Source organism: Rhizobium sp. RHZ02 (genome assembly GCF_014851575.1).
GTDB lineage: Bacteria > Pseudomonadota > Alphaproteobacteria > Rhizobiales > Rhizobiaceae > Rhizobium > Rhizobium altiplani.
The window spans coordinates 1-41,781 of the sequence record NZ_JACUZX010000037.1 but is presented as its reverse complement, the minus strand read 5'-3'; the positions used below and the strand labels follow the sequence as shown (position 1 = coordinate 41,781).

The window sequence follows — 41,781 nt, the reverse complement described above, 5'->3', positions numbered from 1 at the left end:
TCCTTCGGCACCAGACTGTCGAGCGTCACCATCTCAAGAGCCGTCTGGGTGGGGGCAGGTTTCTTCAACATGTCCCAATGAATCACAAACCCCCAGACGGTGCCAGGGGTTTGTCAGCAATCTGAGGGCGGTCCGAAGACCGCCCTTCCTATTCCGGGAAAACCAGGAGATAGATCGGTGAAGCTTTATGGACGCTTCAGCGATAGGCTTTCGCCTATCACATCATGTCCATGCCGCCCATGCCGCCCATGCCGCCCGGCATGCCAGCCGGAGCGTCCTTCTTCGGCAGCTCGGCGATCATGGCTTCGGTGGTGATCAGCAGCGAAGCAACCGAAGCTGCGTCTTGCAGAGCCGTGCGAACAACCTTGACCGGGTCGACGATACCCATGGCGATCATGTCGCCGTATTCGCCGGTCTGGGCGTTGTAACCGAAGTTGTCCTGACCCTTCTCGAGGATCTTGCCAACAACGATCGATGCTTCGTCACCAGCGTTCTCGGCGATCTGACGGGCCGGAGCCTGCAGAGCGCGGCGAACGATGTTGATGCCAGCTTCCTGGTCGTCGTTCTCGCCCTTGACGGAGATCTTGGCGGAGGAACGCAGCAGGGCAACGCCGCCGCCCGGTACGATACCTTCCTGAACAGCAGCGCGCGTCGCGTTGAGCGCGTCGTCGATGCGGTCCTTCTTTTCCTTCACTTCGACTTCCGTCGAACCGCCGACGCGGATGACTGCAACGCCACCAGCGAGCTTAGCAAGACGCTCCTGCAGCTTTTCGCGGTCGTAGTCGGAGGTGGTTTCTTCGATCTGGGCCTTGATCTGGGCAACGCGGCCTTCGATGTCGGACTTGGCGCCCGAACCGTCGACGATCGTCGTGTTTTCCTTGGAGATCGAAACCTTCTTGGCGCGGCCGAGCATGTCGAGGGTAACCGACTCGAGCTTGATGCCGAGGTCTTCGGAGATGACAGTGCCGCCCGTGAGGATCGCGATGTCTTCGAGCATGGCCTTGCGGCGATCGCCGAAGCCAGGAGCCTTGACAGCAGCAATCTTCAGGCCGCCACGCAGCTTGTTGACGACGAGCGTAGCAAGAGCTTCGCCTTCGACGTCTTCAGCGATGATGAGGAGCGGCTTGCCGGTCTGAACGACAGCTTCGAGAACCGGGAGCATGGCCTGGAGGTTCGAGAGCTTCTTCTCGTGCAGGAGGATGAAGGCGTCTTCGAGATCAGCGATCATCTTTTCCGGGTTGGTGACGAAGTACGGGCTGAGGTAGCCGCGGTCGAACTGCATGCCTTCGACGACTTCGAGTTCGGTTTCAGCGGTCTTGGCTTCTTCGACGGTGATAACGCCTTCGTTGCCGACCTTCTGCATTGCTTCAGCAATGTCGAGACCGATCTGCTTTTCGCCGTTTGCGGAGATCGTGCCGACCTGGGCAACTTCTTCCGAGGTGTTGATCTTCTTGGCCTTGGCCTGGAGATCCTTCACGACTTCAGCAACAGCGAGGTCAATGCCGCGCTTCAGGTCCATCGGGTTCATGCCGGCTGCAACAGCCTTGGCGCCTTCGCGAACGATCGCCTGAGCGAGAACCGTTGCGGTCGTCGTGCCGTCGCCGGCGATGTCGTTGGTCTTCGAAGCAACTTCGCGGACCATCTGGGCGCCCATGTTTTCGAACTTGTCTTCCAGTTCGATTTCCTTGGCGACCGAAACGCCGTCCTTGGTGATGCGCGGAGCGCCGAAGGACTTGTCGATGATGACGTTACGACCCTTCGGGCCGAGCGTTACTTTCACTGCGTCAGCGAGAATGTCGACGCCACGCAGCATCTTTTCGCGCGCGGTGCGGCCGAATTTGATTTCTTTAGCTGCCATGATTGAAACTCCTGAATTCGAGTTGTCCGGGCTATGGGCCCGTAGCTAAAATCGGAAAGGGGAAAAACGGCTGATTAGCCGATGATGCCCATGATGTCGGCTTCCTTCATGATCAGAAGGTCTTCGCCGTTGATCTTGACTTCAGTGCCGGACCACTTGCCGAACAGAACGCGATCGCCAGCCTTGACGTCGAGAGCGACGACCTTGCCGGACTCGTCACGAGCGCCGGAACCGACGGCGACGATTTCGCCTTCCTGCGGCTTTTCCTTGGCGGTGTCGGGAATGATGATGCCGCCCTTGGTCTTTTCTTCGGACTCAACGCGACGGACAACGACGCGATCGTGAAGGGGGCGGAAATTGGTGCTTGCCATTGTCTAATCCCTCGATCAAATGACACTCGCAGGCCGAGAGCGGCCCGCACGGATGGGTGTTAGCACTCGTGCTTGGTGAGTGCTAGCGAGGCAGCATTTAGGAGTGGCCCAACGGGGAGTCAAGAACGGCCGCAATTTTTCTTCGCCGTCCTCACAAACAGCCTTAACAGCAAATCCTTGTCGGAAGTGCGACAGGCTGCGTTCTCTCCGAGATTTCCGAACGTCCTGAAGCTGGAGAGCTTTTGTATCCCCGGAACGTTTGCGGCACCCGCGGGGCGAGTGGCGTCAGGATTGCCGCGCATACACGCCGATGGTATCGAGCAGCTTGGGGCAGGGGGCGGCAACCGTGAACAAAACGATCCCGGCGGACGAAATCATAGCGGTACCGACACTTGGGGAGGCGGCGCGTGTATGGGCGCGCATCGGCTGCTTGGGCTTCGGCGGGCCGGCCGGTCAGATCGCCCTGATGCACACGACGATTGTCGATGAGAAGCGCTGGATTTCCGAGGAGCGCTTCCTGCACGGATTGAATTTCTGCATGCTGCTGCCTGGCCCGGAGGCTCAGCAACTGGCCACCTATATCGGCTGGCTGATGCACGGCGTGCGCGGCGGCCTCATTGCCGGCTTGTTGTTTGTATTGCCGGGCTTCCTTGTCATCCTGATGCTGTCGAGCCTCTACGCCGTCTTTCAGGAGGCCGCGTGGCTTCCCGCGCTTTTCTTCGGAGCAAAGGCTGCCGTTTTGGCAATCGTCATCGAGGCCTTGCTCCGGGTGCGGCGCCGAGCGCTGAGGGAGCGCTTTCATTATTATGTGGCCGGAGCGTCGTTCCTGGCTCTCTTCTTCCTGAACTTGCCGTTTCCTCTGGTTATCATCCTGGCCGCAGCAGCAGGCTTGTTATGGATGAAGTATTCCAAGCGTCGATTGGCAGCGCCGGTCTTGCCGCAAGCCTCTTCGCGCACGCATTTTCCCGCGGTTACGACGCATGTGATCGCAAGGCCTCTTGTGGTGCTCGTGTTCTGGATCCTTGTCTGGCAGTCGCCACTCTTTTTCATTCGCGGCCTCGATGTACCGACGGACCTGATCGCCGAAACCCTGAGCGGCGAAACCAATGTTTTCGGCGCGGTCTTCATCTTCTTCTCCAAGATGGCCGTCATCACCTTCGGAGGCGCGTACGCCGTCCTCTCCTATGTCGGCCAGGTCGCCGTCGGCCATTACGCCTGGCTTCAGCCGGCCGAGATACTCGATGGACTGGCACTTGCCGAGACGACGCCCGGGCCACTTGTTCTTGTTCTCTGTTTTGTCGGATTTCTCGCCGGCTATCGCAACCCGCTCGCCATGGCGCCGCTTGCCGGGGGCTTCCTTGGTGCCTTCCTCGCCGGCTGGGCGACCTTCGTGCCGAGCTTCATCTGGATCTTCGCCGGGGCTCCCTACATCGAGAAGCTGCGCAGCAACGAAAACCTCTCGTCGGCCCTTTCGGCGATCACCGCGGCGGTAGTCGGCGTCATCCTCAACCTTGCCCTTTGGTTCGGTCTGCACGTGCTCTTCGCCGAAGTTGGCCGTGCCGCACTCCTGTCCGGGAAAACCGGTCTGCCAATCGTCAGCGTCGCATGGCCGGAGTGGCGGACCCTCGATATCGCGGCGCTTGGGATCTTTGTAATGGCGTGCGTGATGCTCTTCCGATTCGAGAAGGGCCTCCTGACGATACTTGCTGTGTCGACTGCCGCAGGCCTGCTAATCAAAACGGGCGAGGCCCTTCTCTAATCGACGAGCACAGTTTTTTGCCGTTGCTCACTGCAAAATGCCTTGCCATCCCGGCATGCCTTTGCGATGTCACCTTGACTTAACGACAGCGGGAAATCGGAATGGCCAAGCGGATCGAGAACTTTGCAGAAATCACCAGCCACTACGACGCGGTGTTCTGCGATGTCTGGGGCGTCTTGCACAATGGAGTCGATCCCTTTCCCAAGGCGGCTGCGGCGCTGGAAGCAGCGCGCGGCGAGGGGCTAACCGTCGTTCTCATCACCAATTCGCCGCGCATCGCTCCGCAAGTCGTGACGCAGCTTCGCCAGATCGGCATCCAGGATGGCGCCTATGACCGCATCGTCACATCGGGCGACGTCACGCGGGGCCTGATCGCCGAGGGTCCGAAGAAGGTATTTCTGCTTGGACCGGATCGCGACGAGGCGATCATCGAGGGCCTTGGTGTCGAGCGCGTCGAGGCCAAGGATGCGGACTCGGTCGTCTGCACGGGCTTCTTCGACGACGAAACCGAGACCCCGGAAGACTACACCAAGATGCTGAAGGCATTTCAGGCGCGTGGCGTGCCGATGATCTGTGCCAATCCCGATCTGGTTGTCGAGCGCGGCCACAAGATCATCCCCTGCGCCGGCGCGATGGCGGCGTATTACAATCAGCTCGGTGGCCAAACGCGCATTGCCGGCAAGCCGCACAAGCCGATCTACGAGGCCGTGCTATCTGCCGCCCGCGAAGCCCACGGGGACTTTCCGCTGAACCGTGTGCTTGCGATCGGAGACGGTATGCCGACCGATGTTCGCGGCGCTCTCGATTACGGGCTTGATCTCCTCTATATCAGCGGCGGCATCCACGCGACGGAATATACGCTGAATGGAGTGACCGACGAGGCGATCCTCACCGCCTATCTGGAGCGCGAAAGAGCGACGCCGAAGTGGTGGATGCCCCGCCTCGCATAACGAGCCTCGCAAGAGAAAAGCCAGCCGATGACCGTTTTTCACCGCAACGAAACCCGCGAACCCCTGCCGGCCCATCTGCATGGCGGCGTGATTGCCATCGGCAACTTCGACGGTGTGCATCGGGGCCATCAGTCCGTGCTCAACCGGGCCTTGGAGATATCGAGGCAGCGGGGCATTCCGGCACTGGTCCTGACGTTTGAGCCACATCCCCGCACTGTCTTCCGCCCGGAGCAGCCGGTCTTTCGCTTGACGCCGGCGCCGCTCAAGGCGCGCATCCTCGAAGCGATCGGCTTCAATGCCGTCATCGAATATCCCTTCGACCGGGAGTTCTCACAGCGCTCGGCGGACGATTTCATCCATTCGATCCTCAAGGATTGGCTCAGCGCATCCGAGGTCGTGACCGGCTTCAACTTTCATTTCGGCCGCGGCCGGGAAGGCGGCCCGGCCTTCCTGATGGATGCCGGCCAGAAATACGGCTTTGGCGTGACGCTGATCGACGCGTTTCGTGACGAGAATACCGACGTCGTCTCCTCGAGCCACGTTCGCGAATTGTTGAGGGATGGCAATGTCAGCGAGGCGGCGGCGATGCTCGGCTATCACTATACGGTGGAAGCGGAAGTCATCGGCGGCGAGAAGCTTGGCCGTCAGCTCGGCTTTCCGACCGCGAATATGCGGTTGCCCGCCGAAGCAGACATTCAGGCGGGCATCTATGCCGTGCGCTTCCGCCTTGCCGATGGCACGCTCTATGATGGTGTCGCCAGCTACGGTCGCCGACCGACGGTCACCGACAATGGCGCGCCACTGCTCGAGACGTATCTCTTCGATTTCAGCGGCGACCTCTACGGGCAGCTCTGCTCCGTGTCCTTCCTCGGCTATCTGCGCCCGGAACTGAAGTTCGATGGCCTCGACCCCCTCGTGGAGCAGATGAACCGCGACAAGGAGGAGGCGAGTGCGCTGCTGACAGGCGTACAGCCGCTCGGCGAGCTCGACCGCAAGATCTGCTTCGCCTGAAGGTTCAGACGCTTTCGAAAATTGCGGCCCTTTCGGGACGACGGCCGTTGCCGTGTGGGGGCAGGGGTCTATGTCATCTGTTTGATTAGACGCGGATTCGCTGCGCCCCCAAGCACCGAAAGGCAATCATCAAATGGATAAAAGGTTTGGAACAGCAGCCTGCTGGCTGCTCATCATTCCCTATATCGGGCTCCTTTGGGTTCCCTTCTACAACTTTCACGACCCGGTTCTCTTCGGTTTCCCATTCTTCTACTGGTATCAGCTCGCCTGGGTGCCGGTTACCGCTTTCCTGACCTGGATCGCCTACCGGAGCATGCGCAATGACGACTGAACTCAACACCACCGCGCTTGCCGTCTTCGTTTTCTTCTTCGTGCTCGTCACGGTGATGGGGTTTGTCGCCACCCACTGGCGAAGGCCGAAGACGCTTGCCCATATCGACGAGTGGGGCCTTGGTGGCCGCAGCTTCGGCATCTGGATCACCTGGTTTCTGGTCGGCGGCGACTTCTACACCGCCTACACGGTCATCGCTGTTCCGGCGCTGGTCTATACGGTTGGCGCCTACGGTTTCTTCGCGCTGCCCTACACCATTATTGTCTATCCCTTCGTCTTCATGGTCATGCCGCTCCTTTGGCAGCGGGCGAAAGACTTCGGCTACGTGACCGCCGGTGACGTGGTTCACGGCCAATTTGGTTCGCGCGGGCTGGAGCTTGCCGTCGCTGTAACCGGTGTCATCGCCACGATGCCATACATCGCGCTGCAGCTCGTCGGCATGACCGCCGCGCTGAAGGCGCTGGGGCTGCATGGCGAGGTACCGCTGGCGATCGCCTTCATTGTGCTGGCGCTCTACACCTATTCGGCTGGCCTGCGGGCGCCGGCACTGATCGCCTTCGTCAAGGACATCATGATCTACATCGTGGTGATCGCCGCCGTGGCGCTCATTCCCTCGAAGCTTGGCGGCTATGCCAATGTCTTTGCTGCCGCTGATGCCGCGTTCCAGGCAAAGGGCTCCGGCAGCCTGCTTCTTCAGCCCAACCAGTATGTCGCCTACGCGACGCTGGCCCTCGGCTCGGCGCTTGCGGCCTTCATGTATCCGCATACGCTGACTGGCATCTTCGCCTCCAACAGCGGCAACACCATCCGCAAGAATGCTGCGTTGCTGCCGGCCTATACACTGCTGCTCGGCCTTCTGGCACTGCTCGGCTACATGGGACATGCCGCAGGCTTGAAGCTGGACAACGCCAACGATGTCGTGCCGGCGCTCTTCCAGACGCTGTTCCCGAGTTGGTTCGCGGGCTTCGCCTTCGCGGCGATTGCGATCGGCGCGCTGGTACCGGCGGCGGTGATGAGCATCGGCGCGTCCAACCTCTTCACCCGCAATTTCTGGAAGGCCTATGTCAATCCTCAGGTGACGGATGCCGGCGAGGCAAAGGTCGCGAAGGTGACGTCGCTCGTCGTCAAGGTCGGCGCGCTTCTTGTCATCCTTTTCCTGCCGACCCAATTCGCGCTCGACCTTCAGCTTCTCGGCGGCGTCTGGATCCTCCAGACGTTTCCAGCGCTGGTCTTCGGCCTCTACACCAATTGGTTCCGCGCGCCCGGTCTGATCGCAGGCTGGTTCGTCGGCTTCTTCGGTGGCACGCTCTTCGTCTGGATCAACGGCCTGAAACCGCTGCAGCCTGTCACCATCGGAGAGACCTCGTTCACCGTCTATATCGGCCTGCTGGCATTGGCGTTGAACGTCATCGTCGCCGTCATCGTCAATGTGCTGATCCCGGCAAAAGTGACGGCGCGCGCCTGATCGTCCCCCGAAAACAGAAGCCGCGGGCGGGCAAGTTCGCGGCTTTTCCATGCGATGACCTCATGGAATCCCTCTTCCTTTTCCCTGCAAAAGCGCCTATGAACCGGCGCGATGAACAAGTTCCGGCTGGCGATCACGATACGAATTATCGGCCCGGCCTTCCGCGCGCGCTAAGCGGCCGGAAGGTCCGGGTTTTCGGCGCTTGGACGACGAGCGCCTCCGTCACCAATTTTCAAGCCCGTTGCGCCCGCTCCCGTGGCGCCTAGAGACGATTGCTAGACATGACCGATGCAGCCGAAAAAGTTGACTATTCGAAGACCCTCTATCTGCCGGAAACAGACTTCCCGATGCGCGCCGGTCTGCCGCAGAAGGAGCCGGAAACTGTTGCCCGCTGGCAGCAGATGGGCCTCTACAAGAAGTTGCGCGCTTCCGCCGCCGGCCGCGAAAAGTTCGTGCTCCACGATGGCCCTCCCTATGCCAACGGCAACATCCACATCGGCCACGCGCTGAACAAGATCCTCAAGGACGTCATCAACCGCTCGTTCCAGATGCGCGGTTTCGACGCCAACTACGTTCCCGGCTGGGACTGCCATGGCCTCCCGATCGAATGGAAGATCGAGGAAAAGTACCGCGAGAAGGGCAAGAACAAGGACGAGGTTCCGGTCAACGAATTCCGCCAGGAATGCCGTGACTTTGCCGCCAGTTGGATCAAGGTGCAGTCGGAGGAATTCAAGCGCCTCGGCATCGAGGGAGACTTCGACAACCCCTACACCACGATGAACTTCCACGCTGAATCGCGCATCGCCGGCGAACTCCTGAAGATCGCGAAGTCCGGCCAGCTCTATCGCGGCTCCAAGCCGATCATGTGGTCGGTCGTCGAGCGCACGGCGCTCGCGGAAGCCGAAGTCGAATACGCCGATGTCGAAAGCGACATGATCTGGGTGAAGTTCCCGGTGGCTGACGGCCCCAACGAACTCAAGGACGCCTTCGTGGTGATCTGGACGACGACGCCGTGGACGATCCCGGGCAACCGCGCGATCGCCTATTCCTCGCGGTATAGCTACGGCCTCTACGAGGTCGAAACGGCCGAGAACGACTTCGGACCGCAGCCCGGTGAACGGCTGATCTTCGCCAAGCGTCTCGCAGAAGAGTCGGCCGCGAAGGCGAAGGTGACCCTCAAGTTCGTCCGCGATGTCGCGGCGGCGGAATTTGCCGCGATCACCTGCGCACACCCTCTGCATGGCCTTGGCGGTGGCTATCACTTTGAAGTGCCGCTCCTCGACGGCGACCATGTCACCGACGAGACGGGCACCGGCTTCGTCCACACCGCGCCGAGCCATGGTCGCGAAGACTTTGACGCCTGGATGGACAACGCCCGGGCACTCGAAGCGCGCGGCATTTCGTCCGCGATCCCGTTCCCGGTCGACGATGCCGGCTTCTTCACGGCCGACGCGCCCGGCTTCGGTCCGGACGCCGAGGGCGGTGCTGCTCGCGTCATCGACGACAAGGGCAAGAAGGGCGATGCCAACGAGCGTGTCATCAAGGGGCTGATCGGTCGCCATGCGCTGTTTGCGCGCGGCCGCCTCAAGCACTCCTATCCGCATTCCTGGCGTTCGAAGAAGCCGGTCATCTTCCGCAACACGCCGCAGTGGTTTGTCTACATGGACAAGGAACTCGGCGACGGCTCGACGCTGCGTTCGCGCGCATTGAACGCGATCGACGCAACCCGCTTTGTGCCGGGAGCCGGCCAGAACCGCCTGCGCGCCATGATCGAACAGCGCCCCGATTGGGTCCTGTCGCGTCAGCGCGCCTGGGGCGTGCCGATCTGCCTGTTCGTCGATGATGACGGCGGCATCCTGCAGGATGATGCCGTCAACGCCCGCATCCTGAAAGCCTTCGAGAACGAGGGCGCCGATGCCTGGTTCGCCAATGGTGCTCGCGAGCGCTTCCTGGGCGAGAAGGCGAATCAGCCCTGGACGCAGGTGATGGACATCCTCGACGTCTGGTTTGACTCGGGCTCGACCCACACCTTCACGCTGGAAGATCGTCCCGACCTGAAATGGCCGGCCGATGTCTATCTCGAGGGATCGGACCAGCACCGTGGCTGGTTCCACTCGTCACTGCTGGAAAGCTGCGCGACGCGCGGCCGTGCGCCTTACAATGCCGTCGTCACCCATGGCTTCACCATGGATGAGAAGGGCGAAAAGATGTCGAAGTCCAAGGGCAACACCGTCACCCCGCAGGAGGTGATGAAGGATGCCGGCGCAGACATCCTCCGTCTTTGGGTCATGACGACGGACTATTGGGAAGACCAGCGCCTCGGCAAGGCGATCATTCAGACGAATATCGACGCCTATCGCAAGCTGCGCAACACGATCCGCTGGATGCTCGGCACGCTGGCACACGACAAGGGCGAGGTTATTGCGCTTGCCGATCTGCCGGAACTCGAGCAGCTGATGCTGCATCGTCTGGCGGAACTCGATCAGCTCGTCCGCGAAAGCTACGACGCCTTCGAGTTCAAGAAGATTGCCCGCGCGCTCATCGACTTCGCCAACGTCGAGCTGTCGGCCTTCTACTTCGACGTCCGCAAGGATGCGCTCTACTGTGATGCGCCGTCGAGCCTGCGCCGTCGTTCGGCCCTGCATGTCATTCGCACCATCTTCGAATGCATGGTGACCTGGCTGGCGCCGATGCTGCCGTTTACGACGGAAGAGGCCTGGCTGTCGCGCAATTCTTCGGCTGTATCGGTTCACCTCGAGCTGTTCCCGACCATTCCGGCCGAATGGAAGAACGAGGCACTCGCCGAGAAGTGGAAGAAGATCCGCGCCGTTCGTACGGTCGTTACCGGCGCGTTGGAAATCGAGCGCAAGGACAAGCGCATCGGCTCTTCGCTGGAGGCTGCCCCGGTTGTCCACGTCGCCGATGCGGAGCTCCTGAAGGCACTTGAGGGTCAGGACTTCGAGGAAATCTGCATCACTTCGGGCATCGTCGTAGACAGCGCCGAAGGACCGGCAGATGCCTTCCGTCTACTCGAGGTTTCAGGTGTCAGCGTCGAGCCGAAACTGGCCGAAGGCACCAAGTGCGCTCGCTCCTGGCGGATCACCACGGATGTCGGCTCCGATCCCGCCTATCCGGACGTCTCGGCCCGTGATGCGGCTGCATTGCGCGAACTATCGGTGCAAAACTGAAGAATATTGCCGGGTGAATTGCCTAACGGTGGTTCATCCGGTAAAAGCTGCCTGAAAATGGCCGGATTTTTGCGTCAGGGGGACGATTGTCCGGTAGGGCGAAGATTGCACCGGCATGGCTGGAAGGGTTTTCATGTTATCAACGCGTTGGTTCCGTTTGGGCGTCTGCCTGACCGTCGCCGTGGCAGGCGGCTCGCTGATTTCCGGCTGCGTGGGGAGCCCGCGCTACGGAACAGACAAGACCGCCATGGAACAGCTGACCGACGACATTGGTCAGTCCGTTTCTCTCACCGGCGACGGTCCGAAGAACAAGGGCGTCAAGTACAGCGCTCGTCCGGGCCTCGTTCTGCCGTCCGCAGCAGCCAAGCAAACCCTCGCCGAGCCGCAGCAGACCATCGCCAGCAAGGATAATCCGCAGTGGATCGAATCCCCGGAAGAAACGCGCGCCCGTCTGGTCAAGGAAGCTGACGAAAACAGCGACAACCCGAACTATCGCTCGCCGCTCGCAAGCGACAAGGTTGAAGGTGGTCGGCAAACGACTGAGGCCCAGACCAAGGCTTATCGCGAGGCTCGCGCCGCCCAGAAGGGTACCTATACAGATCGCCGCTACATCTCGGATCCGCCAACCGAATATCGCGCGGTCGACGATCCGGCAAAGCTGGACGATCTCGGCGAACCGGAGCTGAAGAAGGCGAAGAAGAAGAAAAAGGAAGCTGCGATCGCCGGTACCGGCAAGCAGTGGTGGAATTTCCTCCAGTAAGGTTTCAAGCGGGGCAGTCAGCCCCGCTTTGCTTTTGCCCACCTGTCAATCAGCAAGGCGTCCAGAAACTGGCAGGCTAGGAAGATCCTGCGGGCGGCCCGATCTTCGTGCTCCTGTTACGGCATATCCCGCTTCTGCGCGAAGAATGTCCGAAGGATTTCGGCGGATGTCGTTTCCTGCAAGCCGGAATACACGTCCGGGGCGTGATGGCAGGTAGGTTGCTGGTAGAAGCGCACGCCGTTGTCGACGGCGCCACCCTTAGGGTCTTCCGCGCCATAATAGAGCCTGCGAATACGCGCGAAGGATATGGCCGCCGCGCACATCGTACAGGGTTCCAGCGTGACGTAGAGGTCGGCGCCGGTCAGCCGTTCCTGACCAAGCTCTTCGCAAGCCATTCGAATGACGGCGACTTCGGCATGGGCGGTCACGTCGTTAAGCTCGCGCGTACGGTTGCCTGACGCGGCGACCACGGCCCCGTCAATCACCAGAACCGCTCCGATCGGCACCTCGCCACGCTCTCGGGCGGCGCGGGCCTGGTCCAGCGCCAGCTCCATAAATTGATTTGTCTTCACGATCCGACAATTTCCACTTAACCGCAGGGGCGCGACCTGATAGGAAGGCCCGAAAAGGCAGGCAAACAACAAATGACATTCAAAGACAAGCCAAAACGGCCAGGCGGCAAGCCATCCCCGCGCAATGCCGGCCCAAAATCCGGTGCCAAGCCGGCAAAGGCGCTCGTCGAGACCGAGGCGGACGACGTCGCCGAGGGCGATGCCAAGGCCGAGCGCATCTCGAAAGTGATGGCGCGCGCCGGCGTCGCATCGCGCCGCGATATCGAGCGCATGATCATGGACGGCCGCGTCAAGCTGAACGGCAAGCTCCTCGACACGCCCGTCGTCAACGTCACCTTGGCCGACAAGATCGAGGTGGACGGCGTTCCGATCCGCGGGATCGAGCGCACACGACTCTGGCTTTATCACAAGCCCGCTGGCCTCGTGACCACCAACATGGACCCGGAGGGACGGCCGACGGTTTTCGATAACCTGCCGGAAGACCTGCCGCGCGTCATGTCGATTGGCCGCCTCGACATCAACACCGAGGGTCTGCTGCTTCTGACCAACGATGGTGGCCTCGCCCGCGCGCTGGAACTGCCGACGACGGGCTGGCTACGCCGCTACCGCGTGCGCGCCCACGGCGAGATCGACCAGGACGCGCTGGACAAGCTCAAGGACGGCATTGCCGTCGATGGTGTCCTCTACGGCGCAATCGAAGCGACCCTCGATCGCACGCAGGGCTCGAACGTCTGGCTCACCATGGGCCTGCGCGAAGGCAAAAACCGCGAAATCAAGAACGTGCTCGGCGCGCTCGGTCTCGACGTCAACCGTCTGATCCGCATTTCTTACGGCCCCTTCCAGCTCGGTGACCTGCCGGAGCGCGACGTCGTCGAAGTGCGTGGCCGCACCTTGCGCGACCAGCTCGGCCCGCGCCTGATCGAGGACGCGAAGGCCAATTTCGACGCGCCGATCTACAACACGCCTGCTGTTGTTGCCGAGGAAGAGCCGGAAGCGAAGCCGGAGCGCCGCGAACGCCCCCGCAAGCCTGAGGACAAGCGCGAGCGTGCGCTGAGCCGCCTCGACACCAAGCGGGACGACCGCCGTGATGACCGTCGCGATGGTGGCCGCATGGACGATGATCGCCCGAAGCGCCCCGCGCTCGGCAGCCGCCGCAACGCCAATGTCTGGATGGCGCCGGGCGCCCGACCGCTCGGCGAAAAGGCGGCCGCTAAGGCCGAGAAGAATGCGAAGACCGCCCGCAAACGCGGCGAGGCTCCGGGTTCCGCAAAGCCCGAGCGCTCGAGCCACGGCGACGACCGGCCGCGCGTTCAGATCAACCGCGCCCGCGATGACGAGGGCGAGTGGATCCGTTCCAGCGAGATCGTTCGCAAGCCGAAGGATGAAGGCGACGAGGGCTTCGGCCGGAAGCGCTTTTTCGGGGATCGTCCGGCTCGCGGTGAGCGGTCCTTTGGTGACCGCCCGGCGCGCGGCGAACGTTCGTTTGGCGACCGTCCCGCCCGCAGCGACAGACCGCATGGCGATCGCCCTTCGCGTGGCGACCGTCCCTTCGGTGACCGCCCTCGCGGGGATCGCAAGCCGCGCGAAGAGGGTGACGAGCGTCCGCGTTCATTTGGGGATCGTCCGCGTGGCGACCGCCCGTTTGGCGACAAGCCACGCGGCGATCGGCGCCCCCGCGCCGAGGGCGACGAGCGTCCTCGCGCCAAGAGCTTCTCGGGCGAGGCCCGTTCGGAGCGTCCGGCCGGCAAGTCCTTTGGTGACAAGCCGCGCGGCAAGAGCTTCGGCGGCAAACCCGGCGGCGGCAAGAATTTCTCCGGCAAGCCGAAGGGCGACAGGCCGGGCGGCGGTGGCAAGCCTTCGGGCGGGCCGTCGCGGGGTGGACCGAAAGGAAAGGGAATGACGCGCGGTGCGGATCGTCGGCGGTGAATTTCGCGGACGGCCGCTTGCCGTACCGAAGTCAAACGACATCCGGCCGACAGCCGACCGGACGCGTGAGAGCCTGTTCAATATTCTGAGCCATGCCTATCCGGAATGCGTCGACGGCACCCGGATACTGGATCTCTTTGCCGGCACCGGCGCCGTCGGCCTCGAAGCCGTCTCCCGCGGCTGCCGCCATGCGCTATTCGTCGAAAACAGTGTCGAGGGCAGGGGCCTGCTTTGGGAAAACATCGATGCGCTCGGCCTGCATGGCAGGACGCGCATCCTGAGGCGCGACGCGACCGATCTCGGCAGCGTCGGCAATCTCGAGCCGTTCCAGATGCTTTTTGCCGACCCGCCCTATGGCAAGGGTCTCGGCGAAAAGGCGATGGCCGCCGCCGCCAAGGGCGGTTGGCTGCAACCGGGCGCGATTGCGGTTCTTGAGGAACGCGCAGACGTTGCCGTTTCGGTCGATCCTTCCTATCTGTTTTTGGAAAACCGAACGTTCGGCGATACCAAGGTTCATTTCTTCCGCTATCAGCCCGAATAAGGGCTGAGGAAATCGGGGGCAGCGGTGCAGCAGGCAGGGACGATGGAAACCGAGTTGCCTGCCCCACGCGGCACATCACGAGCTATGCCCACTGTTGCTGTTGCCTTCGGCGGAGGCGGCGCGCGCGGCCTCTCCCACATCCACATCATCGAAACGCTGGATGAGCTCGGCATTCGCCCCGTGGCGATTGCCGGATCCTCGATCGGCTCGATCATGGGCGCGGGGATGGCGGCCGGAATGACCGGCGAAGCCATCCGCGAACATGTGATGATGACGGTCGGCAACAAGGCTGCCGTTGTCAGCCGCCTGTGGGGCCTGCGACCGCAGACGGTGCGCGATGCCGTTGCCAACGGCGTGCGCATCGGCCAGTTCAATCTCGAGCGTATCCTGAAAGCCTTCCTGCCCGCCGATCTGCCGGATCGCTTCGAGGACCTCTCAATCCCGATGACAGTGACGGCGACCGATTACTACGGCCAGTGCGAGGTGCTGACGAGCGGGGGAGCGCTGCTCCCGGCGCTGGCGGCTTCCTCCGCGATCCCCGCCGTCTTCATGCCGGTGCGGCTGCACGGTCGGGTGATGATCGATGGCGGCATCAGCAATCCCGTGCCTTACGAATGCCTGATGGATCGCGCCGACATCGTCATCGGCATCGACGTCGTAGGCGCGCCGGAAGGAGATGGCGCCCACATTCCAAACCGGATGGAAAGTATCTTCGGCTCCGGCCAGCTGATGATGCAGACCGCGATTTCCCTGAAGCTGCGGCTGCAGGCGCCGCACATCTTCCTTCGCCCCGCAGTCGGGCGCATCGGCGTGATGGATTTCCTCAAGGCGCGCCAAGTCCTGTCCATGTCGGTCGGCGTCAAGGACAAACTGAAATACGCACTCGATCGGGAGATCGAGGCGCGGATCGCCTCCTAGAAGCTTCGCCCAGGCTTAGTAGCCGTTAATGCCGGCCCCACGAACCGGGCCAATCCCCGCGGGAGTTGCGTAGGTGGTATTCCCTGCGCCCGAGCCGGTGGTTGCACACCCGGAAAGGGCAAGGATCGCGATGGCCGCGACGGCCAGAAGACAGCGTAGAGGCATGGCATTGTCCTATCATCGAAGACTGCGCGGGCCTCAGGGGCCGGAGCGGATACTCCCGCAAATCAATGGCGATGGCAACGGGTAGCTAAGAGCGTAGGTTCGATGCGCTGCCCGGATTGATCTCCGGATGCATCCTCACTCGTCCGGGCTATGGCTCGGACATCAACACAGCCCGCCCGGTTCGCCGTGGCGCGCTTTGTCGTAGCCGGCATTCGTGGGTGCCCGGCAGGAAAAGGTTACCACCGTCGGCTAGTGCGGCGCACGTCGACGATGCGCCCATCCCTTTGACGGACCCCTATCTCGTAGCGGTTCCCATTGCGGATTGCGCGATAGGTAAAGTACCTCCCGCGGCAATTATCCCGAATGACGTCGCGAAATCCCCGGGTACGAAGCAGCCTCGCACCCTGAGGGCAGGTTATCGGTCGCCCGTGGTTCAGGCTGCTGCCGGAGCCGATGATGATCTGAGCGCTCGCTTCCTGGGGAAGCGCGACCGGTGAGACGAATACGACCAGAGCAAGTGCACATGAGAGAAGCGAAGATCCGAGTATAGCCTTGAGACTCATAACATCCTCCGGGTTAGCCCGCATGAGAAAGGCAGGGCATGAGAAAATCGCCTAAGTTGTGGCTCAATACAAGTGATGACTCGACGACCCAGCCGGGGGAGTACGCTCATCAAACTCTAACGAACCTGCCACGCCTCTCAACGCGCTTTACAAGGTGGCAAAACGCCCCCGCGATATCTAACTAGAACGGATAACTTAACACGGCCCGATTGCAAGAGCATGCTTGCTTCGATGGTGAACGGGACAAACACCGGTAGTTTCTGGCAGGGGGGCGTCTGCGGCGCCGCCGGCAGCCTGTTGTTCAATGCCTGGATCGTGCCGTTCCTCACACGAGCCTTCGACAAAGTCGGTGCCGGGCCCGAAGAGGTGGCTGATGCCGTTTTCCGATGGATCGAGCAATACATAGACCTCGGTATCTCGAGTGGGGGCAACTTGTGGAGTGCTCCCGACCCGGATTTCCTTCGACTTGTCTACTACGCGTTGCAGGTTGCGTTCCCGGCTACAGCAATCCTCATCGGTCTGCAGATAAGGCGTCTAGTTGTACGCTTCTGGCCCCAAGGGCCATAAATATGATCGCGCCAGAGAGCCCGTCGCCTGTCCTCTTTCCAACGGGCGAGTACAGGTTCATCATGCCATGGGATGCTTGCCGCCGCTTAGCTGTTGCAGTAGACCCCCGAGCCCGGAACTTGGCATTGGAAAACTTTGGCGGTCAGGCTTTGTAGGATGCTCAATTGGAGAGTTCCATGACCCGCTTGCACAAGCCAATCGCAGCACTCGCTTTTCTCTTGCTCGCTGCAATCAGTTCGTCATGTACCACCGGTGGGCCGGGAGCCCGCTCGCTAAATGAACCCGCGAACCCCGCCTGCGCAGATGGCTTCACGCCCAAAGGCGGCGGTTCATGTGACTTTTGAGATCTGGGAAAGATGGAGATTGCCCACTACCGGGCGAGTTCCTATCAGACGCGAAGGCCAAGGGATCGATGAGGGTGTATCACATCGTCGCTCACGCGGGCATCCTTTGAGCGAGCAGAACGTTTCAATCTAACGTGAAAGGGTTCTAAGCGTCGGCCGTCACCTCTGCCGTGCCCGCCAGCGGGTCCTCGTCGAAGCTAGCGGCGCGCTTTGGCTTCATGAGCGGCTCCGGTTTGACCGGCTGCGAGAAAAGCATGTCGCGGCCGGCCTGCAGTCCTTCGGTGACCTGGAGCACGAGGCGCGCCTCGTCGCGCTTGCGGATATCCTCGCCGATTTCATAGGCCTCCGCTTCGCCGACGCCCAAGGCCTCGAGCGTTCGCCGGCCGAAGAGCAGGCCTGACTCCAGCGTTTCGCGCAGTTCGTAGTCGACGTTGAGGTTGCGCAGCGCTATCGAGTGGATGCGGTCGTAGGAGCGCACGAAGAGCTTTGCGTGTGGATAATCCGCCTGCACCAGTTCGACGATCTTGTCGGTGATCTCGCGCTTCTGCGTGCAAACAACAACGATCTTCGCCCGGTCGATGCCGGCGGCCCTGAGCACGTCCTTTCGGGTGCCGTCGCCGAAGTAAATCCGGAAACCGAAAGAGGAAGCCTGCCGGATGCGATCGGCTGAAAAGTCGATGACGGTCACGGCGCGCCCGCCGGCGAGCAGAATCTGGGCGGCGATCTGTCCGAAACGCGAAAAGCCGACCATCAGCACATCCGCGCCGGCACCTTCGAAATCCTCGTCCAGTTGTTCTTCCTGATTGCCCGACAGCAGCCGCTTGGCGAGCATCGTTCCGATCGGCGTGAGGGCCATCGACAGGGTGACGATCGCAATCAGCAGCGAGGCGGTACTCGTCGGCATCAGGCCGGAAACGGCAGCGGCCGAAAACAGGACAAAGCCGAATTCGCCGCCCTGCGGCAGCAGAAAAGCGATCCTGATAGCGTCGTCATGCGGCGAGCCGGTTGCGCGGCAGAGAACGTAGATCACCAAGGCCTTCGCTGCTATGACAACAGGCACGGCGACGATGATGAAGAGTGCGTTGTCTCTGAGTACCTCGAGCTGGATCGAAAGCCCGACGGCGATGAAGAAGATAGCGAGCAACACGCCGCGGAAGGGCTCGATGTCCGCTTCCAGCTCGTGGCGATAGGAGGATTCGGCCAGCATCACGCCAGAAAGGAAGGCGCCCATGGCCATCGACAGTCCGGCAAGCTGCATCAGGCTCGCCGATCCCATCACCACGAAGAGGGCGGCGGCGATCATCGTCTCGCGGGCCCCGGTGCGGGCGATGATCTGAAAGAGCGGTGTCAGCAAGTAGCGTCCCATGACGATCATCGCGCCGACAGCACCAATGGCGATCGCGAAGTCCAGCAGGGGCGTTCCGCTGCCCTTGCCGCCGTTGAGAATACTGATCAGGGCCAACAGCGGCACGATCGCAAGGTCCTGAAACAGCAGCATCGAGAACGAGCGCTGCCCGTAGCGCGTATTCACGTCGCCTTCATCCTCGAGGATCTGCATCGCGAAGGCGGTGGAGGAGAGAGCAAGCCCGAAACCCGCAACGATGCTGCCACGCCAGTCGAGAACGCCGGAAAGGCCGCTCAACAGCGTCAGCAGTAGACCGGTCGCCACCACCTGCGCGGTTCCGAGCCCGAAGATGTCACGCCGCATTTGCCAGAGGCGCGAAGGCTTCAGCTCAAGCCCGATGATGAACAGGAGGAAGACGACGCCGAGTTCGGCAACATCCAGGATCTTTTCGCCATCCGTCAATCCATGGAAGATCGGGCCGATGACGACGCCGGCAGCCAGGTAACCGAGCACCGTTCCGAGACCAAGGCGCTTGAAGATGGGCGCCGAAACCACGGCGCCGCCGAGGAGCAGGATCGTCTCGGCGAAGAGAGTGTTGGGCTCTGACATCAGGCGAGTTTCTTTCAATGCGGGGAGGCATACAAGCGGCGGGCAAAAGAATCGGCTCACGCGACCTTGATGCTTTTCGTAGTGCACAATAAATGGAACGCGAAGGAAAGGCCAAATCATGTCTTCAGAAATCGACTCCTCGACGCTTCTTTCCCGCGCAAGCCAATTGATCGACCTGGCAAAGAAGGCTGGCGCCGATGCCGCGGATGCGGTGGTCGTGCGCTCGCGATCGCAATCGGTCAGCGTGCGCCTCGGCAAGGTCGAGAGCACGGAATCGTCAGAAAGCGATGATTTCTCGCTGCGCGTCTTCATCGGTAAGCGCGTTGCCAGTGTCTCGGCAAATCCGGGCTTCGATCTTTCTGCTTTGGCCGAGCGGGCCGTGGCGATGGCCAAGGTGTCGCCGGAAGACCCGTTCGCCTGCCTGGCAGACGAGGACAGGCTTGCGAATTCCTATCCGGATCTCGAGCTCCTCGATACGACCGAGGTGTCGTCCGACCAACTCCGCGAAGCCGCCCTCGAGGCGGAAGCCGCGGCCCTTGCCGTCAATGGCGTGACCAATTCGTCCGGCGCCGGAGCCTCGGCCGGCATGGGTGGCCTTGTCCTTGTCACCTCCCACGGTTTCCAGGGCAGCTACATGGCCTCGCGTTTCGGCCGATCCGTCAGCGTCATCGCCGGCGAAGGCACGGCGATGGAACGCGACTATGATTTCGACAGCCGCATCTATTTCGGCGAGCTGGATAATGCCGCCGAGATCGGCCGCCGGGCCGGCGAGCGCACGGTCAAGCGCATCAACCCGCGCCAGGTGGATACTGGCAAGAATATCACCGTCGTTTTTGATCCCCGTGTTGCTCGTGGCTTCGTCGGACATATTGCCGGGGCCATCAATGGCGCCTCCGTTGCACGCAAGACCAGTTTCCTGCGCGACAAGATGGGGCAACAGGTCTTGAAGGCGGGGCTCTCGATCTCCGACGATCCGCTGATCGTACGTGGCCCGTCGTCGCGCCCCTTCGATGGCGAGGGCGTATCCGGCGAACGACTTCTGATGATCGAGGACGGTGTTCTCAAGCACTGGTTCCTCTCCACCTCGACGGCCCGCGAGATCGGAATGGAAACCAACGGCCGCGGGGTGCGCGGCGGCAATTCGGTGACGCCATCCGCGACGAACCTCGCTCTCGAGCCGGGCGACATTTCACCCGAGGACCTGATCCGCGGTGTCGGTAACGGCTTCTATGTGACCGAGCTGATCGGCCATGGCGTCAACATGATCACCGGCGAATACAGCCGCGGCGCGACCGGCTTTTGGATCGAGAATGGCGAACTGACCTTTGCCGTGTCTGAAGTGACGATCGCTTCGAACCTCAAGGACATGTTCATGCGGGTTACGCCGGCAAACGACATCGACCGCAAGTTTGGTGTCGCCGCTCCGACGCTTGCGATCGAGGGAATGACGCTCGCCGGGCGCTGATGGATTGGATTGCCGAAATGACTGACGTGGACACAGCCCTCTGGCGGAGCGATCTGGAATTGATCGCAGATGCTGCCAGGCAGGCCGGCAAAGTCGCACTCGGCTATTTCAATCAAGCGCCTGAGGTCTGGTGGAAGAACGAGGGGCGATCGCCCGTCAGCGCCGCCGATTTCGCGGCCAACCGGACGCTTGAATCCATTCTCCGCGCAGCCCGGCCGGATTATGGCTGGCTTTCGGAAGAAACTGAAGACAGCGGCGATCGGCTCTCACGGGACACGCTGTTCATCATCGACCCGATCGACGGCACGCGGGCATTCCTGGCGGGAATGGATCTGTGGTGCGTGAGCGTCGCGGTCGTGCGCCACGGGCGACCTGTCGCCGGCGTTCTCTACGCTCCTGCTCTGGAAGAACTCTTCGAGGCGGTCGAAGGTGGCGTGGCCCTGAAGAACGGGCGGCCGATTACTGTATCGACAAAACCGCTCGATGCACCAGGGCGCTTTGCCATCGCGGAGGATGTGCTCAAGGCATTCCCGGAACCGTTCAAGCATCGCATCGAGCGCGTGAAGCACGTGCCGTCCCTTGCCTATCGCATTGCCATGGTTGCCGACGGTCAAATTGACGGCACTTTCATCAAGCACAATTCACATGATTGGGATCTCGCGGCCGCGGATCTCATACTCGAGCGCGCCGGAGGCCGGCTGGTTGATCTCCGCGGTGACGTGCCGCTCTATAACCGCATGCAGGTCAGCCATGGCGAACTCTGCGCCGCCGCTGGGCCGCGACTCGCCGATCTTATAACCGGGATCGGTGAACGACGAGGCAGTTGACGTTTCCGTCAAAATCCCTCAGATGAAGCGGCGGAGGAGAATAGAGCAGAAAGAGAAGAAAATGACGGAATCCGGCGGCAAAAAGCAGCTCTTGCATCTCGTATTCGGCGGCGAACTGGAAAGCTTGGACGATGTTCAGTTCAGGGACCTCAAGGATCTCGATATCGTCGGCATTTATCCGGACTATGCCACGGCATTGACGGCCTGGAAGTCAAAGGCGCAATCGACTGTGGATAATGCGCATATGCGCTACTTCATCGTCCACATGCACCGTTTGCTGGACCCGGAAAGCAAGTCTGCGCAGTAACCCTCCCCCGGGCGCGGCTCGCTAACAGCCGTGAGCCGACTGACTGCCTGACGCATTCTGAACAAACTGATCGGCCATTGCGGCCGCAACAATAATTGGGAATGGGTTGATGTCGATCATTTGTGATCGGAGATTTGGCAGATGAGCGGTCGCATGGCGCGGTTTGCGCTGGGCGCCTATCAGGCAACGGGAACGTTGCTGACGCCGTTCGTCGGAGGGTACCTCGCCTATCGGGCCGCGAAGGGCAAGGAAGACCGTGCGCGCCGTTTGGAGCGCTCGGGCTATGCCAGCGCCGACCGTCCGGCCGGACCGCTGGTCTGGTTCCATGCCGCAAGCGTCGGTGAAACCAACGCCGTCATTCCGCTGATCCGCGAAATTCGCCGCCGCGACATCCACGTCATTCTGACCACCGGAACCATCACGTCCGCCAAGCTGGCCGCTGAGCGCATCGGCAACGAAGCGATCCATCAGTACGTGCCGCTCGACCTCAAGCCCGCCGTCAGCCGTTTCCTTGAATATTGGCAGCCGGACTGCGTACTGATCGCTGAGTCCGAAATCTGGCCGGCGACCCTGATGGAACTTGGCCGCCGCCGCATCCCGCAGATCCTCGTCAACGCGCGCATGTCGGACCGCTCCTTCGCGCGATGGAGTCGGCGTCCGGCACTTGCGGAAGCCCTGTTCGAGAACCTGGCGCTTGTTATTGCGCAATCGGATGTCGATGCCGAGCGCTTCCGCGATCTCGGCGCGCGCCACGTCATGATGTCGGGCAATCTCAAGGTCGATACCGACGCCCCGCCTTACGATGCTGCGGTATTCGCCGACTACAAGAAGCAGCTCGGCGGCCGCAAGACCTGGGCAGCGATCTCCACCTTCGACGGTGAGGAAAAGGCCGCAGGCATCGTCCATCGGGCGCTGAAGGAGCGGGACGAGCAGTTGACGATCATCGTGCCGCGGCATCCGGAACGCGCCGACGACATCGAAGCCGAGCTCGTCAAGCTGGGTCTCAAGGTCGCCCGCCGCACGCGCGGTGATGCGTTGGCCCCTGATGTCGATATCTTCCTAGGCGATACGATCGGCGAAATGGGCCTCTACCTGCGCCTGACGGAGGTTGCTTTTGTCGGGCGCTCGCTGTTTGCCGAAGGTGGGCAAAATCCGCTGGAGCCGGCGATGCTCGGTTGCGCGGTGCTGTCGGGCAGCAACGTGCAGAACTTCCGCGAAGCCTATCAGAAGCTGGCGCGGCGCGGCAGCGCGCGCATGGTCCGCGATACGGAGATGCTTGCCAAGGGCGTCCACTATTTGCTCACCAACGACGGAGCGCGTCGCACCATGATCGAAGCCGGGATCGGCGCCGTGCAAGAAATGCGGGGCGCGTTGACGGCGACAGTGAAGGGCTTGGAGCCCTATATCAATCCGCTCACCGTGAAGGCGAGGCTGCTGCCGAAGGCGGCTTTGCAGCGCTGAGGGCAGGGCGGCTATGAAGGCAATCAAGGGAATACTTTTCGACAAGGACGGCACGCTTCTCGACTACGACGAGAGCTGGCTGCCGGTGAACCGCGAGCTAGCGCGCATCGCTTCGGAAGGCGATCCCGAACTCGCGGACCGGCTGCTTCTGGCTTGCGGCATGGATCCCGTCAGCGGCCACATCGTTCCCGACAGTCTGCTGGCGGCCGGCAACACGCGCCAGATTTCGGAGGGGCTCGTCGCGGCCGGCTCGATGCTCGACGTGATCGAGCTGACGATCAAGCTGGACGAGCTCTTTTCTCATGCCGCCGAGTTTTCCGTAGCAGTCACTGATCTGGCCGCCTTTTTCGGTCGGCTGCATGCACGCGGCTTTCGCCTCGGTGTCGCCTCGAGCGACAACGAGCGCTCGATCAGGCAAACCGCCCAGCGCTTTGGCTTTGCGCCCTTCATCGACTATGTGGCCGGATACGATAGTGGCTTCGGCACCAAGCCGGAACCGGGCATGGTGCTTGGTTTCTGCACGGCGACGGGCCTTGATCCCTCCGAGGTCGCCGTTGTCGGCGATAACAACCACGATCTGCACATGGGCCGCAACGCCAAGGTCGGCGTGACCGTGGCCGTACTGACTGGCACCGGATCGCGTGAAACGCTCGCTGCCGCATCCGATTACTGCCTGAACGACATCACCGAGCTTGAAGGCCTGCTGCCCGACCGTCAGCTTGCTTGATTGACCAAGGGCTTGCTTTTTCTTGAAATTTACCTTCTCTTTCCGCCCGGTCGAGGACACAGCCCGTCAGCATGACGCTCGGGGTCCGAAAGGCAGGGCGGGGAAAATGGTATCCGAAGCGCCACCCTTCTGGTGGTCGAAAGCCGATTGGCGTGCCTGGGCGCTCTATCCGATTTCCTTCCTGTATGGGCGTGCGGCCGGCTATCGGATGGCCAACGCCAAGCGTGCCTCGGTTCCCGTGCCCGTTATCTGCGTCGGCAATTTCACCGTCGGCGGCGCCGGCAAGACGCCGACGGCGCTGACGATCGCCCGCGCGGCAAAGGCAAAGGGGCTGAAGCCTGGTTTTCTGAGCCGTGGCTATGGCGGTTCCCTCGATGTCACGACTGTTGTCGATCCGGTTCATCACCGCGCCCTGGCTGTCGGGGACGAACCTCTGCTTCTCGCTCGAGAGGCGCTCACCGTGATTTCCCGCCGCCGTGTCGAAGGGGCCCAGCGCCTCGTCAAGGAAGGCGTGGACCTGATCATCATGGATGACGGTTTTCAGAGCTCTCGCCTGGCGATCGACTATGCGTTGCTCGTCATCGACGCCACGCGTGGCCTCGGCAATGGCCACATCGTTCCCGGTGGTCCTGTACGCGCGCCCATCCGTCAGCAGTTGCGCTACGCGACAGCCCTTTTGAAGGTTGGCGGGGGCGAAGCGGCCGACAATATCGTTCGGATCGCGGCGCGCGCCGCCAAACCCTATTTCACGGCTTCCCTGAAGGTGTGCGACAGCGCCGATCTTTCCGGCCGCAACGTGCTGGCCTTTGCCGGTATTGCCGATCCGTCGAAATTCTTCCGCACCGTCGAATCCGTCGGCGGGCATATCGCCGCTCGCCGCTCGTTCGGTGATCACGAGCATCTGACCGATGACGAGATCGACGACATTCTGACAACGGCAGAGAGCGACGGCCTTCAGATTGTCACGACGTCGAAGGATTTCGTCCGGCTCGCCGGCCATCATGGCAAAGCCGAGGAACTCGCGGCGAAATGCCGGGTGATTGAGGTGGAGATGGCCTTCGAGGATGCTCTGGCGCCAAGTCTCATCATCGATCGGGCCATCAATGCCTGCCGCGACCGGCGCTTGAAGGAAGGGCGGAAGGCCTAATCGGAAAATCTCGGGGTGCCGGTGTTCAGCGTCAGCGCTTCTGGTTCGGCAAAACGCCAGCGCGCTTGTCAGCCTCCAGCGAGGCTACGGCATCGGCGTAGGGCTCCTGGCGCGCGACGCTCCAATAGCGCAGCTCGTCGAGCGGGATCTGCTTGCCGGTAATTGCACATACGACGTAGGAGCCCGGCGACAGGATCTGAAAATCCGCATCGAGATAGCGTATCTGCGCTTCGCGGTTTCCATTTCCTTCGAACAAGTTCATGCGCTCCATTCCTTGCAGGCTGTCATACCCCTGCCATAACGCGCCGCAGCGGCCTTTTCCAGCTTTTTCAGCTACGGCCGAACAACCGTTCAATATCCGAGAGCTTGAGCTCGATATAGGTCGGTCGTCCGTGGTTGCACTGCCCTGAGCCGGGAGTAACTTCCATTTGACGGAGAAGGGCGTTCATTTCTTCGGGTCGCAGCCGTCGGCCCGAACGCACGGATCCGTGGCAGGCCATGGTCGCTGCAACATATTCCAGCTTGGCCGACAGGCCGGAGGCGGTATCCCATTCGGCGATCTCGTCCGCCAGCTGACGGATAAGTCCCGTGGCGTCCACCTCTCCCAGCATGGCAGGTGTCTCACGCACGGCGATCGCGCCGGAGCCGAAGCGCTCGATGGCCAGCCCCAGCTCGCCAAGCTCGGTGGCAAACTGCATAAGCCGATCGCAATCCTCTTCCGGCAGATCGACGATTTCGGGGATGAGGAGCACCTGCGAGGCGAGCCGTTTCGAATGCAGCGCCTTGCGCATCGCCTCGAATACTAGGCGCTCATGCGCGGCGTGCTGATCGACGATTACGAGGCCATCATCCGTCTGCGCCACGATATAATTTTCGTGAATCTGCGCCCGGGCGGCACCCAGCGGATAGCGCTGTGGCGGCTCTTCCGGCGCAACCGGCATTCTTGGGGTAGGGGCGATGTCGCTGCGGGCCGTCGGCGTCGCAAGGCCGTCGAAGGAGGCCTGCGGCCGTTCGCCGAAGCTGCCGTTTGCAGCCTGGTGGAATGGACGCGATGGCGAGGTCGCCGCCGACCAAGGCTGTTGGGGCCGTTGGGCGCCAGGCTGGAAACCGGGCCGGAAGGAGCGCAGCATGCCGTCTGCACCCGTTGTGGCTGCCCGGCTGCCGTCACGCGCCAGCGCCTCGCGCACGGCGCCGACGATCAGGCCGCGCACCAGTTGCGGGTCGCGAAAGCGCACATCCGATTTGGCCGGGTGCACGTTGACGTCGACAAGGGCCGGATCGAGCCTGATCGACAGTACTGCGACCGGATAACGCCCGGCTGGGATGGTCTCGGCATAGGCGCCGCGGATCGCCGACAGGATCAGCTTGTCCTGCACCGGGCGTCCGTTGACGAAGGCATATTGGTGGGCCGAGTTTCCGCGATTGAAGGTCGGCACGCCGGTAAAGCCTGTCAGAGATATGCCCTCCCGCTCCGCATCGATCTCGATCGCATTGTCGCGAAAATCCTTGCCAAGGATCTGCGCCATCCGCGCCAGATGATCGTCACCCGTCGCCGGCAACTCCAGCGTCGTTCGATCAGTCCCCGAGAGCACGAAGCGCACCCCGGGGAAGGCAATCGCCATGCGCTTGACGACCTCGGTGATCGCCGCAGCCTCGGCCTTTTCCGTCTTGAGGAATTTCAGGCGGGCCGGCGTCGCGAAGAAGAGATCGCGAACTTCGACGATCGTGCCCGGATTGCCGGGTGAGGGGCGAAGATGTGTAATTCTCCCGCCCTCGACGGCGATTTCGTTGCCGCCCGCGCTGTCCCGGCGGCGGCTCGAAATGCTGAGCCTGGCTACCGAGCCAATCGATGGCAGCGCTTCGCCGCGAAAACCCAGCGTGCGGATATCGTCCAGCGTATGTGAGATCTTCGAGGTGCAGTGGCGTCGTACGGCAAGCTCCAGATCCGCAACATCCATGCCAGACCCGTTGTCCGAAACCCGCAGCAGGCTCTTGCCGCCGCCCGACGTCGCAACCTCAATGCGCGTCGCGCCTGCGTCGAGGGCGTTTTCGATCAACTCCTTAGCGGCGCTCGCGGGCCGCTCGATGACTTCACCGGCGGCGATTTGATTGATGAGGGTCTCTGAAAGCTGTCTGATGGCCATGCGCCTATTCTCTTGGATTCGCGGGTCCGAGGGAAGGGCGAAAGCGCCACCGCCTTTCCGTTCTGCACGCCCTAATTCCGGCTGCTTAATATTAAGCGCGCCTTAAGACAAAGGTGCCATTTTGCAACTTATTCCGAGGACTGGGTTTAAATCGGACAGATGTGGGACGCGTAGGAATGAGTGCCGGCTTCGAACAAGCGGACACATCATCTGTAAGCAGCGAAATGCCGGCTGAATCAAGCCTGCAGACGGTGCTGTTTGACGCGGTATGCGAGAGCTTGGGCGCCGCATTCATCGTCTATGACAAGACCGACCACATGGTCTTTGCGAGCCGCCAGGTTCTCGATTTCTTTCCGATATCGGCGGCGATGCTGAAGCCGGGGAGGCGGTTGCGGGACTTCCTGGGCGCCATCTACGACACCGGCATCCGCACGCAGTCGGCCAGAAACCAAGGTGCGATGAGCCGTGAGGATTGGCTGTCCCAGAAGATCGCCTCGCACTGGCGCGAGCGCTTCGAGGCCGTCGAGCGGCATGGTGCGGATCGGTGGATCAGGTTTGGCAAGCGGCGCCTTGCGAGCGGCTACGGCGTCTGCGTCATCCAGGACATTTCCGAGAACAAGAAGCGCGAGGAACAGTGGCGCTCCGATCTCGAGCGTGTGCAGCTCACGGAGGATATCCTCGACAACCTGCCGTTCCCGCTCTTCGTCAAGGACCGCAATCTGAATTACGTCGCCGTCAACATCGCCTTCTGCGACAAGTATCAGACGACGGTCGATGAAGTGCTTGGCCGCAAGAGCAGCGACCTGTTCTCCGCGGATGTCGCCCAGCGTTTCGAGGAAAGCGACCGTCATGTTCTGGAGACGGGCGAAATGTCGATTTCCCGTCAGCGGCAGGTCTCCCGCGACGGCGTCGAACGCGACATCGTCACGCGCAAGCACCGGATCGGCAAGCCGGGGCGCTATTTTCTTGTCTCGACCATGCAGGATCTGCCGCGCGACGGCGACGATCTAGAAGAGTTCCGGTTCGCATCGACGGTCACGACGTCAAGCAAGAATTCCTATCGGCGCGCCTATGTTCCGATGAGCGGAAACGGCGAACGGCGCGAGCCGGCGGCAATGGAGGCGATCGTCCCGGAGAACTTCTCCGGTCGCAAGATCCTCGTCGTGACATCGGATGTCGTGGCAGAAGGCGCGGCCCTGCGGACCCTCGCCAAATACGGTTTCGAGGCCTGCTCGGTTCGCGGCGAGGACGAGGAGGAACAGTTCCTGGAAATCGCGAGCTCGTCCGGCATCGTGCTCGACCTGCTCGTGATCGACAACCAGCTCGGCATGCGCTGCCTCGAGCTCGCCGAGCAATACGGCATCCCGGCACTGGCGATGGACGGCTTCCAGCTCGCCAATGAGCTCACCTTCCAGATCGCCCGTCATTTCAACCGCAGCAACCGCGGCCAGATGGCCGAAGGCATTGACACCGACTGGGAAATCACTGCCGTGGAGGAGGCGAACACGCTCGACGTGCTCGTTGCCGAAGATAACGACATCAACCAGATCGTTTTCTCGCAGATTCTCGAAGGCCTCGGCTACCGTTACATGATCGCCCCAAGCGGCGACGAAGCCGTTCGCCTCTGGACAGAGCACCAGCCGAAAATCATCCTGATGGATATCTCTCTGCCGGGCTTCAACGGTTTCGAAGCGGCGCGGCTGATCCGCCAGACAGAGGAAGGCGGCAGTGCAAGAACGCCGATCATCGGTGTTCTGACGCAAGCCTTCGAGCGCGATCGAGCTGAGTGCGCAAAGGCTGGAATGGACGACGTAATTGTGAAGCCGGTAAGCCCAGATATTCTTCAAGGGATCTTTCAACAGTACCTTGCCCAGGACATCAGACAGGCCAGCATGTGACGAACAAAGCTCGTCAACTCCCTAAATCTTGGGACAAAACACGGTTCCAACGTGACCGATCCACTATCGAATTCTTAAGACTTGCCCGCCATCCTTCCTGCCGTTGGTGCAGTCTGGGTCTGAATGATGATGTCGGCTGAAATGCCTCTGGTGCCCGTAAGTCAGAATGAACTTCAGACAATGGCCTATACCGACCCACTGACCGGGCTCGGCAACCGCTACCGCATGCGCGACCGGATTGCCCAGATCTCAGCCGAACGCGCGAGCGATCCAGCACCATTTACGATCGGCATCGCCAATCTCGATTCCTTCAAGCCGATCAACGATCTTTTTGGCTCATCGGCGGGAGACGAAATTCTCTGCCAGGTCGCCCATCGATTGAAGGCCTGCATTCCCGACGGTGCCCTCGTGACGCGTCATGACGGCGATGAATTTGCCTTTGTCCTGCCGCTGGTGTTCGAGCGGGCCAGCGCCGAGAAGTTCGGCCAGATGATACGCGAAGTCCTGTCGGCGCCGTACGATCTCGGCGACCGCAATGTGCGGCTGTCGGCATCCTTCGGCTTTTCGATCTATCCCTTCGCGGGCGAGGAATTCGACGAACTGCTGAAAAGCGCCGAAACCGCGCTCTACCGTTCAAAACGCCGCGGCCGTGGCCAGATCACCGTCTATTCCCGCGAGATCGCCCAGGAAATGAAGCGCGCGACGCAATTGGAACAGGCGCTGCGCAATGCCATCATCTCCGATGTGATCGACGTGCATTTCCAGCCGATCGTCGCACTTTCCAATAACCAGGTCGTGGGCTTTGAAGCTCTGGCGCGATGGAACGATCCTGATCTTGGCTTTGTATCACCGGGCGTTTTCGTCCCGCTGGCGGAGGAGCGCGGCTTCATTGATGCGCTGTCCGAGGCGCTCCTGCGCAAGGCGGCCGAGGCTGCCCTTTCCTGGCCGCGCGAACTTTTCCTCTCCTTCAATCTCTCCTCGGCGCAGTTGATGGATCCGGGGACGAGCAGCAGCATCCTGTCGATCCTCGGTCGTGTCGGCTTCGATCCGCACCGGCTCGAACTCGAAATCACCGAGACTGCGGTGATGGGCTCGGCCGACACGGCAAACCGGATCATTGCGGATCTCCGTCAGGCCGGCGTGCGCATTTCGCTGGATGACTTCGGGACGGGTCAATCGAGCCTCGGCCGCCTCCGCGACTTTATGTTCGACAAGATCAAGATCGATCGCGCCTTCGTGTCGCGCATCAATTCCGATCGCGCCTCGGAGCACATCATCAAGGCGATCCTAACCATGTGCGAGGGGCTCGACCTGGAAGTGGTCGCCGAAGGGATCGAGGACTATCTGGAAGCCGTCAAGCTGCGTTCGCTCGGCTGCGGTATGGGGCAGGGCTACCATTTCGGCAAGCCCGCTGACAGCATTGCCACGCTCCGGTTCTTGCACGAGAACTACTACGACACGTCTGATCGCGTCAGCGCCTGAAACTCCGATGGCGCCCTTTCGGACGCCACCGGTTACGCGGTACTCACTGCGCAGCATCTTACTTGTTCGTCGTTGAACCCGTGGCCGTGGTATCCGTTGTACCGCCAGGCGCAGGGGCCTTCTCGGCTGCAATCATCTGAAGCGTCTTGAACTGCGGAGCCGCCTTCAGCGTTTCTGCGGTCTCGGACGTGGTCAGCTTCACTGTGCCGTCCTGCGTGTTCTGAGCGACGGTGATCTTATCCATCGGAACGGCAACATCCTTTTCGCCGATTCCAAGGAAGCCGCCGACGCCGATGATCGCTGCGACCAGGCCGCCGTCCTCCTTCATGATCAGGTCGTTGACCTCACCGATGCTCTCGTTCTGGCCGGTGTAGACCGACTGGCCAATATAGGTGTTGGCACTGATCTGATCGGCGGCCTGCTCCGTTAGATATCCACCACTCGCCTGCGCGGTGTCAGCCGTTGCGGCCGGCGCCGGAGCCTGAGCGGCGTTGTCCATCGGTGCTGTGGCGTCCGGGACCTTCGGCGGAGCTGCCGGGTCGGCCGGTGCGGCCCGTGTTGCCGGAGCGCCTGGTGTTGCCGGCTGAGTCTGTGAGAATGCCGCCGGTGCAAAAGCCGTGGCAAACAGCGCGCTAGCGGCAACGGTCTTCAGGAGTTTGCTTGTCATTTTGAACCTACCTTTGCGTTCCTGAGGGATCTTTAGCCCGCTCCCGCCATGCTCGGCGTTTGCGGCCGGTTCCCTATTGAAATGAACGGGATTTCAATTGGTTCCCGAAAAAAATCGCGCAAAAATTGCTAATTCCACGGAACTTTTAGCTCATACGATGTATGGCCACGCGGGGTTCGGTCGACAAAAAAGGGCGCCAAATGGCGCCCCGTGAAGCCTGATTATGGTTCTTCACATCACGTAAACCGGGTCGAAAACGCCCTTCACCGTAACATCCAGTTCGAGCAGGGAACCCGCCTGCGGTTGCATCGAGCGGGCATGCTCATCGAGCCCCTCCCACGCCGTGGTGACGGCAAGGCGGTCACCGTTTGTCCCGATGAAGGCAGGGCATGACGGCTGTGCCGCCGGCACCTTGTAGCGTGCAATGCGCAGTCCATCAGGGCTGTAGCGATCGACGGTACCGGCACCCCAACGGGCATTCCAGATGTATCCGTCGGCATCCACCACCGAGCCGTCGATGCCACCCGGCTCATCCATCGTGTCCACAAGCACGATCGGCTCGCCTGTCGGGAGACCGGTCTGCGGATCGACCATCACACGCATCAGCCGGCTGATGCGTGTATCGGTGAAGTAGCCCATCGTTCCATCCGGCGAGAAGCAGATCGAATTCGGGATGCTGATGCCATCGAATATCTTGGTTACGCGACCGCCGGCGACGTGGTAGATGGCGCCTGCGCGGCTTTCCGCCCGCTTGCTCATCGTGCCGATCCAGAGCGAGCCGGAGGGGTGGGTGCGGCCGTCGTTCGAGCGGTTTTCCGGTTTGTCGCTTTCAAGAGCTGCATAGAAGGTCAGATTGCCGCTCTTGATATCGCGAATGAAAAGGCCTCGTTCGGTCGCAAGCAGCTGCCGCTCAGGATCGACCCGGGCGAGCACGCTCGCCATCATCGGCAGCGCATGCACCTTCTTCTCTTCCGTCGAAAGGTTCAGCTCGTGCAACTCCTTGCCGAGAATATTGAACCACCAGACCGTGTTGGTGTCCGGATCGTAGGTCGGCCCCTCACCAAGCACAGAGTTGGTGCTGCAGAGTGTCCTGCCCGCGAACTCATGAATTTCCGTCATATGCCTTAAGCTCCTACGGCTGCGTCATAGGCGTAAATGGTCGCCTTGGCACGCTCGGCAACCTCTGCGGCGGTCATTCCCGGCTTGTAGAGGCTGGTGCCGAGGCCGAAGGCATTTATGCCAGCCTTGGTGTAATCGGAGAAATTCTTGTCCGAAACACCACCAACGGCCGCAATCACGAGCTCCGGCGGCAGAATTGCGCGGATAGCGGTGATGCCCGACGGTCCGAGAACGCTGGCGGGGAAAAACTTCAACCCCGTTGCGCCGGCGCGGGCAGCCGCCAATGCCTCCGTCGGCGTGAAGACGCCCGGCATCGTCACCATACCGTAGTTGCGGGCGAGAATAATGACCTCGGGCTCGACGTTCGGCGTGACCAGCAGTTTGCCGCCTGCCGAATGGAGGCTGTCGACGGCCTCGGTCGTCAGCACGGTCCCGGCCCCGATGAGGCAATCGGCCGGCGCCATCTTTGCGGCAATCTCGATCGACTTGAACGGCTCGGGCGAGTTCAGCGGGATTTCGATGGCGGTCAGACCGTTTTCGATCAGTGCGCCGACCACGCCTTCGGTTTCTTCAGGCTTGATGCCACGTAGAATGGCAATCAGTGGACGCTTCATCGTAGGAAAGGGGATGCGGTTCATCGCTTTGGTACTTTCTCAGTTCGGCCAAATAGTTTTGGCGGCGGCAGCAAGGCCGCCACGGACGGCCGTGTCAGCATCAATGGTGTTGTAGGATAAAGATAATGCCTTGAAGGCCGCTTCATAAAGGCCCTGCAGCCGGCCGGCGGCGACGAGAGTGACGTCGACGCCCGTCCCCGCATCTGACATCGCGCCCGCGATTTCCAGTGCGATCAGGGTCCCGGATATCTTCGCCTGCGCGGCCGCAGCGGTCAGACCATGCAGCAACTGGCCCGAGCGCGCGGTAAAGAAGAGGTTGGTCGCCATCGCGGGTCGGTCATAGGCCGTTTTTACGGCGCTCCCGAAGGCTGCCTCGTCCGCCGGGCTCTGATCGGCACCGGCGATTGCATGCGACAGGATCGTGTGCTTGGAGATCGCGTCGAAAAGTTCGCCGGTCATGAAGCTGGAGAAACCGGAGACACGACCATTCTTGACATGCACCCATTTCGAATGCGTTCCGGGCATGCAGACCGCCTGCGACCCAGTGCTTTGCGGGCCAAGCGCACCGAGGAGCTGTGTTTCCTCGCCGCGCATGACATCTGGCCGCGCCGGATCCCTCTGTGCAAGTCCGGGCAGGATGCGGACGTCCCGGCTCTGGTCGGGGACGGATACGGCGCCGGTCAGGATCGAGGATAGCGATGCCGGGACATCGACATAGCCCGCTTCGACCCATCCCTGTTTCGCACCTGCCATGCCGCAGATGATGACCGGAAGATTTTCCGGCGCATTTACCTTGCCCAAGTGCGAGGCGAGAACCTCGGCAAATCCGGTCTTCGCTGCCGTCGTCATACCTTCATTGCCACGGCTTTCGGCCAGGACGCTGTCATCCTTGCCGATCAGCCAGAGCCGAAAACTGCTCGTTCCCCAATCCACCGCGACATAAGCGGGATCCGCCATCAGAAAATGCCTCCATCGACAATAAGAGATTGTGCGCTCATCGCTGCCGCGCAGCTAGACGCCAGAAACAGGCACGGACCGACGATCGCATCGGCGTGCAGAACCTTCTTGATGCATTGGCGCTGCACCGTTTGCGCAATGCCGTCCTCGGTCAGCCAAAGCTTCATCTGGCGATCCGTGACGATCATGCCGGGCAGAATGCAATTGACGCGGATGTTATCCGGTCCGAGCTTGCCGGCCAGGCTTTTCGTCAGCCCGATCACGCCGGCCTTCGCGGTCGTGTAGGCCGGGAATTCGGGCATGTTGAGGAGAAAGGCGATCGACGACATGTTGATCACCGCGCCGCCGCCAGCGGCACGCATCGAGGGCGCGACGGCTTGCGTGGTGAAGAAGACGTGCCGCAGGTTGGTCGCCTGGTTGTTGTCCCAATATTCCTCGGTCACCGTTTCGAAATCGTGCCGGTCGTCGCGGGCGGCATTGTTGACGAGCACGCTGATCGGACCGGAGTGAGCGACAACCTCGTCGACTGTTCTGCGGATGGCGGCGACATCGCGAAGGTCGGCCTTATGAAAGCGAACGGGATGCAAGGTGTCGCGCGACAGCCTCGCGACGAGGTCATGGCTTTCCGTTTCCGCGATGTCGATGAAGGAAACCTTGGCGCCTTGTCGGGCGAAGCCTTCGACAATCGCTGCCCCGATGCCTGATCCGCCTCCCGTGATCAGGACCGTGCGGTCCCTGAATTCCGGAAACTGCGCAACAATACCCGTCACTATTTCCTCCCGGCTTTCGGTTGTTCTATTATTTGGAACCTAATTTGACTATGTGGAATTATCCGACTACCCTGGCATTTCTGTCAAGGCGTTTGAGGCAACAATGAGTGCGGCAAAAGGGAGTGCGCCCGAGAGGCGCGACACGGGCACCCTCGGCAAGCTGATGGTCCTTCTCGACCTGGTGACCCACGCCGACGGTCCCATGCGCTTCACGGATATACTGGCAGTTGCCGATCAGCCGCGTGGTACGGTCCACCGCCAACTCAGCCATCTCGTGGAGGAGGGCCTGCTCGAGATCGATGCGGAGGGCAGATACTCGCCGGGCTTACGGCTTTTGGACTTCGCGTCTCGCAGTTGGGCGCGCAACGAGTTTCGTCTGGTTGCGGAGCCACATCTTAAGGCTCTCCAGAATTTGACTGGTGAAACGGTCCATCTCGGCGTGCTGCGCGGCACCTCGATCATCTACCTCGACAAGTTCGAAGGGCAGCAGCCCGTCAGAATGTATTCGCAGATTGGTAACGCCTCACCGGTCTATTGCACCGGCGTCGGCAAGGCGGCCCTTTCCATCCTGCCCAGAGAGCGGGTCAGGGCCTTGGTGGCGGACCTCTCCTTCCATCGGTTCACGGCAAACACCCATACGGCCGAGTCGCTTCTTGCTGAGATCGAGCAGATACGGGAGCAGGGCCATGCCTTCGACCGTGAGGAGCACGAGGTCGGGATTCGCTGTATTGCTGCGCCGATCTGGTCAGAAACTCAGTCGCTTGTTGGCGGCGTTTCCGTGACTGGTCCGGCTTACAGGCTCACTATGGAAAGGCTTTCGGAATGGGCGGCTCCGATCCAGCAGTCGGCTGAACGGATCATGGAGGCGATGCGCATCGGGCTTGGTCCGCGTCGCTGAACTGCTGACGGCCGGCTTGGCCTAAAGCACAATATTGAGATTTTCTGACGAATCGTCACAATTGATGCTCGTCAATCCCCCGCCTTGGGGTGTATGTGCTGGTAGATCGTCACCGGCGATACAAACTAGGGACGGCGCGGAGGCGTCGCCGCCCATCAGGCTTCCATCTTTTTTTGAGTTGAACAAGTAAATGACTTCATCGCAGCCAGGATCTTCCGTGGACGTACACGTTAGCGAGATCGCCGGACTGAAAACGCAGTTCGATATTTTCCGCTTCATGAAGAAGGTAACGGAAGCCTATCGGGCGCGGGCCTTTATGGTTTTCAATCTTCCTTCCGTGACAGCACGGGACCTGCAGAGCAGCACGGTCATCTCGAGCTGGCCGGTGGAACTTCTGGCTGCCTACGACCACGAGGGGCTTGTGGCCAATAGCCCGGTCATGAAGAGGCTTCGGACTTCGACAACGCCCTTCTTCAATGACGTGTCGCAAGCGAAACTGGATCGCCCCGACGGGAAGGCGGGCATCGTCAAGGCACTTTTCGAACGCTTTCGCATGATGCGTTGCGCCTATTTTCCAACCCACGAGCCCTCAGGCGGTCGTGGCGCCATTTCATTCTCAGGCGATCGCGAGGCATTCACCGCAGAAGAAATGCGCGAACTCCACTATATCTCCATCCACGTCTTCGACCGGTTGGCGGAGATCCGCAACCATGACAACTGCGTCACCGATACCTTGACCGATCGGGAGATCGATTGTCTGAACTGGACCGCGGCTGGCAAGACCAGTGTGGAGATTGCCGAAATCCTCACCCTGTCCGAGCATACGGTGAACCACTACCTGAACCGCGCGACAAAAAAGCTGGATACGGCAAACCGGACGCAGGCAGTCGCCAAGGCGCTGCGGATCGGTCTCATAAAGTAAGCGTTGCGCAAATTGTGGGCTTGCCAATCATTCGCGCCCAATTTCTCGCCAATTCCGACGACCCCGGCGCCATGCCGCGCCGGCATTGCTGGCGGTTTGCCAATTGGCATGTTTTCTGCTTGCTTACATTCAGCGGTCCAGAGGGGACCTGGCACGACGCCGGATAAACGGCGCGGCCTGCATACCGCCAGCCGATGCCACAGGCCCGACCTCGGGCGTAGGGCGTCGGCGGCGGTTGTTGCCTTTAGAACACGCCGCCGACGGCATCCCTCACGCTTGCTCTTCCCATGGGCATTTTGCGCTGGCCTTTTGTGACGCTTGCTCTAGTTCGCAAGGCTTAGCTCGCTATCCTGGAAGGCTGTTGTGACCATCAGGGCGAAAGCCCGGCGGACTTGGTGGACATAGTGGCCTTCCGGCGAGCCTCGTCTCCTCAAATGCGGTCCCGATCGCCGATTTTGTTTGGCGAAGAGGCGGCGCTCCTCTATCTAGAATGCCAAACACAGGCAGTGAGGATGGAATGACGGGCGTCACCAAGGAACAGGTTCTCGAAACGCTGAAGACCGTACGCGGCCCCGATCTCGAGCATGATATCGTCGAGCTCGGTATGGTGTCTGATGTCTTCATTTCCGACGGCAAAGTCTATTTTTCCATCACCGTTCCGGCCGATCAGGCTAAGGAGCTCGAGCCGCTTCGTCTGGCTGCCGAACGGGTCATCAAGGAAATGCCGGGCGTCAAGGGAGCGCTGGTTGCGCTGACGGCAGACAAGAAGGCCGGTTCCGGCTCGGCGCCGGTCTCGCGCCCGCAGCCGCAGGCCGGGCATGACCATCATGGCCCTGCGCACGCCCCGCAACAGCAGCCGCGCGCCGGCAAGCTCGGCGTTCCCGGTATCGGCGCGATCATCGCCGTCGCCTCCGGCAAGGGGGGCGTTGGAAAGTCCACGACGGCCGTCAATCTTGCGCTCGGCCTCCAGGCAAATGGCTTGCGTGTCGGCATTCTCGACGCCGATATCTACGGCCCCTCGATGCCCCGGCTGCTGAAGATTTCCGGCCGCCCCACCCAAATCGATGGGCGCATCATCAACCCGATGGAGAATTACGGGCTCAAGGTCATGTCGATGGGCTTCCTCGTCGATGAGGAGACCGCCATGATCTGGCGTGGCCCCATGGTGCAATCGGCATTGATGCAAATGCTGCGTGAGGTGGCCTGGGGCGAACTGGACGTGCTTGTCGTTGATATGCCGCCCGGCACCGGCGATGCGCAGTTGACGATGGCGCAGCAGGTGCCGCTGGCGGGCGCCGTCATCGTTTCGACGCCGCAGGATCTCGCCCTCGTCGATGCCCGCAAGGGCTTGAACATGTTCAAGAAGGTCGAGGTCCCCGTGCTCGGCATCGTCGAGAACATGAGCTATTTCATCGCGCCCGATACCGGTACCCGCTACGATATCTTTGGTCATGGCGGGGCTCGCAAGGAAGCCGAGCGCATCGGCGTTCCGTTCCTCGGTGAAGTACCGCTGACGATGAACATTCGTGAGACGTCCGACGCCGGCACGCCGCTTGTCGCGACGGAGCCGAACGGCATTGTTGCCGGCATCTATCGCGACATCGCGACCAAGGTCTGGCAGCAGCTCGGCGGGCAGCCGCAGCGGGCCGCACCGGAGATTGTTTTCGAGTGAAATGCTTCGCTGCCGCTAGACTCCCAATTGCGGAGGAAATGTGGTGAAACGGCGCAGTAAGCGTAAGATGTCTTGATTCTTTCGCAGCTTTCCGTCATATGGCGCGCCGTCGCCATGAGGCGGTGTTTTGCGAATGCTCGATGATGGCCACCCCGCCGGGGCGGTCAGCTGCATGGTCGGAGTTATCTTGGTCGAAGGATTGGTGACTGCGATGCGGTTGAGCACGTTGCATATCCTGGCGGTTGCCGGATGTGCCAGGAGTCGTATGAACTTTCTTCAATCGCTTTCATTAAGATCGGGAACTTGCACCCCGCGCGCTCTCGCAGGCGGCGCGCCGCGGAAGGGCTTTCGATGAAAACAGCGATGCGCGCAACAAGCCCGGATTGCCGGAGGCCCAACCGGTGATCACGGCCTACTGTTCCAATTGCAAGTCGGTTGACGTTGGCGACCTGTCGCGGGGTACGTTACGCGACGATGTGATGTGGATCGACCTGATCGAGCCTTCGCGCGAAGAGGAGCTTTTCGTTGAGAAAGCTCTCGGCATCGAGGTTCCGACGCGAGACGATCTCAAGGACATCGAGCCGTCAGCCCGTCTCTACGTCGAAAACGATGCCGTCTTCATGACCGCTTCCCTCGTCTGGAAAGCCGAGACAGATGCACCGACGCTGACCGACGTGGCATTCATCCTCGCCGGCAAGCGGTTGGTCACGATCCGCTACGCGCAGCCCAAATCCTTTGCGCTCTTCATTGCCGCGCTCCACCGCGTGCCGCAGCAATGGCGCAGCGGTGCCGCATTGCTGGCAAAGCTTTTCGAAACGATCATCGATCGCACTGCCGAGATACTGGAGCAGTCCGTTGCCCGCATCGACATCCTGTCGACGCATGTCTTCGGCGATCGCGCCAGGAAGGTGCGCAAGCCGTCGAACTATCTGGAAGAGAAGCTCCGGGACATTGCGGGCCATCATCGCATTGTGAGCAAGGTCAGGGACAGCCTCGCCTCGTTGTCCCGCCTCATGACCTTTTTCTTCACCATCCCGGCCGTTCAGCAGGATCGCGACACCAAGGAATTGTGCAAAACGGTCTCGCGCGACATCCAGTCGCTCAACGAGCATGCCTCCTTCATCGCCGGCAACATCACGTTCCTGCTCGACGCCTCGCTCGGCCTGATCAACATCGAGCAGAACTCGATCATCAAGATATTTTCGATCGCGTCCGTGGTGTTCTTGCCGCCGACGCTGGTCGCCTCCATCTACGGTATGAATTTCGAGTTTATGCCGGAACTGCACTATGCCCACGGATATCCGTTTTCGATTGGGCTAATGGTGCTGTCCGCCGTCATTCCCTTCTTCTTTTTCCGATGGAAAGGCTGGCTCTGAAGAGCCTGTTTTCATTTCATGCACGAAGGTAGCCATACACACGAACGACACATGAAGCCGCGCAAGCTGGCCTACCTTGCGCTCGGCTCCATCGGCGTCGTCTACGGCGATATCGGTACCAGCCCGCTGTACGCGTTCCGCGAAGCCCTGAAGCCCGTCATGGTCGACGGCCTCACCCGCTTCGAGGTGATCAGCCTCATCTCGCTGATGATCTGGACCCTGACCATTATCGTCACCATCAAGTACGTGCTCTTCCTGCTGCGTGCGGACAACGAAGGCGAAGGCGGCACGCTTTCCCTGCTGGCGTTGCTGATGAAGACGGCAAATGGACATACCGCGCTGCTGATGTTGCTTGGCCTGGTGGGCGCGGCGCTGTTCCTCGGCGACGCGATGATCACGCCGGCTCTCTCGGTGCTATCGGCTGTCGAAGGTCTGAAGCTCGTGGCTCCAACTCTGACGAGCTACATCGTACCGATCTCGGTCTTCATCCTGGCTCTGCTATTTGTCGTCCAGTCTCGAGGGACCGGGGCCGTCGCCCGCTTTTTCGGGCCGATCATGGCGCTCTGGTTCATCGTGATGGCGGCCGCCGGCATTTCTCACATCTCGGATGACTTTGGCATCCTTGCCGCTTTCAACCCTTACTATGCCGTTAGCTTCCTGCTGCATGAGGGGTTCTACGGCGTGGTCGTGCTTGGCGCGGTCTTCCTAAGCGTGACCGGTGCCGAAGCGCTTTATGCCGATCTCGGGCACTTTGGTCGCCGGCCGATCCAGTGGGCGTGGTTTGTGCTGGTTTTCCCGGCATTGACACTGAACTATCTGGGGCAGGGCGCTCTGGTGCTCGGCAATCCCGCGGCCGTGTCCGATCCGTTCTTCCTGGCCTTTCCGCAATGGGCGCTGCTGCCGGCCGTCATTCTCGCGACCGCGGCCACCATCATTGCCAGCCAGGCGGTCATCACCGGTGCCTTCTCGCTCGTCCGCCAGGGCATCAACCTCGGCTTCCTGCCACGCATGGAAATCCTCTTCACCTCGGAGACGAATACCGGGCAGATCTTCTTGCCCTCCGTTAATGCGTTGCTGTTCGTCGGCGTCATCTTCCTCGTCATCAGCTTCAAGACGTCGGACGCGCTGGCCATTGCCTACGGCATCTCGGTTACGGGCGCGATGGTCGTCACTTCGATCATGGCCTTCGAGTTCGTGCGCGCGCGATGGAACTGGTCGATTCCGGTCGCCACGTTGGCGCTTGCCCCGCTGCTCTGCCTGGAAATGATCTTCTTGGGTGCAAACCTGCTGAAGATCCACGACGGCGGTTACATTCCGATCCTGATGGCGACCGCCTTTACGATCCTCATGTGGACCTGGCGTCGCGGCACGGCCCTCCTGATGGAGAAGACGCGCCACACCGATATCCCGCTCGCCTCTTTTGTCAGCTCGATCGAGCGCAAGAGCGATCATTCGCCCGCCCAGGTACCCGGTACCGCGATCTTCCTGACGAGCGATCCGGAATCGGCGCCCGCGGCCTTGCTGCACAATCTGAAGCACAATCACGTTCTGCACGACAAGAACGTAATCCTCACGATCCGCACCATCAACAAGCCGCGCGTTGCGAGCGCCGATCGCTACAAGGTCGAGCAGATCTCGGAGCGGTTTTCGCGCGTCGAGCTCATGTTCGGCTTCATGGAGTCGCAGAACGTCTCGCAGGCCTTGGCGACGTTGCGCAAGACCGGCCTGAAGTTCGACATCATGTCGACCTCATTCTACCTCGGCCGCCGCAAGCTCGTTCCCGATGCTAAGTCCGGCATGCCTTATTGGCAGGACCGTCTTTACATCGCGCTTGCCAATGCCGCGGCCAATCCGTCGGACTATTTCCGCCTGCCGGCAAACCGCGTGGTGGAACTCGGCTCGCACGTCATTATCTAGAAGAGCAAATGCGCTTCTAAAAAGCCCGGCGATCCGCCGGGCTTATACATTGCGAGGCCGGTGCATCGGTTATGATGCACCGGCCTCGTTTGCCATTGAGGTGATTGCAACACCGCAGTGACGATGCGCAGAGCGGTTGGTCCTAGCGGGCCTGAACTTTCGTTCGTA

At 61.3% G+C, this 41,781-nt stretch carries 36 protein-coding genes; 24 read left to right on the top strand and 12 right to left on the bottom strand.

The genetic code is table 11. The annotated features are described in order from the left end of the window. Window positions 1-217: 217 nt before the first annotated feature. Both groL and groES read right to left on the bottom strand, forming a co-directional pair. Entirely contained in the window at window positions 218-1,858 is a 1,641-nt protein-coding gene (gene groL, locus IB244_RS29740; protein WP_018116667.1) for a chaperonin GroEL, read from the bottom strand. 74 nt (window positions 1,859-1,932) lie between these two features. Further along, entirely contained in the window at window positions 1,933-2,229 is a 297-nt protein-coding gene (gene groES, locus IB244_RS29735; RefSeq protein WP_004675403.1) for a co-chaperone GroES, read from the bottom strand. 310 nt (window positions 2,230-2,539) lie between these two features. Between groES and chrA the strand changes: the two genes are divergently transcribed. From chrA to IB244_RS29700, 7 genes are all read left to right on the top strand, one after another. Continuing rightward, complete coding sequence (gene chrA / locus IB244_RS29730) at window positions 2,540-3,988, top strand: chromate efflux transporter (RefSeq protein ID WP_192306631.1); 1,449 nt, start codon at window positions 2,540-2,542, stop codon at window positions 3,986-3,988. Window positions 3,989-4,089: 101 nt separating this feature from the next. Then, window positions 4,090-4,938 carry a TIGR01459 family HAD-type hydrolase gene (locus tag IB244_RS29725; protein ID WP_018116665.1) on the top strand — a complete coding sequence of 283 codons (849 nt, stop codon included), beginning with the start codon at window positions 4,090-4,092 and terminating at the stop codon, window positions 4,936-4,938. Window positions 4,939-4,965: 27 nt separating this feature from the next. Continuing rightward, complete coding sequence (locus tag IB244_RS29720; RefSeq protein ID WP_018856918.1) at window positions 4,966-5,949, top strand: bifunctional riboflavin kinase/FAD synthetase; 984 nt, start codon at window positions 4,966-4,968, stop codon at window positions 5,947-5,949. 133 nt (window positions 5,950-6,082) lie between these two features. Continuing rightward, window positions 6,083-6,280: a DUF3311 domain-containing protein gene (locus IB244_RS29715; RefSeq protein ID WP_018856919.1), complete on the top strand. Its 198-nt coding sequence runs from the start codon at window positions 6,083-6,085 to the stop codon at window positions 6,278-6,280. Further along, the gene (gene mctP / locus IB244_RS29710) at window positions 6,270-7,745 is read left to right on the top strand and encodes a monocarboxylate uptake permease MctP (protein ID WP_112644305.1); all 1,476 of its coding nucleotides are present in this window, start codon (window positions 6,270-6,272) and stop codon (window positions 7,743-7,745) included. Before IB244_RS29715 ends, mctP begins: the two co-directional genes overlap by 11 nt. 281 nt (window positions 7,746-8,026) lie before the next feature. Beyond that, window positions 8,027-10,933: an isoleucine--tRNA ligase gene (gene ileS, locus IB244_RS29705; RefSeq protein ID WP_192306629.1), complete on the top strand. Its 2,907-nt coding sequence runs from the start codon at window positions 8,027-8,029 to the stop codon at window positions 10,931-10,933. 133 nt (window positions 10,934-11,066) lie between these two features. Further along, window positions 11,067-11,693, top strand: a complete 627-nt coding sequence (locus IB244_RS29700) for a hypothetical protein (protein ID WP_018856922.1) — start codon at window positions 11,067-11,069, stop codon at window positions 11,691-11,693. Between the two features lie 116 nt (window positions 11,694-11,809). Here the strand turns inward: IB244_RS29700 and IB244_RS29695 are convergent, their stop codons facing one another. After that, window positions 11,810-12,247 (bottom strand): nucleoside deaminase, encoded by a 438-nt coding sequence (locus IB244_RS29695; RefSeq protein ID WP_025659444.1) that lies wholly within the window; start codon window positions 12,245-12,247, stop codon window positions 11,810-11,812. Between the two features lie 90 nt (window positions 12,248-12,337). On the opposite strand from IB244_RS29695, the gene IB244_RS29690 reads away from it, so the two are divergent. From IB244_RS29690 to IB244_RS29680, 3 genes are read left to right on the top strand one after another with little or no spacing between them, the layout of a single operon-like run. Next, entirely contained in the window at window positions 12,338-14,191 is a 1,854-nt protein-coding gene (locus IB244_RS29690; protein WP_192306627.1) for a pseudouridine synthase, read from the top strand. Then, window positions 14,172-14,732: a 16S rRNA (guanine(966)-N(2))-methyltransferase RsmD gene (gene rsmD, locus IB244_RS29685; protein ID WP_018116136.1), complete on the top strand. Its 561-nt coding sequence runs from the start codon at window positions 14,172-14,174 to the stop codon at window positions 14,730-14,732. The genes IB244_RS29690 and rsmD overlap by 20 nt, the downstream gene beginning before the upstream one ends. Before the next feature lie 42 nt (window positions 14,733-14,774). Next, window positions 14,775-15,650 carry a patatin-like phospholipase family protein gene (locus IB244_RS29680; RefSeq protein WP_169681296.1) on the top strand — a complete coding sequence of 292 codons (876 nt, stop codon included), beginning with the start codon at window positions 14,775-14,777 and terminating at the stop codon, window positions 15,648-15,650. A 15-nt stretch (window positions 15,651-15,665) separates the two neighbouring features. Here IB244_RS29680 and IB244_RS29675 read toward each other — a convergent pair whose 3' ends face one another. Continuing rightward, window positions 15,666-15,815 (bottom strand): hypothetical protein, encoded by a 150-nt coding sequence (locus tag IB244_RS29675; protein ID WP_167354932.1) that lies wholly within the window; start codon window positions 15,813-15,815, stop codon window positions 15,666-15,668. A 794-nt stretch (window positions 15,816-16,609) separates the two neighbouring features. Here IB244_RS29675 and IB244_RS29670 point away from each other — a divergent pair. After that, a complete protein-coding gene (locus IB244_RS29670; RefSeq protein ID WP_169681298.1) occupies window positions 16,610-16,945 on the top strand; it encodes a hypothetical protein in 336 nt (111 codons plus the stop codon). 489 nt (window positions 16,946-17,434) lie between these two features. Here the strand turns inward: IB244_RS29670 and IB244_RS29665 are convergent, their stop codons facing one another. Continuing rightward, entirely contained in the window at window positions 17,435-19,243 is a 1,809-nt protein-coding gene (locus tag IB244_RS29665; protein ID WP_192306625.1) for a monovalent cation:proton antiporter-2 (CPA2) family protein, read from the bottom strand. A 118-nt stretch (window positions 19,244-19,361) separates the two neighbouring features. On the opposite strand from IB244_RS29665, the gene IB244_RS29660 reads away from it, so the two are divergent. The 6 genes from IB244_RS29660 to lpxK all read left to right on the top strand — a co-directional run bounded on the left by IB244_RS29660 (window position 19,362) and on the right by lpxK (window position 25,177). Continuing rightward, entirely contained in the window at window positions 19,362-20,708 is a 1,347-nt protein-coding gene (locus tag IB244_RS29660; RefSeq protein WP_192306623.1) for a TldD/PmbA family protein, read from the top strand. 17 nt (window positions 20,709-20,725) lie between these two features. Continuing rightward, window positions 20,726-21,535, top strand: a complete 810-nt coding sequence (locus tag IB244_RS29655) for a 3'(2'),5'-bisphosphate nucleotidase CysQ (protein WP_113470063.1) — start codon at window positions 20,726-20,728, stop codon at window positions 21,533-21,535. Between the two features lie 61 nt (window positions 21,536-21,596). Continuing rightward, entirely contained in the window at window positions 21,597-21,842 is a 246-nt protein-coding gene (locus IB244_RS29650) for a DUF4170 domain-containing protein (protein ID WP_018856931.1), read from the top strand. 141 nt (window positions 21,843-21,983) lie between these two features. Continuing rightward, window positions 21,984-23,303, top strand: coding sequence for a lipid IV(A) 3-deoxy-D-manno-octulosonic acid transferase (gene waaA / locus IB244_RS29645; RefSeq protein WP_018856932.1), 1,320 nt, complete (start codon window positions 21,984-21,986; stop codon window positions 23,301-23,303). 13 nt (window positions 23,304-23,316) lie between these two features. After that, window positions 23,317-24,030 carry an HAD family hydrolase gene (locus tag IB244_RS29640; RefSeq protein WP_018856933.1) on the top strand — a complete coding sequence of 238 codons (714 nt, stop codon included), beginning with the start codon at window positions 23,317-23,319 and terminating at the stop codon, window positions 24,028-24,030. 106 nt (window positions 24,031-24,136) lie between these two features. Then, the gene (lpxK, locus tag IB244_RS29635; RefSeq protein ID WP_169681304.1) at window positions 24,137-25,177 is read left to right on the top strand and encodes a tetraacyldisaccharide 4'-kinase; all 1,041 of its coding nucleotides are present in this window, start codon (window positions 24,137-24,139) and stop codon (window positions 25,175-25,177) included. Between the two features lie 31 nt (window positions 25,178-25,208). Here lpxK and IB244_RS29630 read toward each other — a convergent pair whose 3' ends face one another. Together IB244_RS29630 and mutL are read right to left on the bottom strand one after the other, a co-directional pair. Beyond that, on the bottom strand, window positions 25,209-25,439 hold the full coding sequence (locus IB244_RS29630; RefSeq protein ID WP_007530431.1) for a DUF2093 domain-containing protein: 231 nt from the start codon (window positions 25,437-25,439) through the stop codon (window positions 25,209-25,211). A 67-nt stretch (window positions 25,440-25,506) separates the two neighbouring features. After that, the gene (gene mutL, locus IB244_RS29625; RefSeq protein WP_169681306.1) at window positions 25,507-27,321 is read right to left on the bottom strand and encodes a DNA mismatch repair endonuclease MutL; all 1,815 of its coding nucleotides are present in this window, start codon (window positions 27,319-27,321) and stop codon (window positions 25,507-25,509) included. 176 nt (window positions 27,322-27,497) lie between these two features. On the opposite strand from mutL, the gene IB244_RS29620 reads away from it, so the two are divergent. After that, window positions 27,498-29,219, top strand: a complete 1,722-nt coding sequence (locus tag IB244_RS29620) for a response regulator (RefSeq protein ID WP_192306621.1) — start codon at window positions 27,498-27,500, stop codon at window positions 29,217-29,219. Between the two features lie 123 nt (window positions 29,220-29,342). After that, complete coding sequence (locus tag IB244_RS29615; protein WP_025659431.1) at window positions 29,343-30,701, top strand: putative bifunctional diguanylate cyclase/phosphodiesterase; 1,359 nt, start codon at window positions 29,343-29,345, stop codon at window positions 30,699-30,701. 58 nt (window positions 30,702-30,759) lie between these two features. On the opposite strand, the gene IB244_RS29610 is transcribed toward IB244_RS29615, so the two are convergent. The 5 genes from IB244_RS29610 to IB244_RS29590 form a co-directional block, all read right to left on the bottom strand. After that, window positions 30,760-31,368 (bottom strand): PRC-barrel domain-containing protein, encoded by a 609-nt coding sequence (locus IB244_RS29610; RefSeq protein ID WP_169681310.1) that lies wholly within the window; start codon window positions 31,366-31,368, stop codon window positions 30,760-30,762. Window positions 31,369-31,599: 231 nt separating this feature from the next. Then, on the bottom strand, window positions 31,600-32,487 hold the full coding sequence (locus IB244_RS29605) for an SMP-30/gluconolactonase/LRE family protein (RefSeq protein WP_169681312.1): 888 nt from the start codon (window positions 32,485-32,487) through the stop codon (window positions 31,600-31,602). Window positions 32,488-32,492: 5 nt separating this feature from the next. After that, window positions 32,493-33,125, bottom strand: coding sequence for a 2-dehydro-3-deoxy-6-phosphogalactonate aldolase (locus IB244_RS29600; RefSeq protein ID WP_018856940.1), 633 nt, complete (start codon window positions 33,123-33,125; stop codon window positions 32,493-32,495). 15 nt (window positions 33,126-33,140) lie between these two features. Further along, window positions 33,141-34,058 carry a 2-dehydro-3-deoxygalactonokinase gene (locus tag IB244_RS29595; protein ID WP_192306619.1) on the bottom strand — a complete coding sequence of 306 codons (918 nt, stop codon included), beginning with the start codon at window positions 34,056-34,058 and terminating at the stop codon, window positions 33,141-33,143. After that, on the bottom strand, window positions 34,058-34,828 hold the full coding sequence (locus tag IB244_RS29590) for an SDR family NAD(P)-dependent oxidoreductase (RefSeq protein ID WP_018856942.1): 771 nt from the start codon (window positions 34,826-34,828) through the stop codon (window positions 34,058-34,060). Before IB244_RS29590 ends, IB244_RS29595 begins: the two co-directional genes overlap by 1 nt. A 103-nt stretch (window positions 34,829-34,931) precedes the next feature. Between IB244_RS29590 and IB244_RS29585 the strand changes: the two genes are divergently transcribed. The 5 genes from IB244_RS29585 (at window position 34,932) to IB244_RS29565 (ending at window position 41,613) form a co-directional block, all read left to right on the top strand. Beyond that, window positions 34,932-35,726, top strand: a complete 795-nt coding sequence (locus tag IB244_RS29585; protein WP_018856943.1) for an IclR family transcriptional regulator — start codon at window positions 34,932-34,934, stop codon at window positions 35,724-35,726. Window positions 35,727-35,916: 190 nt separating this feature from the next. Continuing rightward, window positions 35,917-36,648 carry a LuxR family transcriptional regulator gene (locus IB244_RS29580; RefSeq protein ID WP_018856944.1) on the top strand — a complete coding sequence of 244 codons (732 nt, stop codon included), beginning with the start codon at window positions 35,917-35,919 and terminating at the stop codon, window positions 36,646-36,648. Between the two features lie 517 nt (window positions 36,649-37,165). Next, window positions 37,166-38,320 carry an iron-sulfur cluster carrier protein ApbC gene (gene apbC / locus IB244_RS29575; RefSeq protein ID WP_018856945.1) on the top strand — a complete coding sequence of 385 codons (1,155 nt, stop codon included), beginning with the start codon at window positions 37,166-37,168 and terminating at the stop codon, window positions 38,318-38,320. 401 nt (window positions 38,321-38,721) lie between these two features. After that, entirely contained in the window at window positions 38,722-39,696 is a 975-nt protein-coding gene (locus IB244_RS29570) for a magnesium transporter CorA family protein (protein WP_025659424.1), read from the top strand. Between the two features lie 18 nt (window positions 39,697-39,714). Further along, complete coding sequence (locus IB244_RS29565) at window positions 39,715-41,613, top strand: potassium transporter Kup (RefSeq protein ID WP_025659423.1); 1,899 nt, start codon at window positions 39,715-39,717, stop codon at window positions 41,611-41,613. Window positions 41,614-41,781: the final 168 nt, after the last annotated feature.

Excerpts from the sequence above, each read along its gene's own strand:
- IB244_RS29640 (WP_018856933.1), top strand. The coding sequence starts at position 23,317 with ATGAAGGCAATCAAGGGAATACTTTTCGACAAGGACGGCACGCTTCTC.
- IB244_RS29660 (WP_192306623.1), top strand. The coding sequence starts at position 19,362 with ATGTCTTCAGAAATCGACTCCTCGACGCTTCTTTCCCGCGCAAGCCAA.
- IB244_RS29630 (WP_007530431.1), bottom strand. The coding sequence starts at position 25,439 with ATGAACTTGTTCGAAGGAAATGGAAACCGCGAAGCGCAGATACGCTAT.
- IB244_RS29690 (WP_192306627.1), top strand. The coding sequence starts at position 12,338 with ATGACATTCAAAGACAAGCCAAAACGGCCAGGCGGCAAGCCATCCCCG.
- IB244_RS29615 (WP_025659431.1), top strand. The coding sequence starts at position 29,343 with ATGATGATGTCGGCTGAAATGCCTCTGGTGCCCGTAAGTCAGAATGAA.
- lpxK (WP_169681304.1), top strand. The coding sequence starts at position 24,137 with ATGGTATCCGAAGCGCCACCCTTCTGGTGGTCGAAAGCCGATTGGCGT.
- IB244_RS29670 (WP_169681298.1), top strand. The coding sequence starts at position 16,610 with ATGGTGAACGGGACAAACACCGGTAGTTTCTGGCAGGGGGGCGTCTGC.
- IB244_RS29695 (WP_025659444.1), bottom strand. The coding sequence starts at position 12,247 with ATGGAGCTGGCGCTGGACCAGGCCCGCGCCGCCCGAGAGCGTGGCGAG.
- IB244_RS29665 (WP_192306625.1), bottom strand. The coding sequence starts at position 19,243 with ATGTCAGAGCCCAACACTCTCTTCGCCGAGACGATCCTGCTCCTCGGC.
- waaA (WP_018856932.1), top strand. The coding sequence starts at position 21,984 with ATGAGCGGTCGCATGGCGCGGTTTGCGCTGGGCGCCTATCAGGCAACG.
- IB244_RS29675 (WP_167354932.1), bottom strand. The coding sequence starts at position 15,815 with ATGCCTCTACGCTGTCTTCTGGCCGTCGCGGCCATCGCGATCCTTGCC.
- IB244_RS29715 (WP_018856919.1), top strand. The coding sequence starts at position 6,083 with ATGGATAAAAGGTTTGGAACAGCAGCCTGCTGGCTGCTCATCATTCCC.
- IB244_RS29580 (WP_018856944.1), top strand. The coding sequence starts at position 35,917 with ATGACTTCATCGCAGCCAGGATCTTCCGTGGACGTACACGTTAGCGAG.
- mutL (WP_169681306.1), bottom strand. The coding sequence starts at position 27,321 with ATGGCCATCAGACAGCTTTCAGAGACCCTCATCAATCAAATCGCCGCC.
- IB244_RS29655 (WP_113470063.1), top strand. The coding sequence starts at position 20,726 with ATGACTGACGTGGACACAGCCCTCTGGCGGAGCGATCTGGAATTGATC.
- groES (WP_004675403.1), bottom strand. The coding sequence starts at position 2,229 with ATGGCAAGCACCAATTTCCGCCCCCTTCACGATCGCGTCGTTGTCCGT.
- IB244_RS29725 (WP_018116665.1), top strand. The coding sequence starts at position 4,090 with ATGGCCAAGCGGATCGAGAACTTTGCAGAAATCACCAGCCACTACGAC.
- IB244_RS29565 (WP_025659423.1), top strand. The coding sequence starts at position 39,715 with ATGCACGAAGGTAGCCATACACACGAACGACACATGAAGCCGCGCAAG.
- IB244_RS29610 (WP_169681310.1), bottom strand. The coding sequence starts at position 31,368 with ATGACAAGCAAACTCCTGAAGACCGTTGCCGCTAGCGCGCTGTTTGCC.
- IB244_RS29605 (WP_169681312.1), bottom strand. The coding sequence starts at position 32,487 with ATGACGGAAATTCATGAGTTCGCGGGCAGGACACTCTGCAGCACCAAC.
- IB244_RS29595 (WP_192306619.1), bottom strand. The coding sequence starts at position 34,058 with ATGGCGGATCCCGCTTATGTCGCGGTGGATTGGGGAACGAGCAGTTTT.
- mctP (WP_112644305.1), top strand. The coding sequence starts at position 6,270 with ATGACGACTGAACTCAACACCACCGCGCTTGCCGTCTTCGTTTTCTTC.
- chrA (WP_192306631.1), top strand. The coding sequence starts at position 2,540 with ATGGTATCGAGCAGCTTGGGGCAGGGGGCGGCAACCGTGAACAAAACG.
- IB244_RS29585 (WP_018856943.1), top strand. The coding sequence starts at position 34,932 with ATGAGTGCGGCAAAAGGGAGTGCGCCCGAGAGGCGCGACACGGGCACC.
- IB244_RS29680 (WP_169681296.1), top strand. The coding sequence starts at position 14,775 with ATGGAAACCGAGTTGCCTGCCCCACGCGGCACATCACGAGCTATGCCC.
- IB244_RS29600 (WP_018856940.1), bottom strand. The coding sequence starts at position 33,125 with ATGAACCGCATCCCCTTTCCTACGATGAAGCGTCCACTGATTGCCATT.
- IB244_RS29650 (WP_018856931.1), top strand. The coding sequence starts at position 21,597 with ATGACGGAATCCGGCGGCAAAAAGCAGCTCTTGCATCTCGTATTCGGC.
- IB244_RS29700 (WP_018856922.1), top strand. The coding sequence starts at position 11,067 with ATGTTATCAACGCGTTGGTTCCGTTTGGGCGTCTGCCTGACCGTCGCC.
- apbC (WP_018856945.1), top strand. The coding sequence starts at position 37,166 with ATGACGGGCGTCACCAAGGAACAGGTTCTCGAAACGCTGAAGACCGTA.
- IB244_RS29720 (WP_018856918.1), top strand. The coding sequence starts at position 4,966 with ATGACCGTTTTTCACCGCAACGAAACCCGCGAACCCCTGCCGGCCCAT.
- groL (WP_018116667.1), bottom strand. The coding sequence starts at position 1,858 with ATGGCAGCTAAAGAAATCAAATTCGGCCGCACCGCGCGCGAAAAGATG.
- ileS (WP_192306629.1), top strand. The coding sequence starts at position 8,027 with ATGACCGATGCAGCCGAAAAAGTTGACTATTCGAAGACCCTCTATCTG.
- IB244_RS29620 (WP_192306621.1), top strand. The coding sequence starts at position 27,498 with ATGAGTGCCGGCTTCGAACAAGCGGACACATCATCTGTAAGCAGCGAA.